Genomic DNA, 57,403 nt, shown 5'->3' with positions numbered 1-57,403 from the left:
ACCGTCGATGTGGCCCGTGCGGAGGTACCGACGCTGAAGCACGTAGTGGTGCTGCGCAACCTGGACGTCGAGGTGGCATGGCAGGATGGCATTGATCACTGGTGGCATGAGTTGACCGAGGGACAGTCCGACGACGCGCCCACTACAGAGATGCCGGCCGATGCGCCAATGATGCTGATGTACACGTCCGGCACCACTGGCAAGCCCAAGGGCACCGTGCATTCGCACTGTGGCTTCATTGCCAAGCTGGCGCTGGACATGGGGCTGTGCGCGGACATGCGCGCTGGTGACCGCATGATGTGGCTGAGCGACATGGGCTGGCTGGTCGGTCCAATGCTGATCTACGGCACCACGTTGCTGGGCGGCACTATCGTCATGGCGGAAGGCGCGCACGATTTTCCGGATCGCGGCCGCTTCTGGCGCTTGATTGAGCAGCATGGCGTCAGCGTGCTTGGCATTGCGCCGACCATTGTGCGCAGCTTCATGTCGGTGGGCGGTGCGGACGTCGAGCGTTATGACCTGTCGTCGCTGCGCGTCGCGCTATCGACCGGCGAAGCTTGGACCGTGGACGCCTGGCGCTGGATGTTCGAGAAAGTGTGCGGCAGCAGCAAGCCCATTATCAACTATTCGGGCGGCACGGAGGTAGGCGGCGGCATCGTTACCGGCACCGTGATCCATCCGCTCAAGCCTTGCGCCTTCGCAGGTCCCGTCCCGGGCATGGGCGCCGATATCGTCGACGAGAACGGCAAGTCGGTAGGTCCGGGCGGTGTTGGGGAGCTGGTGTTGCGTGCACCCTCGATCGGCCTGACCCGTGGCCTGTGGCACGACCGCGAGCGCTACCTGAGCAGCTACTGGACCCGGTTGCCCGGTACCTGGATGCACGGCGACCGCGCCGCGATCGATGACGACGGTTTCTGGTATGTACTTGGCCGCTCCGACGACACGCTGAAGGTGGCCGGCAAGCGTACTGGGCCGTCGGAGATCGAGACGCTGGTGATGGCCACCGGCAAGGTGGCGGAAGTGGCCGCCATTGGCATGCCTGACCCGGTCAAGGGCGAAACCGTCTGGCTTGTCGTAACGCTGATGCCGGGCGTGGCTGCCGATGCGGATACCGAGAGGCTACTGTCCGCCGCCGTGGTAACGGGACTGGGCTCGGCATTCCGTCCGACGGAAATGCTGTTCGTCGACGATCTGCCCAAAACCCGCAACATGAAAATAATGCGCCGTGCCGTGCGCGCGGCCTGCCTGGGCCTGGATGCCGGCGATCTGACGTCGCTGGCCAATCCAGACACGCTTGGGGCCATCGCGCGAGCTGCCGGCGCGCACGGTCTTTCGCAAGCTCAGGAGAAATGATGAAGCAGCCCTACGAGGACATCGACCTGGAAGTCTCCGGGCGTGTCGCCACCATTACGATCAATCGCCCGCAGGTCATGAACGCCATGCGTGCGCAGACCGTCGACGAACTGATCGATGCTATTTCTGCTGCAGGCTGGGACCGTGCGATCGGCGTGATCGTGCTGACCGGTGCCGGCGACCGTGCGTTCTGCACCGGTGGCGACCAGAGCGCGCACAGCGGCCAGTATAGCGGGCGCGGCACCATCGGCATGCAGGTCGAAGCGCTGCAATCGGCAGTCCGCGACGTGCCTAAGCCGGTCATCGCGCGCGTAAAGGGCTACGCCATTGGTGGTGGCAATGTGCTGGCGACAGTATGCGACCTGACCATTGCCGGTGAGTCGGCGGTGTTCGGGCAGGTCGGGCCGCGAGTGGGCTCGGTCGATCCGGGGTTCGGGACGGCCTATCTCGCTCGAATCGTGGGCGAGAAGAAGGCGCGCGAGATCTGGTACCTGTGCAAGCGCTATCCGGCGCGCGAGGCGCAGTCGATGGGCCTGGTCAATGCCGTGGTACCCGATGACAAGCTGGATTCGGAAGTCGCTGACTGGTGCGCGCGCATCCTGGAGCATAGCCCGTCGGCGCTTGCGATTGCCAAGCGCTCTTTCAATGCCGACAGTGAGAGCATCCGCGGCATCAGTTGGATGGGCATGCAGACGGTGTCTTACATGTACGACACCGAAGAGTCGCGTGAGGGAGTGCGGGCCTTCCTGGAGAAGAGAGCGCCGGATTTCCGCCGTTACGCGAAATGACCCGCGACCCCTGGACGCCAAAAGCAAGTGGCGGCGGCTGCCGCCGAATGATCTGAACCACCGTACAGCGCCGGACCGGCCAGCAAACCGACTTCAGTAGCCAGCGAGCGCAGATCCGCATGCCGGGTCATCGAATTTAATCTTTAAAACTAATGTTTTTTAGATAGATATATAGGAAGGGGAAAAATATGAGTATGGGTGTCATGAAGCCTGTGCGGTCGATGCTGTTCGTGCCGGGTAATAAGCCGGATTGGATTGAGAAGGCGGTCACGTCCAATGCGGACGCGCTCATTCTTGACCTAGAAGATAGTGTGCCGCCGGACCTTAAGTTCGAAGCGCGCGGCATCGTGCAGTCGAAGCTGGCGTGGCTGGCACAGCAGGGACAGCGCATCTTCGTGCGCATCAATCGCAGCCCGCACTTGTATGACTTCGACGACATCGTCTCCGTGGTCGGCAAGCATGTAGAGGGCATCGTGATCTCGAAGCCTTGTGGGCCGGAGGATGTGGACTGTGCGTCGATGATGCTATCCGAGGCAGAGTACCGCAACGGCGTGAAGCTTGGTTCGACGCGCGTCATTCCGCTGCTGGAAACGGCGCGCGCGCTTGAGTTGGCCTATGAGATCGCCACGCGTGAACGCGTCGGGGCCATCGTCGGCGCCACAGCCAAGAACGCGGATGTGGCGCGCGCTCTGGGCTATGTCTGGACCCCGGATGGTCGCGAAAGCCTCTACTTCAAGTCCCGTGCAGTGATGGCGGCACGTGCCGCTGGCAAGTTGGCCATCGGTGGTGTGTGGCAGCAAGTGCGCGATCTGGAGGGCCTGCGGAAATCGTCGTCGCTAGACCGCAATCTGGGGATGTCCGGCGAGTTGGCGCTCCATCCGTCGAATGTCGCCACGATCAACGAAGTCTACAGCCCCTCGCCGGACCAGGTGGCTTATTACGAAGGCATGATCGCCGCCCTTGACGAGGCGCAGGCCAATGGACGTGCCTCGACCATCTACGACGGCGAACACATCGACATCGCCCACGTCAGGACCGCGCGCGAAATTGTCACGCTCGCCAAGTCTTTCAACGACTGATTCCCCAAGGAGAGAACAAAGTGGCTGGACTGTATTTTGAAGATTGCCGTGAAGGCTTGGTGGTGGAACATGCCATTCGTCGCACCGTGACGGAGACGGACAACGTGCTGTTCTCCGCGCTGACCTACAACTGTGCACCGCTGCATATCGACGCCGAGTACAGCAAGGACTCTATCTATGGCCAGCGCCTCGTGAACAGCATGTTCCTGCTGGCGCTGGTGGCCGGAGTGACAGTCTACGAGACGACGCTGGGCACCACATTGGGCAACCTGGGCTTCCAGGAAATCAAGTTTCCCAAGCCGACCTTCCATGGCGACACCATTCGCGTACGTACCGAGATTGTCAGCGCGCGCTTGTCCAAGAGCCGCACTGATTCCGGCATCGTTACCTTCCGCCACGTCGGTCTGAATCAACGCGACGAAGAAATCTGTGTGGCCGTGCGCACCGGCCTGATGAAGCTGCGCCCGCAGCAATAAGTAAGCAATTCCGGAGACTGAACATGACAGAGATTCTTTCCGCATCCTACGCCGCGCAACTGCAACGCGAACAGGAATTGGGCGAGGTCCGCGACGCCGCCCGCACGCTAGCGAACAAGTTCCCGTTGTCATACTGGCGCGAGTGCGATAAGGACGAGAGGTATCCTTGGGACTTCGTGAAGGCGTTCGCCGGCGCCGGCTGGATGGGCATCATGATGCCCGAGGAGTATGGCGGCATGGGGCTTGGGCTCACCGAGGCGGCGGTGATGCTGCAGGAGATCGGTGCTTCGGGTGCCGGTATGAGCGGCGCGTCGGCTATTCATTTCTACGTCTTTCCGCCGGCGCCAATCCTGCGCCACGGATCGGAAGAGATGAAGAAGCGCTACCTCCCGGCGCTGGCCCGCGGCGAGATGCTGATGGCGTTCGGCGTGACGGAGCCCACGTCGGGTGTGGATACCTCGCGCATCCGCACCCGTGCCGAGAAGAAAGGCGACCGCTGGGTCATAAATGGCCAGAAAGTCTGGAGCACCAACGCGCAAAACGCCACCAAGTACCTGATTCTCGCCCGCACCTCGCCGCGCGACGAGAAACGCCCCCTCGACGGCATGACGCTGTTTTTCGCCGACATGGACCGTAAGCACTGCGACGTGCGCGTGATCGACAAACTGGGCCGCGCAGCGGTGGACTCCAACGAAGTCTTCATCGACGGCCTCGAAGTGCCCGAAGAGGACGTGGTTGGGGAGGTCGGCAAGGGCTTCCACTACCTGCTCGACGGACTGAATCCGGAACGGATCGTGGTGGCCATGGAGGGCGTGGGCATTGGCCGTGCGGCGCTGGGCCTTGCCGTCAATTACGCCAACGAACGCGTGATCTTCGACCGTCCCATCGGCAAGAACCAGGCCGTGGCCCATCCGCTTGCTGAGTGCTGGATGCGCCTGACCGCGGCCGAGGCGGTCGCGCTGAAGGCCGCCGAGCTGTACGACAACCGTCAGCCCTGTGGCGCCGAAGCCAACACCGCCAAGTACCTCGGTGCCGAAGCCGGCTTCCTCGCGTGCGACCAGGCGATGCAGACGCACGGTGGCTACGCCTACGCCAAGGAATACCACGTCGAGCGGCTGTGGCGCGAGGTGCGGCTGCTGCGCCTGGCGCCGATTTCGCAAGAGATGGTCTGCAATTTCATCTCAACCAAGGTGCTGGGACTGCCTAAGTCGTACTGAGGCGTACAGGCGCCTTGCTACGGCGCCGCTTACACAACAGGAGGAGACTGCCTTGGGACCGCTAGAGGGTGTGCGGATCGTTGAACTCGCAGGAATCGGGCCTGCCCCGTTCTGCGCCATGTTGCTGGCCGACCTTGGCGCGACCGTGATCCGGGTCGATCGCAAGGAGCCGTCCGGGCTGGGCCTCACCCGGCCGCTGCAGTTCGATCTCGTTCTGCGTAACCGAAAATCCATCCGTGTCGACCTGAAGGACGCGTCGGGACTCGAGATGGTCCGTTTGCTGATCGACAAGGCCGACGCGCTGATCGAAGGATTTCGCCCGGGTGTCACGGAGCGCCTCGGCCTGGGCCCCGACACCTGTCTTGCCCGGAACCCGAGGCTCGTCTACGGCCGTCTGACGGGCTGGGGGCAGGAGGGTCCACTGGCGCAGGCGGCCGGTCACGACATCAACTACATCGCCATCACGGGACTGCTGAGCGCGATCGGGCGAAAAGGGGAGCCGCCCACAGTACCGCTCAACGTCGTGGGCGATTATGCCGGCGGATCGTTGTATGCGGCCCTCGGCATCGTGAGTGCCATCCTGGAAGCGCGGTCTTCCGGGAAGGGGCAGGTGGTCGATGCAGCGATCGTCGATGGCGTGGCGTCTCTTCTGACCATCCACGCGGGGCTCCGCGCGGCCGGCCTGACGGGGCCGGAGCGGGGTACCAATTTGCTGGATTCCGGCGCGCCGTTCTACGACGTCTACGCGTGCGCCGACGGGGAGTACATCTCGATCGGTCCAATCGAACTGAAGTTCTACTGGCACCTGCTGGAGCTTATTGGATTGGATGCCCCCGAACTGACCAACCCCGCGGACCGTGCAAGCTGGCCCGCAGCGCGACGGCTATTTGCTGACCACTTCATGACCCGGACACGTGCTGAATGGAGGGAACTCCTGGAAGGCAGCGATGCCTGCTTTGCACCCGTACTGGACCTGGATGAAGCTTGCGAGCACCCGCACTTGAAAGCCCGCCGCACCATCGTCGAGATCGCGGACGTCAAGCAGCCTGCGCCCGCCCCGCGATTTTCGCGCACTCCCGCTGCTGACCCAAAGCCCCCAGCCGCGGCCACGCCAGAAAACGCCGCCGCCGCGCTAGCCGAATGGTTCCCGGAAGAGGAACTAGCTGCCCTGGCGGCAGCCGGCCTGATTCAATAGGCGCAATGATGCCCTGACTGTCTTCGTGCGATGCGCGTCCACCTGCAATCGAGAATGCACGTCAGCCTGCAGCGGTTATTTCCCGCGTTTCCACTTTCCGTGGCGGGCATACAGGGGAGACAGGTCGTCAAGCGGCGCGGGTATGAGCGCCTGCTGACACCCGGGCAGGAGATCACTATCGAACCATTCGACGGCATCGACCTGTCCCTAGACGGTACTCCAGCGCAACCTTCGGCTTGTGTCCTGTTGATTCATGCCGCAGGTACGGTAGTGTTGTCGACCTCTTTGCACCAACGCATTTGCGAGCGTGTTTTCCTGCAGCCCCAGAACGCATGGAGCGCAGCATTCATTGCTGAGCGATTGAAGATCTCAACCGCCCAGTTGCGCCGCATGCTCTTTTCGCAAGGAACTGCGCTCACCGACCTTTGCCGAACGCAACGGTTGATGAGGGCACTGTTCTGGGCGATGGCAAACGACATAGCGCTCCCCGACCTGGCACGCCTTGCCGGCTGGCCTCCAAATGGCGACCTGCGTTCTGCTTTCTATGATCGCTTCGGTTTGACAATCGAATCTGCCAGGCGACTGGCGAACCACCACTCATCAGAGCGCCATCAATCGGCGGCCTGAGGTCCCAACTCCTCGGCGTCACGATTGCCGGCGTGCATCCTTCTGGCGCAGCAAGCTGGCCGATTTGAATTGCCCGGAAGAGGGCGCAGTCACGACCAATTCCGTCAGTTGTCGTCCCATACGACGAGTCAATCTGTGAAAGGAAGGCTAACGAGATGTCCAAAGTTCTTGAAGGTATCCGCGTCCTCGATTTCGGACGCTTCATTGCCGGCCCTTTTTGCGCCGCACTGCTGGCAGACTACGGCGCCGACGTCATTCGCATCGACCGGGTGGGTGGCAGCGAAGACCGCTTTATCGTGCCTGTCACCGACACCGGAGAAGGAGCGCTGTTCCTGCAATGCAACCGCAACAAGCGATCGATCACACTGGATATCGACAGCAAGGAGGGGCGAGAGGTGGTGCGCCGGTTGGTCAAGACCGCCGATGTGGTCGTGGCCAACATGCCGCCAAAGACGCTGACCGCCCTGGGTCTGGACTACCCCGCGCTGAGCGCTATAAACCCCGGCATCATTCTTACCGCTTCGACAGCCTTCGGTTCGCATGAGGGGGCGGGCCACCGCGTCGGCTTCGATGGTACGGGGCAGGCGATGAGCGGCGCGATCCATATGTCCGGCATGCCTGACAAGCCAACCAAGGCGATGGTGCCGGTGGTCGATTTTTCCACCGCACTGTCGTGCGCACTCGGTACCGTGATGGCGCTTTACGAACGGCGTATCAGCGGGCTTGGCCAGTGTGTCGAGGCGTCGCTGCTGCAGACCGCGTTGAATCTGTCGAGCGGCGCGCTGATCGAGGAAGCGGCGCTGGGCGTCAACCGGCAGGCAATCGGCAACCGCAGTCCCTCTTACGGACCGTCAGACATTTTCCGCGTGACCGACGGCTGGATCATTGCGCAGGTGATTGGTCAGCCGCTGTTCCGGCGGTGGGCCGCCCTGGTCGGTGCGCCGGAACTGGTGAATGATCCGCGCTTCAGCGACGATCTCTGCCGCGGCGAGCAGGGAGCGTTCCTGAGCGAACTTATGGGCAAGTGGTGCGCCAACCGCACCCGCGCCGATGCGCTGAGAGAATTGGAGCGGGCGAAGATCCCCGCGGCGCCGATCTACTCCCCGCGCGAGGCACTGGACGACGAATCGATCCGGGAGTGCGGCGCATACATTTGGCTCGATTATCCCGGACTGCCGCGTCAGGCCCCAATCGTGGCACCGCCAGCAATGCTGTCGCGCACGCCACCCGATGTCGCGCGCCGACCGCCCACGGTTGGCGAACACTCCGATGAAGTGCTGGCCGAAGTGGGTTATGACCCTGAACAGGTTCAAGCGCTGCGTCGAGCCGGCATTGTTTGAATGCGTAGCGGCGTGGGCCATTGCCAGGCGGGGCACGCCAGTGAGCGGGGAGGGGGCGCGCACCGGTCACGGCTGTGCCGCACGAAGCGCCCTCGGCGTTCACGCAGCGCTTCGCCATACACGAATCCCGCCCTTCGTCAGTCGCAAATTGCAAGACCGCACCCGCGCTCCTAGAGTTGCGATGAAGCCCGCCCGGGCTTGAGCATCGAATCGAAGACACAGGAGAGGCAATTGCAATCCACGGAATACATGAATCTGAAGAACAAGGTGGCACTCGTCACGGGATCGTCGGGAGGGCTGGGCCTGCGCGTGGCACAGAAACTTGCGGCCAGCGGCGCGACCGTCGTGATCAACAGCCGCTCGGCGGAAAATGCCAGCAAGGCGGCGGCGGAGCTGCGCGGGATTTCGGAGGCGGTCAGCATCGCTGTGGGGGACTGCGGCGACTACGAACAGGCGGCCAGCGTGGCACGACAGGCAGCAGAAGCCCACGGCGGCATTGACATTCTCGTCAGCTCCGGCGCACAGGGCGCGATCCGCCCCATGCCGTTCGCCGAGATGTCGGGCGCGGAGCTCGTCACCGCGTTCGAATCGCGGTTCTTCGCGCGCATCTTCCCCGTACACGCTGCGCTGCCATATCTCCGCGAGCGTGGCGGGTCCGTGGTCATGGTGGGGACAGATGCCGGTCGGCATCCCACCCCGGGCGAATCCATCGTCGGCGCGGCAGGAGCGGGCGTGATCCTGATCACCAAGGCGCTGGCCAAAGAGTTTTCGCGCTGGAACATCCGCGTCAATAGCGTCGCGCTGACACTGACGTCCGACACGCCATCGTGGGACCGCATCTTTGCGGAGGAGCACTTCCAGAAGCGGCTCTTTTCCAAGCTCGTGGAGCGCTTCCCGTCCGGCCGTCCACCGACCGCCGAGGAAGTGGCCCGGGTAGCCGTGTTCTTGGCGTCGGATGAGGCGGCGCAGGTCACGGGACAGACCATCAGCGTGAACGGTGGGCTGTCGTTCGGCGGCTGGTGACGGCACCGCAGAAGAAGCCACCGCGACGACGAACACCGCCACAACGATAGCGGCAACCGTAACCACAACGACAACCACAGGCGCCGGCACACGGTGCCCACAGGAGACCTTCGATGACTTTCCGCCTGCCACACTCGCCCGGCCGCACTCTTTCCGGCCTATCCCGCCTCGCCGGGCTGCTAATGGGCCTTCTAATCGGCCTCGGCCCCGCCTTGACGACGCACGCGGGCGCCGCCGTGGACCTGTATCCCAACAAGCCCATCCAGCTCGTGATTCCCAACGTGGCCGGAGGTGCCGTGGACGTCTCGGCCCGCGCCCTGCTGCCGCGCATGTCGGCGCTGCTGGGCCAACCCATCGTGCCGGACAATCGGCCCGGCGCGGGCGGGCATCTCGGCAATGCCATTGCCGCGCGGTCGAGTCCCACGGGCTACACGATCCTCGCCTGTTCGGGCAGCGTGCTGCTGTCGGGCGTGTATCGCAATCTGACGTACAACCCTATCGCCGACTTCACGCCCGTCGGCATGTTCGCCACAGGAGCCTTCTTGCTGGTGGTGCCGGCGAGTTCGCGCTTCCATACCGTCGCCGATCTCGTCGCCTTCGCCAAGGCCAATCCTGGCAAGCTGAACTATGCGTCCACGGGCACGGGCAACTCCTCCCACATCGCCGGAGAGATGCTGAACATGATGGCCGGCGTTTCCACCACGCACGTCCCATACAAAGGCAGCGCGCCCGCCTTGACCGACGTCATCGCCGGGCAGGTTGACTTCCTTTTCGACAACAAGGCGTCGTCGTTGCCGCAGGTGCGCGCCGGCAAGTTGCGCGTGCTGGCGGTCACGTCGGCCGAGCGCATGCCTGAACTGCCGAATGTGCCGACGGTCGGCGAGACGCTGCACGGCTACCAGATGGAAGGATGGATCGGCCTGTTCGCGCCGGCCGGCACCGACCCGGCCATCGTCGGCAAGTTAAGCGATAGTCTCAGGAAGTCGCTGTCCGACCCCGCCGTGGCAGCAAAGGTGGCCGAGCTAGTGGGCGATGCGCGGTACATGCCCCCCGCGGCCCTTGCGCGCTTCATGCGCGAGGACCAGGCGCGGTTGCAGAAGGTGGTGAAGGCCGCTGACATCTCCGTGCAGTAAGCTGATTGCGCCGCCGGCGAACGTGTCGTGCGGCGGTTCGTTCTACGCTTCGGCAGCGGCTTCGTGATGCCCCGTGAGTTGGTGGATGAACGCCATGCAGGCAGGCCCGAGAGATTTGCCGCGCAGCATGCCGACGCGATGGCTGCGCATGGCCCATTCGCCGTCCAGCGGCACGCTGCACACCGGGCCGGAACCCATCTGGCCGTGGTCCTCCGCCGATAGCATCGACTCGGGCTGGATCGTCACCCCAAGCCCGGCCGCGACCATGCTGCGCGCCGCCTCGACCGTATTGACATTGAATTTCGAGTGGACTTCGCGTCCAAGTGCGGCGGCCGCGCGGCGCAGGTTCGGCAGCAGCGTGGTGCCCGCCGGGCTGACGATGTCCGCCTCCAGCAATTCTTCCAGCGTGAGTTCCTCTCGCCCGCACCAGTGGTGCCCACGGGGCACCACTGCCACCAGCCGGTCACGGCCGCACTCGAAACTTTCGATGCTTTCCGTGGGCAGGTCCGGTGAAGCCACGAACACGGCGAGATCTACCTCTCCCAGGTTCAGTGCGCGCACAGCGCCGGCGTTGTTGTCCTCGCGCAGGTCCACCTGCGCCTGCGGATAGGACTGCAGGAACTCCGCCACTTCACGTGCGAGAAAATGCACGATCAGCAGGCGCGGCGCGCACACGCCGATATGCCCGCGCACGCCCTCGGCGAACTCGCCGATCTCGCGACGCATGGCCTCCAGGTTGTTCAGCATCATGCGGATGTGCCGCGCCAGCACCTCGCCGGCGGGGCTCGGCACAACGCCCTTCGGATTGCGCTCGAACAGCTTGAGCCCCGCGAGATCCTCCAGGTCCTGGATGCGCTTGGTGGCGGCGGAAGGCGCGATGTGCTCGCGCGCGGCGGCCCGCCCGATCTGGCCTTCCTCTACTGCGCTGAGGAATAGCTTGAGGGTGAATAGGTCTACCCGGCGAACCAGCGCCTGGAAGCTGAGGCCGTTCATAGCCTGTCCTGGTGAATGTCTCGTGACGCGGGAATTGATGCCACGCTAGCACGAGTCATATAGCGGGTCAATGTGGAGCATGATATACATGTCGCGGCGACCGGCCAAATGAATACGGCATCCATTGCGGATGCCGGGGAAGTGAAGCTGCAAGACCGCGTGTCAGGCGTCGCGGGTCTGCAGCTCGGCGAGAATGGCTTCGCGATGTTCGCCCACCACGGGTGGGGGGCGCACGGCGCCGGGCCGCTCGCCGTCGTAGGTCACCGGACTACGAACGGTGCGGAACGTCCCCATCTGCGGATGCTCGGCCGACACCAGCAGCCCGAGGTGGCGCGCCTGCGGGTCCTCGAGCGCCTCGCTGGCGTCGTAGACCGGCGCGTGCGGCACATCGTGCGCTTCCAGCAGCGCGCACCACGCCTCTCGCGAGCGGCTCCGGAAGATGGGCGCCAGCAGGTCGATCAACGCCTCCTGGTTGGCGATGCGATGGTCGCGGCTGGCGAAGCGTGGATCGCGCAACAGGCCGGGCTGGCCGATGGCGTCGGCCAGCGCCTGCCAGAACTTTTCGGGCGATGACATGTGCAGCGCCACCCGCTTTCCGTCGGCGCATGCCAGCACGTACGACTGCGACACGCTCGCTCGTGTAAACGGTCCCGGCACCTGCTCCCCTTGGTAGAACTGTGTGAAGGCGTCGACGTTGAAGTGCGTCATGGCCTCCAGCATCGACAGTTCCACTTTGCGTCCGACCCCGGTGCGCGCGCGCTCTACCAGCGCTCCGAGGATGCCGTAGGCCGCGTAGAAGCCGGTGACGGCATCTGCCAGCGCCGGGCCCACCACGCGCGGGTTGTCCGGATGAACCAGGAGGCTCAGGAAGCCGCTGGCGGCTTGCGCCACGTTGTCGTAGGCGGGCCGCCCCGCCGCTGGCCCGGTCGCCCCGAAGCCGCTGATCGAGCAATAGACGAGACCGGGGTTGATGGAACGCAAGCGTGCCTCTCCGGCATTCAGCCGTTCCGCCACGCCGGGCCGGAAGTTTTGGATGTAGACGTCGGCCGAGCGCACCAGCGCGTCGAAGGCCTCAAGGTCGTCCGGCTTCCTCGCGTCCAGCGTAATGCTGCGCTTGTTCCGGTTGTATGCCTGGAAGTGTGGTGCGTAGTAGCTGCCCTGGTAGGCGCGGAAAGGGTCTCCGGTGCCAGGCTGCTCGATCTTGATGACGTCGGCACCCAGGTCGCCCAGCAGCATGCCGGCGGCCGGGCCCGTGATGAACGTCCCCTGTTCCAGGACGCGAATGCCCTGTAGCACATTTGCCATGGATGGTCTCCTTGCTATGCGTTGGTGGCGGCCGCCGGCATCGTGCCGGCATGGCGGCCCTTGCCCGCCGCCATGCCGCGCGCTGCGCGGCCCAGTTCTTCCCGAAAGCGGGGATGGGCGATGGCGATCATGGCGTCGGCGCGTTCGCGCAGGCCCTTGCCCCGCAGTTCTGCCACGCCCCATTCGGTGACAACTACGTCGACGTCGCTGCGCGGCGTGGTGACCACCCCGTCCGCCAGCAGCGGCACGATGCGGCTGATGGTTCCTCCTGCTGCCGACGACGGCAACAGCATGACCGACCGCCCGCCGCGCGACTGGTTGGCGCCGCGCACGAAGTCGAGCTGTCCGCCTACCGCGCCGATATAGCGCCCATTCAGGCTCTCGGCATTCACCTGCCCACCCAGATCGACCTCAATGGCGCCATTCAGCGCGATGAAGTTGGGCAGTGCCCGCAGGGCGCCTACATCATGCGTCTCGGCGGCCGGGGCGAGGCGGATGGCCGGGTTGCAGTGGGCGAAGTCCAGCAGCGCGCGGCTGCCCATCAACAGCCCCGCCACGCTGGTGCCCCTGTCCACTGGCTTGGCTGCATTGGTAACCACGCCTGCGTGCATCAGTTCGGCCACGCCGTCGCCGATCACACCGGAGTGGATGCCGATGTCGCGATGGCCGCGCAGCGCCTGCAGCACGAGTTCCGGCAGCGTGCCGATGCCGAGTTCAAGCGTCGCGCCGTCGGGAATCAACCCGCTTACCCAACGCGCGATCTCGCGTTCCTCGAAGGAGGCCTCGTCGAGGCTGCGCCTGGGCAGCGTCAGTGGCTCGCGGCCAGTGCGCACCACGATGTGCGGGCGCACGTCGGGCGGCAACTCTGCGCCGAACACCCAGGGCACGCGGTCGCTGACTTCGGCAATCACCAGCCGGGCGCGGCGAGCGGCGTCGACGATGTAGTCGTGCGTCAGCCCAAGGTTGAAGCCGCCGGCGGCATCCGGCTCCGAGCAGGTGAGCAGCACGACGTCGGCAGCCAGCATGCTCCGGGCGAACAGGTGGGGCAGGTCGGAGTAATGGGCGGGCACGATGTCGAGCACCCCGGCCGCGTGCAGCGCCGCGTTGGCGCCGGTTCCGCAATAGCTCTGGAAGCGGACGGTGTCACCGTGGCCTGGCTGGAAGGTGTCGGAAAACGTGGGGCCAATCACCATCCGGAACGGCCCGATCTGCGCGCGTTGCGCCATCAGGCTGCGGGTCAGTGCCACCGGCTCGGCGAGCCCCTGGCTGCAGACCACGCTGTCGCCAGGGCGCACCAGCGCGGGGAAATCCAGGACGTCGGGGTTGTCGATCTCGATCATGGGACCTCAGAACTTGTGGCGGATGCTCAGTGACACCCCGGTCTGATTCTCGCCCGGCTTGATAGTGCTGCCGAATCCATTCAGACCGAGGTTGGAGTCATCCTTGTTGTGCACGTAGCCCACAGTCAGGAAGGCGTCGGTGCGCTTGGAAAACGCGTAGTTGGCGGAGGCGACCAATTCCCACGGGTCCTGGCCATTGCGGCGGTTATTGAATACGTAGCCAGCTCCTGTCAGCGTGAGTGCGGGGGTGGCCTGATAGCGATAGCCGAGCCAGAACAGGTCGTTGCGGCGCGCGCCGCCAATGTCACCGTTGAACCAGCGGTAGCCAGCGAGGATCGTAGAGCTGCCGAATGCAAAATTGGCAGCGGCGGCGATGCGGCGGTCGGTTTGGGCTGAGTTCTGGCCCGTGATGCCGCGCGTGCCTTGCTGCTGGTCGTAAATGACGGTGGCGCCGAATGGGCCGCTGGCGTACTCCAGCCCGCCGCCGAGCGCACGATCGCTCTTCAGGTCGCCCGGCGTCTCTCCTGCGATGCTGGAGACGCCGGCGGTCGTCACCGACGTGCCGCGCGCGAAGCTGTAGAACGCCGTGGCCGTCACCGGCCCGAACTTGCCGGTGTACTTGGCCGTGTTGTCGTTACGGCCCACCAGCGTGGGGTCGAGGCCGAGGGCGGAATAGCGCGCGGCCAGTACCATTGGCTCGTAGTTGATCAACAGGTCATAGAGCGTGTTCTGCTGCCGGCCGAGCGTGAGGCGGCCCCAGGCGTGCTCTAAGCCGACGAACGCCTGCCGTCCGAACAGTCGCCCGGCCTGGCCCATCACGCCGGTGTCGAGGTCGAAACCGCTTTCCAGCACGAAGATCCCCTTGAGGCCTCCCCCGAGATCTTCCGTGCCGCGCAGGCCCCAGCGCGAGCCAGAGACGTTGCCCGCGCTCATTCGCGTTAGGGTGTTGCCATTTGCGTTGGTCTGGTTCAGAAACTCCAGACCGATGTCGGCCACGCCGTAGAGCGTGACTGACGACTGTGCGGCGGCGAACGGCGCCGCCGCCAGTGCGAGCAGGGCGCTCGCGTAGTGCTTGCTTTTCATGGTCTCCTCCGTGTCGTTGTCGTTGTCGTTGTCGTTGCCGTTGCGCGTAGTGTTGTTTTCAGTGCGACAACGGGAATTTTCTCGGCAACGTGCAGGTCGCTACGCGGACCTTGCCGAGATGCTGTCCTTGCGCAATCCGAGCGGCGTATGAGGGGGAAAGGGTTGCGGTCAAACGATGTCTCCGGTTGGTATGGCAAAGCGGCTCCCTCCCGGCCATTGCGTGACGGCGGGATGGTGCGTGGTGCGTGGCGGATGTCTGGTGGCGCTGTCTGGGGCAGGGTCCGCGCTAGTTCCAATAGCGGGCGCAGTCCGGCGGAGGCTCTTCGACTAGGGCATGCACGCCTATGCGCGATCGTGCGGTGTTGTGCAGGCAAAATTCCATCTGCATGCATGTTCGACGAATGCCGCGGATGCCATCGCTGTCTCCATGTTCTGTATGGATCAGATGCTAGTGAATGGGGCACTTCCCATTCAAGTGGCAACTGGCGAAGCAGGCGCTTCGCGTCGCGCGAAGAGGGTGCAAAGCCAGTTCGCGCCGCCCCACCTTCACGATGATCTTAGGGGTAGCAATAGTTACCTAGCAGCAAACTATGGTCTAGACTGGTTTTGCCTTTTTCCTATTGCCTCATCGAGGCGAGTAGCGGGAGGGGGCCGGGGGAGGGGCAATGCCTGTGGATAACTTGACTCTACAGCGATGGCGCCAGCTCGACGCTGCCACTGTGCTTCACGCTCTTGCAGAACATGCAAAGCCTGACGCCTCCTTCGTGCCAACCAAGAGCGCCGCCACGCGACGGTGGCATGCCAATGTGCGAGGGCGTGAGTTCGAATTATTGTTGACTGGCCCCAAGTTTTGGGACAGTCGCGCGCAGTGTGGCGGTGGCGGCGCTGTGGACCTCGCGATGCACCTCACGGGCTGCGGGTTCAGATGCGCTGCGGCTGTCTTGAAGGAGCATGGTCTGTGAGGCTCATCCTCGCCGACGATCACTGCGTGGTGCAGGGACGCTCGTTCACTGGCTTTCCGCTACTAGTGAATGAAGATGGAACCGCTGTCGAACCCGCTCAAACATTTCTCTGGGACGTGTTGACCACTACGGGGCGCGTACAAAGCCGTCTCACATGGGCCAAGTATGGCCGTGACCTCTATGACTTTCTCGCCTTCATCTCCGCGAACGGACTTGATTGGCGAGCCCCACCAGCGCCCGGCATGCCGAGCGTGGTGGACTGGTACCGTGACTGGTCGAAGGGCGAACTTGGTCTGGACTCAAGCACCGTCAATTGTCGACTACGGCTGATCGTTCGGTTCTACCAATGGGCACTTGGACATGGGCACATCGAAGCGCTGCCGTTCCGATACGTGTGCGTTTCGACGTCACGTGCGCCCGGGATCCAGGCACATGTCGATATCTCGGAGGGGGAGGTCCTCACGCCAAGCGCACTCCTCCCCCAAAAACGAGCCCCCATAAAATACTTGACCGCAGAACAGGTCGCCATCTGTATGCGCGCGCTCAACAACGAAACGCATAAGCTAATGTTCGAGCTCATGGTGCGCACCGGCCTGCGGCAAGTTGAGTGTCGAACCTTTCCGCTGAAGTACGTCTTCAATCCGTCCAGGCGCCGTGACCTTACGCCGGATCGCATGATTCGTATCTCATTGAGTCCGAGCGATATGAAGCTCAAGTACGATAAGCCACGTGACATCGACGTGCCGTACCGCCTAATGGACGATCTATGGTGGTATGCGGCGCGCCATCGCCAGAATCGCGAACGCGCGCGCAACGTCAGCCACCGGCAAGCATCGCTCTTCCTCACCGAGAGCGGTGAACAGTACGGCGACACCTCATTTACCGACATCTTTGCAGCGCTGGAACGGAGGGTTGGATTTCGGGTACGACCGCATATGCTACGCCATACCTTCGGTACCTACACCCTGATGCGGCTTAGGAAGCTGGGCTTCGCCGGAGAACCCCTGCTATATGTCCGTGACCGGATGGGGCATAGCAGCGTCACCACCACGTCGGTGTACCTACACCTCATCAATCAGCTCGACGCACAACTCATCTTGCAGCATGAAGAGGAACTGGATGCCCTCTTCTCTGACCAGGTGGCATGACGTGACCGGCAAGCGTAAGAGTTTCAAGGCATCCCCACCGGTCGTCGTATGGGCGGAGCCGGCCCGCGGCGAAGAACTGAACGTCGTAATCGACGTCCCAAAGAACCCATCTGGCACAGGTGCTATCGATTTGAGCCGCTGGTTGGGCCAGGGCATTGATGCCTGGGTGTGGGCTTGTGCTCAGCAATTGCGGGTCTTCCTGCGGAGCAAGTCCGTTGCGGCTAGCACAGTCGTGTCCTACGCCAAAGGCGGTCTCGCATACTTCTTCGAGTTCCTAGCCAGTTCGAGTGTCCGGTACGAGCTGCGGATTCAACTAGTCGATGTCGATCTGCGGCACCTCGAACTTTTCGTCGCTTGGCTGCGAGAGCACCCACGGTTGAGCCAGTCCTCGCCGAAGAACGTCTACTCAATGACCAAGTCAGTGCTACTTGGGCTGGTGGACCGCGGGGTGATTCCAGCCGGCACAGCTGTTTTCCCCCGCAATCCATTTCCTGGTATCAACGGTGTCAAGCAAGGACAAACTCCCCTTTCATCGGGTGAGCGAGCCCGCCTTGCTGAAGCACTGCGCACCGACATTGTGGCTGCGCACACCGGCACGTTCGTAGCGTCCAATGGCCAGTTACTGGCAGTTTATGCGCTCGCGTTGGCACTTCGAACGGGGCTGAACACGACGCCGTTGCTCGAACTCCGGCGCGATTGCCTGAAGCCGCATCCGTTCATGCCGCGAATGCGCCTGCTCGAGACCTTCAAGCGACGCGGCAATGCCACTCAGGTCAAGTCGTTACGCTATACACGAACCGAGCTCACCCCGACATCAATTCCCATGGATGGGGTGGCGTTGTTAGAGCATCTATTGAAGCGCAACGAGTCGCTGGCAGCGGTTGCTCCGCCAGAACTCAGGGACTCGGTGTGGCTGTACCGGGTACAAGCGATTGCCCATCGCGGCAAATTGACACGGCTCACCGAGCCCGCGCTGAAACGCAACATTCGTGGATTCGTCCAACGACACAGCCTGGTGGGGGACGACGGAAAGCCGCTGGAACTCACGATGTCGCGGCTTCGTAAGACTATGGAGAATCGACTTTGGCAGTTGAGCCACGGTGACTTGTTCACCGTGGCCTCGATCATGGGCCACGACCCGAAGGTTGCGGATCAGAGTTATCTCGCTGTGACACCCGAGATGCGTGCCAACGCGACGATCGTTGGCGAGGCACTGCCTGACGTGTATCGGACGGCAGACACAGAGGCTGAGCGCAAGAGTCCCGGAAACCGCACTACCAGCGAAGATTTCGAGCGAACTCCAGTAGGCCGCTGCAAGGACAGCCTGAACGGGGACCGGGCACCCAGGGACGGCACACACTGCATGGACTTCCTTAGCTGCTTCGGCTGTCGGAGCTACGCAATCGTCGGGTCAAGAGAGGACCTGCACAGGCTCTTCAGCTTCTACTGGTTCCTGGATGGTGAGAGACAATCAATTCGATCTGGCGACTGGAGGGAACACTTCGCGTCGGTAATGTCTCAGATCGACTCCTTCACACTCGACAAGTTCGATCACGCGCTAGTCCGCGAAGCAAAGGAGTCGGCACGATGCGAGCCGCTGATGTTCTGGCGCCGCCGCGGCGTGGCAAATAATCCGGGAGCTGCTGATGGCACGTAGCGACTCTTCTATGTTGGCCCTACAGCCTCTCGGCGCCGGAGAGACGAGCAGCAAGCCACGCGCCTCCATCATCATTAGCGCAGCGATCGACGACGCGGGCGAAAGCCACGTGCTGAGCCGCTTCGGCGATGATATATGGGAGCTGTGGCCATTCTTCATGCAGTCGAACGTGACTCGACACCAGAAGCGTATTGACTGGTCGTGCGTGCCAGCCGAGTTCCGTGAGGTAAGCAAGGCGGTGATCTACCGGTACTGGCGCGTCGGTCTGCCTGGAGGACCGCGACCGACAGCCAGAACCATCGTCTCAAGCGTATGGCATTTGGCTGTCTTTTTCGGCTACCTGGAGCGACTCGGGATTCTTTCCCTTTCGCAGGTGCAGCAAATCCATCTGTCGAACTTCGTGCACGTGCGCAAGACGGTCGACCGAGTGAAGGCGGGCACTCTCACCCATAACTTGCTAGCCATTGAGCTTCTTTACCGCTTTGGAGACCAGCATGCGGACCGTCTTGCTTTTCCACCTTGGCCGGGGTTGTCAGCTGCCGCCGTGGCTGGCTGGACCGGGAAGGCGGCACGCCAGTCTGGCAAAACGCCATTAATTCCGCCACTCATCCTACAGAAGCTGTATCTTCATGCCGAGCGGCTGCTCGATCGCGCTGATGTGTTGCTCGACGAGCGCGACATGGGGCTGCGGTCCGCATACAAGGATCCCGAGGTTACAGCGCTGCGTGACGCCTGTTTCTTCATGCTCGGCGTATTGACAGGGATGCGATGTGAGGAGATCGTAGGTATCGAGCTTGGCGCAGGCCGAACGCAGCGCAAGGACGGAATTACTTACCACTGGATCGCCAGCATCGAGCACAAAACAAAGAAGGGCCGGGTCGAATATCTGATGCCTTCGATCGGCCATCGGATTCTGAAAGTCATGGAGCGCTGGTCTGCGCCGCTGCGGCTGCTGCTGGAGCAGCGCCTTGCTGTTTGGGAAGCCGACGAATACCCTACGGTTCGGCACGACCTGCTGAGGCGAATCACCCAAGCCCGGGCCGACCGTCGGAGGCTATTTTTGGGGCGTGTGGGCCACGATTCCGTGCAGGCGATCTCGGGATTCGCCTGCCGCAATCGTATGCGTGTATTTGCCGGTTCGGCTGGCGTTGACTGGCCGCTCGCGCCGCATCAACTGCGGCGGGTATATGCATGGACGTTCGTGCGTCATCGCCTCGGCAACCTCCTTTTCCTGAAGGAGCAATTCAAGCATTCCAGCATTGAGATGACACAGCTCTACGCCGCGAATCCACTGCAGGACGAGACGCTCTACGGCGAGTTGTTCGACGAAATAGACACCAGCAAAGTCGAGCTCATACAAGGGTGGATGAGCGAAGACGTGCCGCTCTCAGGTGGCGGCGGCCGACGGATTGCCGTGATACGCGCACACAACTATCCAAACCGGAAGGCGCTTATCGAAGAGACCGCTGACTGGATCAACATCCGAAGCACCGGACACTCGTGGTGCCTGGCACAGGACGAAGGATGTGGTGGCCAAGGGCTGTACGAGCCCACACGTTGTACATCCTGTAGCGACGCAGTTATCGATCGTACGTTCGCGGCAGCATGGTCGGAGATCTATGCGCATCAGACGGAGCTTATGACGGAGGCGAATGATCTCGGAGCTGGAGCGATGCAGCGCGTTCAGCGCGATCTGCGGAAGTCTAGGGAGGTGTTGAGCGATCTGGGAGTGATACTTGATGGCGACACGGATGGGTACAAAAACAGCAACGAGTGAATCGGACGACACGCCCAGACTGCGAAGTCGTCAACGTACCGCACTCGAACTGCGCGTGGCGATTGGGCGCCTACAGGCAATAGGGGCGACGCCATCAATTGCCGCGGTGGCCAGGGAGGCCGGCGTATCAGCAGCCCTTATTCATAATAAGTACCCCGACATCGCGCAAGAGATCCGCCAGCTGGCAGGCAAGCCACCACGCCAGCGTCCTGATGATCTGCTCACCGTGTTGGAGATACAGAGGAAGAAGACCAAGGAACTCCGAATCGAGAATGAAGCGTTGCGGCAGCAAGTGCGCGCACTGGCCTCAATCAACGAGGCTCTACGAAGACAGCTTCAGATACAGCAGTCCATAGCAGATAAAAATGTCGTAGTACTCCGAGGGCGGGCGGACCGATCATGAGACGCAGTTCAACACCGAACCGCGCCGTTTAACCACCCTCGCCCCTTGCAGGAGAAGGCCATGAGAAGGTCTCCCGCATTGCCTGGCAGCGCGCCTGCGCAAGGATTCTGCATTCGTGCTAACGGCGAAACTCCGGTTCTACATGCCCCGGCGCTGGCCCGTCGTCATCGCGCTCTCGCGACGGTGGGCGAGCCCGGTCTCGAGATGCAGCGGCGCAACCTGGCTCGGATCCACGGTAGCGGACCCGCCGTGCGACCGGCGGTAGCCTAGGAGCGCGCGCGTTGCTGGCAACGGCGGCGTGCGAAGCCGCTCTGACAATGTAGTCCGACAGTGGGCAATATCGTGAGGTATTGCGCAGAGGCTCCGAGCAGCGATGGGGCTGAGACGCTTGGCTGGCTGATAAGGGCAACACTTGAATCGCTGATAAACGTCGTGACTATTGAGATGCCAAAGCTGCTGTCAGGCATCGCCCAAAAGGGGATGTGGCAGGCGACCTGCTCGTGATGGGTGCCTACAGCCACTCGCCGCTGCGCAGCCTGCTGTTCGGCAGCAAGACCACCGACCTGTTGCGCGCGTTCGCCGTTCCGACACTGCTGTTGCGCTAAGGAAGTTCGCGGATTCCCCGTAACAGGGCTGGCCTTGTCGGTACTCGAATCGGCGAGAACCAGATGCCAATCGCTATCTCGTTCGAACTACATGAAGAACCACTGGTCGTGGCGCGGCCGCGAGTACCGTCGGTACGCGGGAAAGCAAGCATGGCAAGTCCCAACGGGTTGCCGAACGCCACCAGGCGACTGGACTAGTTTGTAGTAAGGGCAAGCTGCAACGTCGCAGGAAAGTAGCCATGTCAAGCCTGACTAAAGCTGAACCGTCAACCTGGAAGGGAAAGCACCAGCCCCTTGGAATGTGGCGAACCGTTAAACTTCCCAGCGCTTGCTTCACGGAGCAAGAAGAATCTTGCCCTAACCGTGACAGTCAGATACCACCCTATTCTTTCGCTTCCGAGAACACGATGTGCCGCAGATTCTGCGGCAACATCGCGATGAGAGATGCATCGTACTCCTTCGCGAACTGAGTATCCACTCCCTGACAGAGCCAGTTCGATTTCCGCTCATTGACCAGCTGCTGCAACACTGAGGCAAGCGTCGGCGAGTCCAGGACGAATGGTAGTACCGCTTGGACCAACGTCGCGACGGCGTCGACCTGAGCCTGCACGAGGTTGGCGCGTTCCCATAGTTTACCGATCTCTCCCTCGGCATCCTTCATGGTCGTCTCCTTCTGGGGGCGGTTAGATGATGATGGCTCGGCTCATGACTTTGGGACGTCGAACTCCCGCAAACGTTGCAGAGGAGCACTCCGCTGCCCACATGACTCGGGTAGCAAACAAACTGTGTTGCCGATTACGCCACTTGAAATGGGCCGCGTGGAAGCTCACCCATGTTGCCGGATTTCGCCACTCTGATGCTTGATCTGTATCAGGGCAATGGCTACCGGCAGACCCATCATAAAGATCGTGTGACCAGAGGGAGGCGGGCTTGTCCACCGAACCATATCAGCGTTATCCCTCCATGGAGGGAATACACCAATTCCCGACGCGGCAAGACGCCGCACACCTGCAAGGAGCGTATCAATGGGCAAGATTGAAGTAGTGTTATGCAATCCCGTGCGCACGGCAATAGGCACATACGCGGGCATGCTTAGGGAAATGCCGGCACCCGCACTAGGGGCGACGGTGATCCGCGAATGTTTGAATCGGTCTGGGTTGCCAGCAGAGAAGGTGCAAGCCCTCGTCATGGGAAATGTGATTCAGGCCGGCGTCAAGATGAATCCAGCGCGGCAGGCGGGAATTGCCGGCGGCTTGCCAGTTGAAGTGCCCGCGCTCACGGTCAATCGTGTCTGTGGTTCTGGTGCACAAGCGATTGCCAGCGCGGCGATCGAAATTTGGGCGGGCCTACTCGATTGTGCAATCGCGGGTGGCATGGAGAACATGGATCGTGCTCCCTACCTGTTGCCGCAAGGGCGCTGGGGCGCCCGCATGGGTGATGTCACAATGTATGACAGCATGCTGATGGATGGTCTTAACGACGCGTTCAGCGGACAGCATTCTGGCTGGCATACCGAGGACCTGGTGACACGGTATGGCATCTCAAGGGACGATCAAGACCGATGGGCGCTGCGTTCTCAGCAGCGCTTCGGGCAAGCACAGGCTGCGGGCAAGTTCGATGCCGAGATCGTGGCTATTGAGGTGCCGGGCCGCAAAGCGCCGGTACGGTTTACCAGGGACGAACACAACCGTCCCGACACCACTGCCGAGTCGCTTGCCAAGCTCAGGCCTGCCTTTCGCAAGGACGGCACCATCACTGCAGGCAATGCGCCCGGCCTGAACAGCGGAGCGGCCGCCATGATCGTGGCCGAACGCGGCTGGGCGGAGCGCAACAGCCTCCCACCGATGGCACGCGTCGTCAGTTATGGTCTTGGCGCGGTAGAGCCTGGCTTGTTCGGCCTCGGGCCGATTCCAGCCGTGCGGCAGGCCCTGGACCGAGCCGAGTGGTCGGTAGCGGATGTCGACCGCGTGGAAATCAATGAAGCGTTTGCTGCAATTGCGTTGGTCTGCCAGCGCGAACTGGGCTTCCCGGAAGATGTCGTGAATGCAGAAGGCGGGGCAATTGCCCACGGCCATCCGATTGGTGCGAGCGGCGCAGTCCTGACCACGCGCCTGTTGCACCAAATACAGCGAGGCGGCGGTCGGCGCGGAATCGTGACGCTGTGCATCGGCGGCGGTCAGGGCATCGCGCTCGCCCTTGAACTGCTTTGATTCAAGCAAGAATAGTTACTTGCGCCGGTCAACTTGGCATGGTCTGCGTGCGAGCGGCTTAGCTTGGCGTTTGAGTCTTGTCGACCTGCTCGAACTTGGAACCGCTCGTCTCGCAGATACCGGCGCCCTTACGGCAAGGCGCCGGCGGCTTTCGTCTCGCCAGGACCGACGGCTTGATGCGCAGCAGGGGCGAGCTCGCAGTGGGCCGCAAAACCCTCCGATTCGATCTGCAGGGTGACGTGGTTGATCCCGAAAGCGTCTTGGAGGATGTGCTCGGCTTGCATGAGGATAGTGTCGTGTCGCACCTCTGGTGCACTAGTGCCGCATACGAGATGTGCGGTCAATGCGTTTTCAGTTGTTCCCATGGCCCACACATGCAGGTCGTGGACCGAATGCACACCCGGCAAATCTAGAAGGGCTTCGCGCACATCATCCAGGTCAATGTCTGCTGGTACTCCATCAAACAGGAGGTGAAGTGATTGGCGAAACAGGGACCAGGTGCTCACGATGATGATCACTGCAATTAGCACGCTGACGACCGGGTCAATCCACGTCCATCCTTGCCAGACATACAGCCCACCTGCCAACACAACCCCGAGAGAGACCAGCGCGTCCGCCGCCATATGGAGAAAGACGCCTCGAATGTTCAGGTCATTTTTGGTTCCTGCGCGGAAAAGCCAGGCAGTAATTGTGTTAATAACGACGCCAACGCCGGCGACGATCATCACGGTGGGAGCATTGACCGGCGTCGGGGAGTGCAGCCGGTGTGCCGCCTCCCAGCCCAGCGATCCCATGGCGAGCAGCAGCACGATGGCATTAGCGAAACTCGCGAGTACCGAGCCGCGGCGCCAGCCATAGGTGTGCCGTTTGTCCGGACGCAAGCGCGCCGCACCGAAGGCGGCCCAGGCCAGCAGTAGGCCGCCGACATCGCTGAGGTTATGGCCAGCATCTGCGAGAAGCGCAAGAGATTGAGCTTGCCAGCCATAGAACGCCTCAGTGAGCGCGAAGCCAACGTTCAACGTTGTGCCAAGCGCGAAGGCCCAGCCATACCGTGCCGGGCCGTGGTCATGGGAATCGGCGTGGCTCATAACAGGCAAGCATCAAGCTAGGCGCCAATCTGGCCCAATCGGAGTCCTTACCGAGGGCCAGGCAACGAGGAAAGCGGCGGGAGGCCCGCAAGACGAGCGTACCCGGTTGAGCGGCATTCATAGGGTGCGGGGCACGTGTCGCGATGAAAGGGTTGTTCGAAGCCGCGTCAACCGGTAATCCGACAGGCCGAAACAGGCCGCAAAAACTGTCTATTGTGGGATCCAAGCAGAAGTTCCTCCATCTTTAAGCATGGATCTACGTCCCTGACCCGGCAGCTGGAAGCGTGCGGCACCGATTACAAGGGCCTATGGTGGATTCCCGCTTGCGCTTTGGGCTGACAGGTCTGCCGGCACTGGCGGGCCCAGTTTTCAGCCCCCCTCACTTGTCTCGCCATGCCCTTGGCACGTGGGGAATGATGCCGTCAAGTCGATAGCCACTCCTCGACGTTATCACGGGTGGGGATGCCGCCGGCGTGCACCACCTTGCCGTCGACAACCACGCCCGGGGTGCGCATGATGCCGTAGCTCACGATGTCGCGCATTTCCTCCACCTTCTGGATACTGATGGCAATGCCATTGTCCAGCGCCACCTGCTCGATCAGTGCGATGGTGTTCCTGCAGTTGGCGCAGCCGCTGCCCAGTACCTTGATGTCTTTCATACGGCCTCCTTACAGCGCCCAGTTGAATATGTAGCCTACCAGCAGGATGCCAGTGGCGACCACACCCAGGAAAATGGCGATCAGGCGCACCTTCAGTACCTTGCGCAGGATGACGACCTCGGGGAGCGACAGCCCGATCACGCTCATCATGAAGGCTAGCACCGTCCCCAGTGCCGCGCCCTTCGCCAGAAGCGCCTGGACGATCGGAATGACCCCGGCGGCATTGGTGTACATCGGTACGCCGATCATGACCGCCATCGGCACGGCCCACCAGGCGTCCTTGCCCATGATCGAGGCCATGAAATCCTGCGGCACATAGCCATGGATGCCCGCGCCAATGGCAATGCCGGCGAGAATATAAGGCCAGACCTTGCCGACGATCTGGCGCACGCTCCGCATGCCCGCTGCGATGCGATCGCTAAGATCGACACCTGTTGCTTCGAAATGCGCGGCGGCTCTCGGCATGTCGCGCACCCAGTCTTCAAGATACGCCTCCATCCCGAGCCGTCCGATGATCCAGCCTGCGGCCACGGCGATCGTCAGCCCCAAGGCGAGATACAGCAGCGCTATTTTCCAACCAAATAGCCCGAACAGCAGGGTGAGCGCTACCTCGTTGACCATGGGCGCGGCAATCAGGAAAGAGAAGGTTACGCCCAGCGGCACGCCGGCTTGCACGAAACCGATGAAGAGCGGTACTGCCGAGCACGAGCAAAATGGCGTGACCACGCCGAGGCTGGCCGCCATCGCATTGGCCACGCCTTCGCGACGCCCTGCCAGCAATGCGCGCGTGCGCTCTGGCGTGAAGTAGCTGTTAATCATGCCCATCCCGAACACGATGCCAGTCAGCAGAAGCAAGACTTTCGGTGTGTCATACAAAAAAAACTGCAGTGCGCCGCCAAGGCGGCTGTCGCGCGCCACCGGCAATGCCTCCACCAATGCTTCGGACAGGGGCAGAAGGGATTGGTACAGCGCCCACCAGATTGCTGCGGCAGCCACGAGGAAGAGTCGCGGGCCTCGTTGTGGCAAACGCATCACAAATTCATTCATGATTCGGACTCCGTGAGTCGCTCTCGTGGGTGAACCAGCTTGCACTTGCTCGCGATAGCCCAGCAGCGCAACAACTCAACGCCGTGCACAACCACGGCCATACCTGGCAACTGTTAGAGCGGGATGAAGACGGGCTGGGCAGCCAAAATGAACGGACACCGTTGCTGCACCAGCTCCGCCAAGTCCCTACTTCCGAGCTCGGAATCCAGCGCATCCGACAACACCTCGCGATCCAGATTTGCAGCGCCGTGCGATCTGAAACCGGATGGGCGTCGGCGAGGTGGCTATTCATTGTCGACCTTGATACTAGGGGCCCGTGTCACATGCAGCGAAGGCGCTGGCGATTCCACGGATGCGAATGCGCAGGCCGTCCTCGCGTGCTTTAATGAGGAACATGCCATCGCAAGCAAGCTTATCTCCCCAGCGCGCGTGGATACATGGCCAATAACAAAAGGATAGAAGGGCCGTCGAGACGGCCATTGATACAGGTCAACCTGCAGAAACGGACAGGTGGCGCACGCTCTCTTCTTCTCTATCTTGAAGGCGTCCGCACTATCGTGGTGTCGCGCGGCTACCAAGCACGACGAACGCAGCCTGCTTGGTGCCAAACTCTGCCTTTAGTTTCTGCAAACGCTGCGGATCGTTCTATTGTGTGTCGGCCGCCTTCCCAAGGCGTCCCATCGCTGCCCTTGCGCCGCGCATCATCGCAAGCGGCCCATCGCGAACGAGGTCATTCACTTCAACGGCATGCGCTTGAAGCGCCGCGACAACCCTCAGGTCGCTGGATGTCTGCGTTACGATGGCTCCCTTTTCAGTTGTCTGGACCACTGTGCTAATTGTGTCCTTCTTCTCGAACAGGATGGGAAGCGTAGGGCTGAACAAGTTGAACAACTTACCCTCTTTGAGCCGGCCCTCCATGCTTGCGACATGCGCCTTGATGACTTGGGCGATCTGCGGTTCTTCGGACTCGGTCACGGTCCGGATGCCGTTTGGCAGATTGGTCACTGTGCGAGTGATACGGTCATGATTGTGAATCAAGTCGCGAACAAGGCGCATGTCGGAGGCAAACGCCTCATCTCCCTGCTGCATGTGGCCACCCATCATGCCAGGCATTGGCGCGTGCATCTCGCTGCCAGGCCCTGACATCATGCGGGAACCCATCCCGCCAGGATGAGCAAGAACTGAGGGGGCACCTACGATCATACCGAGTGACACCGCCAAACCGATTGCTAAATTTGGTTTGCTCGAGCTTTGCATGATCCATCTCCATTTCATATCTGTGAACACCGTCAAGGAGAAGAGCCGGAAAACCCGCGAATGATTCGCTATGCTTTCCATCGTCCTCTGACGGGCTTGGCGATAATTGCCGTCTGTTCGCCGGCCCCATCTCTGTACCCGTGCCCAACTTGATTCCAATTCGCCTCAGCCGGCGCGAACTCCGACCTAGGGCTCGCGATGGCCGTGCGCCCCGTGGTCGGAGCGCTGAGCGGCAAACCAAGCATGGATCGCCGCAATCACCGCAGGGGCGGTGCTGGTAAAGGTCAAGCTCGCCCCGGCCGGGATACTCCTGTATTCGACATGAAGCTTGTCGCCCGCGCCGGCCAGTTCGGCCAGTCCAGCCATGTCATGACCGTGGATTCTTGCAGGATCAGAGAAGTCCCCCCGACCGAAACGTTTTGCCTCGGTTGCCAGATGCGAGCGAATGAGCGCGATCTGCCCGGTGTCGTTCTTGGCGTTTGCCGTGATCGTCTCAATCCCCCCGCTCACGGTATCGTCGAAAAAATGCGTGGTCCGCTCCAGATCAAACGGCATCACCGCCGCGCCGCGGTGGGCGACTTCAGTCTGGCGCGAGTGCATGTCGTGTTGCAACATCGCGTCGCCCGGTTGCGCCGCAAAGGCAATCGATATGCCGCAAATTAGTGGGCCCGCCGCGCCTATCAATGTTCTTTTCATTGCGTTCAATCCGCGTGACCGCCAATTCCGGGGCCAGAAACCGCCCCCGGTCCGTGATGGTCGGGCAGGGTGATGCCTTTTTCCTTGGTGCGCTTCTGCACCTCGACGTGTGTCGCTTTTGCCACTTTTTGACGATCCTCGGGCGTCTTGGCATTGCGCATCGTTTCCCGGAGCGCGGTGCGTTCTGCAGGTGTCATGAATTGATGTCCGGCCATTGCGCCATGGCCCATGCCAGCGTGCATGCCGCCGGCCGTGCCATGTCCCATGTGCCCCATGCCGCTGCTCATTGCCCCGGTCGCGCCTGGCTCGGTGCCATGGACGGGTGGAGCGGGTTGGGCAAATACGGCGGCTACCAGCCCCAGGCTCAATGCGGTAACGGCAGCCGCTGCTCTATGTGAGCGTGTCATGATGGGTCCCTCTCAAAAGGTTCGCAGTAACACTCCTGCAGGACCGATTGAAGCAGGTACTTGTAAGCGCTCTGTGTCGCGGGTCAGGCGTTTTGTAGCGTAGTCTTGCCGTTCTCCGCCTTGTCGCAGTGCGTTACAATTTTGCGGCGCCGGCAGCGTTGCCTGTCCTGTATAACGCTCTCGCCATGCCAGATCACGTATTGATTGTCGATGACGATGCGGAGACCCGCAGGCTGCTGCGCGAGTATCTGCAAAAGCAGGGCTATCGCGCGACGGCCGTAGCCGATGGTCGCGCCTTGCGTGCCGCCCTCGGTACGGCGCGCCCGGATCTCATCGTCCTCGATCTGATGCTGCCTGGGGAGGATGGCCTGGAACTGTGCCGCGACCTGCGCACCCGTTCCAATTTGCCGATCATCATGCTTACTGCGCGCGACGAGGAGACCGACCGCGTGGTCGGACTGGAGATGGGCGCCGACGACTACGTTGTGAAGCCCTTCAATCCGCGCGAATTACTCGCCCGGATCAAAAGCGTACTGAGACGCGCCCGCTCGCTACCTGATAACCTGGAGCCCGAAGCAGCCGCGTGGTTCAAGTTCAGCGGGTGGGTGCTCGATGCCGCAACCCGCAACCTCACCTCGCCTAATGGTCTGGTGATACCGTTGAGCGGAAGCGAATTCAGGCTGTTGCGGATATTTCTCGCGCATCCCAACCGTGTCGTGACAAGAGACCAGCTCATCGAGCTGATGAGCTCGCGTGACGCGGAGCCCTACGATCGCGTGATTGACGTTCAGGTGAGCCGCTTGCGACAACGTTTACGTGATGATGCGCGCGAGCCGCGCATCATCAAGACCGTTCGCGGCCAGGGCTATGTGCTGGCCGCCACAGTCGAGGCAGGCACGTGATGCGTCTCGCACCGCGCTCGCTCTTTAGTCGCCTAGTGCTTGTCCTGCTCAGCGGCCTTCTTGTCGCACAGTTGGTCAGCTTCGCGATTCATATGCATGAGCGTGGTGAGGCCCTATCGCAGGCGAGCGGGCTGCAGGCTGCGCAACGCATCGCGGACATCGTGAAGCTGCTTGATTCGATCGATCCAGTCGAGCGGCATCGGATCGTGCGGGTCTTTAGTGCGCCGCCGTTCGCGATCAGCCTCGATACGCATCCTTGGGAAGCGCAGGAAGGCAGTGCGGCTGACAGCCCTCGGGCGATGCTGTTCGGCGCGATGTTGCGCCGCTTTCTCGCAGACGGGCGACCGGTGGCCGTCGCGGTCACCGAAGCGCGGGCGATCCCGGCTACGGCACCGATGGGGCCCGGCGCGGGGGGCCACGCCGCGCACGGCTCATGGATGGCACCAGGCGCGGCTATGCACCTCGGCCCGCAGGCGGGATTTTCTTATGTGGCGCAGCTTCGCCTTAGCGACGGCTCCCTCGTGACATTCGATTCACGCCTGCCGGCGCAGAGCTTCAGTTGGCCGTACCGGCTCCTGTTAAGCATTGCCGTGCTTCTCGCTGCGGTCATTGCGGTCTCGCTCGTGGCCGTACGCTGGACAGTTCGCCCGCTCAACACGCTGGCCAATGCGGCCGACGAGTTAGGCAAGAATATCGACCGCGCACCCATGCCCGAGGACGGACCACTGGAGGTCGCGCGCGCGGCACACGCTTTCAATACCATGCAAGCGAGCCTGAGCCGCTACCTTCGAGAGCGCAGTGCTACGCTTGCGGCGATGTCGCATGACTTGAAGACGCCGATCACCCGCTTGCGCCTGCGCGCCGAACTGCTTGACGACGGAGAGCTGAAACAAAAGATCTCCCAGGACTTGCATGACATGGAGTCGATGGTGCAGGCCACGCTCGCGTTCATGCGCGGAGGGGACAGCGCGGAACCAATCCAGCCCCTTGACGTGATGGCATTGCTCGAGAGCCTGCAGGCCGATGCGGAAGAGGTCGGTGCGCACGTTTCAATCGAAGGAAGCACCGACAGGCCATATCCTGGCCGCCCGCAAGCGCTCAAGCGCTGCCTGAGCAACCTTGTGGATAACGCATGCAAGTATGGAAATCGCGCAGAAATCCTGGTCGAGGACGACGAGAGGCAACTCGTAATACGCGTTCTGGATCAGGGTCCCGGCATTTCCGAGGCGCAGCTCGAGCGCGTGTTTGAGCCTTTCTATCGCATTGAGAGATCCCGCAGCCGCGATACCGGAGGCACCGGATTAGGCCTGACGATCGCCCGAGCGATCGCTCAAATTCACGGCGGCACATTGGTACTGCACAACTTGAAACGCGGAGGCCTGGAGGCAATGTTGACGCTTCCGAGGCCAGCAACTGTAATCGACGATCGCTGATCCCGCGAGAATCCCATCGGTGACATATCCGCGGGGCTCTTGCACTGGAGTGCTCAGAGTCACGGACGCTTGGGGGCTGCATCCGAAACATGCTCGTGCCAAATTTAGGCAAGCCACATAGAAGCTCGACCTCGATCCTGTAAAGCCGGGCTGCCCAAATGCGATCAGGACCGTACGTAATCGCCGTGCCTTTTCGGACTAGAATCTCCTGCGGAGGTGCCAGTCATGTCAGCTATCAAGCGCATAGATCGGGGCCATGCCGCCTATCAGGCCGAGCTGCCTCGGACGACCCGCTACCCTGCGGAGCACGTCACGTTGGCGGCTAGCTCCAGAAAGAGGCCGCGCCCCTCTGTGCCGCATCGCATGGTCGGGCGCGGCAAAGTCAGCATTTGGGGCAAGCGCAGCGGCAAGTAGGCTGCGAAGCGCCGATCGCGATGGCGCGACAATGCGCCGTTTTATCACGGCCGCAGCAGAACCAGACAACCGACAGTTCCTGTGCCTGTATGCCGCCTGACCGCGCGCTATTGTGCTTCGATTAGGCTGCTTCTGGTAACAGTTACTGCTATTGAGAAACCATGCTCACGGTCAACGCCGAGAGACCTCCCGCAATGCATGCGTTGCGCTCATTGGGCGAAAGCAACGCGCGCCAAGGATTGGCTAGCGCACTAGCCAAGGGCTGTCCGAATGCGGCTACAACGCCAGGCAGATCGCCGTACTGCCCTGCGCGGCGTCGTCAATGGCGACTCACGCGGCCGGTTCGCGTAACGCGAAGTCGTGCTTCACGAGTAGCTACTTGCTGTGGACTGGCCGGGACGCCTAGCATGAATGCTGAATTGACCCGGTCAGGCCGGAAGGGAAGCCAACTATGACATCAAGCACGATCCGACACGTCACATACCGCAATCTTGGTTGGGACTCGGCGGCCGACATCTACCTGCCGTCGGACTTCGACGAAAAGCGGCAGTACCCTGCCATCGTGAGCACGCACCCGATCGGTAGTTGCAAGGAGCAGACTTCGGGGGCCGTTTACGCGGCGGCGCTGGCGAAGGAAGGGTTCGTCGTCATCGCATTCGACGCAAGCTTCCAGGGCGCCAGCGGCGGATCGCCCCGGTTCATCGAGGATCCGGCGATTCGCGTGTCGGACATTCGCTTCGCCATCGATTACCTGGTCACGCTGCCATACGTCGACGAGAATCGGATCGGGGCGCTCGGTGTCTGCGGCGGGGGTGCCTATACCATCCAGGCTGCGATGACCGATCGTCGGATCAAAGCGTTGGTCTCGATCACGGGCGTCAATTTCGGCCGGTTGATCCGCGAGAGCTTCAGCAACTTCGACCCCGTTAGCGCGATGGAGGAAATGGGCAGGCAGAGGACGGCGGAAGCCAGGGGCGCGGCGCGGAACGTCATCAACTACCTGCCAGATTCGGTGGAGGGCGGCCGGAAGGCCGGCATCACCGATATCGACGTGCTCGAAGCCACCGAGTACTACAAGACTCCGCGCGGCCAGACGCCCAATGGTGCTACCAGTGGCTTGTATTCCTTCAACAGTGCCGCGATGAGTTGGGATGCGTTCCTGCACGCGGAGGTGTTGCTGACCCAGCCGCTGATGGTAGTGGTCGGCGGCAAGCCGGGGGGCTTTGGTGCCTATCGCGACGGTTGGGAGATCTACGGCAGGGCGGCGTCGAAGGACAAGCATATCGTGGTGGCCGAGGGATGGTCGCACTACGACCTGTATGACAAGCCCGGAGCTGTGACACTGGCGCTAGGCAACGCCGTGCCGTTCTTCGGGGAACGCCTGTAGGGGCGTGTTCCGGTACGGCTTGCGCCTCAATCAGTTCGCAAATCAGATCAGATCAACGAAAGGTTGAACGTTGTTGAACGAGCTGGCCTGCTCAAGGGCTTTCAGGTACTTCGGACGCGCCTAGATCGTGACGATCGTCCACGGATAACGGCCTGACAGAGGGACTGGATTATCGACCCGACCGGCAGCTCGATCGCCTCACCAGATTTGGCATAACTCGGTGCTCATGGAATGCGTCGACGCGTCAGGCAGGTATTCCTCGAACTCGAGATGCGTCGCCATGCAGCCGGCGCTCTACACCAGTGGCAGGAGGCGCTCCCCCGGGCCACCTTGTGGCGGGTGTCCAAGGAACTGCAGACATTCGAGTGTCCAAACTATTCGATAAGCGAATGCCTGCTCCTGGCCGGCAAGAGCCAGTGGAACAAGACGGCAGTAGGCGATCACGAGTTGGCACGGTTCCCGCCTTATATGTTGGCTCATCGAAAATCCTAAGTCTGTGATACTTAAGGATGTTCGACTCGAACATCACTGATTTCTTGAGCAAGCCGTCGTAGCATTTGCTCTCCATCTTCATGGCGAGCGACATGAAACCCGCCATCGATCACTACTGGCATTGGTTGGCCAGCTGCGCGTTGAGCTGCGTGCTCATCTGTGGGGAGGCATCAAATAGGGCTTTTGAGCGATCGGTTCTGACCCCGCTCTCGGCTCGTATCTGCCTGACCGTCTTGAAGCTCCAAATACTCCGACCATTCACACAGGTACACGTCCACACCAAGGTGTTGTCGATGGCTTCTTCGTTGGCCCGTTCTTGTGCCTGCTGTTGGACTTTGAGAGCTGCCTCAGCGGCTTGGCCAGCCCGCAGGATATCCGCCACAGTCTGCGCCCCGGCTGGGCAAGCTCCGGCCACGGCGACGGAAAGCAATAGCACGCGCCGCATGTCAGGCTCCTCGAGCGTAGACGGTGGCCCGACGCATGTCGTACAGGCCGAAAAGATAGGCGCGGACCTCACCTTCTGGCTCGGCCACTATTAGGACCTCGAGGCGCTCCAGAGTCATGTAGAGCGGATTTTCCAGGTCGAGCACACAGGACAGGTCGCTGTCTTGGGGCAGGGTGCGTAAGGGATGCGTAGATTGAATGATGTCCGTCATAGCAAAGCCTTCGAAGTTAATTGGGGGATCTATGGGGCACTTTTAGCCGAGCTTCAATGCTAGATCCTTGGCTCGGGGGTGGTAGTAGCGCCGAAGCATTTGAAGTGTCTTGTGGCCCGTGACCGCCGACAGTTCTAGGACGTTGTCCAAACGTTCGGCTATTCGCGACGTTCCCTCATGCCGGAGGTCGTGAAACCGAAAGTTCTCGATGCCAGCCCGTTCACAGGCGCGCGTAAAGGCCTTTTTTACGGCGTCAGCAGATGTTGGAAACACTCTGTCCGAGGCCGATGTCGCGAGCTCTGCCAGCGGGGCGAGGGTGCTCACAGCCTTGGTTGAAAGCGGGACATCCCTCGACTCACCATTTTTCGAGTCGTGCAAGCGAACAAAGCGATCTTCAAGGAATACGTCTGACCACCGCAGGCTTAGTAGCTCGCCGCGGCGCATGGCTGTTTCCAATGCGAGGATCGTCAACGGCAAGATGCTCGGGTTCCGCGAGCCGCCTTTGTCATAGTGGCCACGCTCATTTCGTGGGCTGGCAGATAGTTCGGCAAACAGACGGGCCTCTTCTGCAGCCCCGAGCCTGCGGGTGCGTCCGCGGCTTTCGCGGGGTCGCCTGATCGTCGAGACTGGGTTGATAGCCAGGTGTATGTCCCATTCCTTGCTGGCGACATTCAAGACATGGCTGATGAGGGTTAGCTCCCGATTTACTGTCGATCCGGAAACCGGGCGTCGCTCGCCGTCGCCTTTGAGGCGGCGGTCTCGGTATGCCGCCAGGACCTTGCCAGTAAGGGCGGCAATCTTGTAGTGGGCAATAGGGTCGGAACGTAGCTTGCGAATTCGAAGGACTTCTTGCTCACCACCTTTCTTGTGGGGCGAGATCTCTTCGCTGTACCGGAGAAGAAGGTCTCCAAGAGTGTTCCGCTCAGCCTCCCGGCGGTCGACGAAGGACCCTCGATCCATTTCGGCCTCCACTTGGCGAGCCCAGCTCTCAGCGTCAGCTTTTGTATCGAAGGTGCGCGCTTGGGGTGGGTAACCGCGCTTACGGATCGCGACGCGCCAATAGTCGCCTCGTTTCCAGATCGATGCCATTCCTGCTCCAGACAAGTGATTGGTTGTGTCTGGGCCGATTGTCTGACTGCGCCACTTTTGCGCCAAAAGGGCATTCCGCGAGGTTTTGCGGCAATGAAAAAAGGCCCTCGACTTTCGTCTGAGGGCCTTCTTCCGTGCGGTTTCCCGCGAATCTGGTGGGTGGTACAGGGATTGAACCTGTGACCCCTGCCGTGTGAAGGCAGTGCTCTACCGCTGAGCTAACCACCCCAGGCTGCTTCGCTTTCGCGTTGACACTGTCGTGCAGCTGAGAAACGAGATTATGCAGACCTTCCTGTATCTTGTAAAGCCCTTTTCTCAGATTTTTTTCAGAAGACGGGTGCCGGGCGCTATTGCACTGCGGGGGTGTCCTGCCATACCGTCTTGCCGCCGCTTGCCTTGTCCAGTTGTTTGAGCACAGCGAGATGCTCGGACACTTCGGCTTCGCTCGCATACAGCACAGGCAGGACGATGTGCGAAAGGTCTGATTCCGCGACGGAACCGTCCGCGGCTTCGGCGCCGTCGAGCATGTCGATGACCAGCGAGTTCTGGCCGCGCGTCATGGCCAGGTAGACCTCTGCCAGCAGTTCTGCATCGAGCAACGCGCCGTGCAGCGTGCGGTGCGCGTTGCTCACGCCAAGCCGGTCGCACAGCGCATCCAGCGAATTGCGCTTGCCGGGGAACATCTGGCGCGCTTCGAGCAGGGTATCGATCACGCTGCCGACGTGTTCGCGGAACGGCGGCAAGCCGAGCAGCCGGAACTCCATATCCAGGAAGCCCAGGTCGAACTGCGCGTTGTGGATGATCAGCTCGGCGTCCTGCACGAAGTCGCGGACCTCGTTGACGACCTCGGCGAACTTTGGCTTGTCGGCCAGGAATTCGACGGTGATGCCGTGCACGGCGATGGCGCCTTCGTCGATGTCGCGCTCGGGGTTGACGTAGAAGTGCAGGTGGCGGCCCGTGAGCCGGCGGTTGACCAGTTCGACACACCCGATTTCGATCAGGCGGTCGCCCGTGGCGGCATTGAGGCCAGTGGTTTCGGTGTCGAGAACGATTTGTCGCATGGCGCGCATTCTAGCGGACGGCAGGGCGAGGTCAGGAGGCGAGCGATGCAACGCCGCGGTTGGCAAGCGCATCGGCGCGCTCGTTGCCAGGGTGGCCATTATGTCCGCGCACCCAGTGCCAGGTGATCTTGTGCGGCTGTACGAGCGTATCGAGTTCCTGCCACAGGTCCGCGTTCTTCACGGGCTTTTTGTCGGCCGTCTTCCAGCCGCGCGCCTTCCAGCCCGGCAGCCATTCGCTGATGCCTTTCTGCACGTACTGCGAGTCGGTGTACACCTGCACGGTGCAGGGCCGCTTGAGCGCGCGCAGCGCCTCGATGACCGCGGTCATCTCCATGCGGTTGTTGGTGGTGTTGGCCTCGCCGCCGAACAGCTCTTTTTCGTTCGTGCCGGCCACGAGTACCGCGCCCCAGCCGCCACGGCCGGGATTGCCTTTGCAGGCGCCATCGGAATAGATGATTACTTCTTGCATGTGTCGTTTGTCAGGGCAGCCCGCAAGGGCTGCCACAGGAGTTATGTGTGCGCGCCGGCCGGGTCAGCTTTCGTCGCCCGGCGTCTTGCCGTGCGTGCCCGTCGGCGTAGCCACCGGCGCGGCGACAGGCGCGAGTGCCGCCTTGGCAGTCTTCCAGGCCGGGCCGACCAGGCGGATATTGCGCACACGCTTGACCGCGGAAATCATGTAGACCGCGCCGAAGATCGGCCACCAGCGGTCGCCGGCCTTTTCCATGAACGCGGCGCGCTGCAGCCAGCGCTCGGTACGGTATGGGGGGCAGTAGCAACCAAAGCGGCCGCGGATGATGTCAAAGCCGAGCAGCTTGAGCCAGTCCTTGATGCGCACGAAGCCGATGGACTGCGCATCCGTCGGCAGGAACGGCATGGCGCCAAGGCGGTTCAGGCCCTGGCGCGCGCCCCACAGGCTCATCGGGTTGAAGCACGTCACCACCACGCGGCCTTCGGGCATCAGCACCCGCGATACCTCCCGCAGGACTTCGTGCGGATCTTCGGCGAACTCCAGCACATGGGGCAGAGTGGCCAGGTCGATGCTCTGGGTGTCGAACGGCAGTTCGTCGAAGCGGCACAGCAGCTGGCGCGCGTCCGGGTGTGCCGCGCGCGGCCCGTGTGGGCCACTGGCAGGATCGAGCGCGAGCGCCGAGAACGGCATCCGGTTCTCGCGCAGGGTATCGATGGCGGGCAGGCCCATCTGGACCGCGTGATAGCCGAAAATATCCGGCACGGTCCGGTCGTATTGCCGCGCCTCCCACTCGAGCATGTATTGCCCGGGGGGCGAAGCCAGCCAGTCTTCCCAGCTTACAATCGGACGGTCAGCCATAGGAGCACGCGCATGTTGAAAGTGGAGCCGATCCCCGCATTCCAGGATAACTATATCTGGGCCATCCACGACGGCCGCAATGCCGCCGTGGTCGATCCCGGCGAGGCGGCGCCGGTGGAGCGGTTCCTGAAGGACAAGGGCCTGGCTCTGGGCGCTATTGTAATCACCCATCACCATGGTGATCACCAGGGCGGTGTGGCGGAGCTGCTTTCGGCCTATCCGACTACGCACGACGGCGCGCCGATGCCCGTGATCGGGCCCGCCGGGGAACGCATCGGCGGACGCACACAGGCCGTGCGCGAAGGCGATACGGTGACGTTGCCGGCGCCCGCGCTGCAGTTTCGCGTGCTGGATGTGCCGGGTCATACGGCCGGCCATGTTGCTTACGCCGGCGATCTGCCAGGCGTTGGCCCGGTCGTGTTCTGTGGTGATACGCTGTTCGCTACCGGCTGCGGCCGCCTGTTCGAGGGTACGCCGGCCCAGATGCTCGCGTCGCTTGACAAGCTGGCGTCGCTGCCCGGTGAGACGCGCGTGTACTGCGCACATGAATACACGCGCAGCAATGTGCGCTTCGCGCGCGCAGTGGAACCCGGCAACACCGCGCTGGCCGACTGGGAAGCGCGCGTCGAGTCGCTGCGTGAAGCGGGCCAGCCGACTGTGCCGTCCACGATCGGACTCGAGCGCCAGGTCAATCCGTTCCTGCGTTCGCGAGAACCGACGGTGCGGGAGGCGGTCAAGGCCCAGGGCGGCAGCGTGGCAGGAGATGCGGAAGCGTTCGGCGCGCTGCGTGGCTGGAAAGACAACTTCCGCTGAGTGTAGTGATCAACCTCGCGGGCTCGCTTGCGTCCGTGCGGCAAGGGTCTGCGACAAGTCGAAAGCCAATTGTCTTCTGGAAAATCTCATTGACGTGAAAGCCTGTTTTTTTTAGCATCACGCAACCTTTTAGCGTCACAATTCGAGAATTTAATGAAATTTGGTCGATTACTGGCGGTGTTTGCAAGCGTGGCGCTGCTCGCAGCCTGCGCTAGCACGCCCACACCGCCCGGCGCCAGTGCGTCCGGCGCCCCGACCGCCCTGACCTCCGCGCGCAGCGGCAAGGACCCGCTCAACTCGCTCAGCGTCGACAAGACGCTTGCCCCTGGCGCAGCCAGCATGAACCCGGATCAGCCCGGGCTGGACTGGCTGCGTGGTCCGTCCACCGACATCTGGGATCGCATCCGCCGTGGCTTCGCCATGCAGGACCTGGAAGGGACGCTGGTTGACGACCGCACGCAGTGGTATTCGCAGCGACCGGAATACATGGAACGCATGGTGGCGCGTTCGAGCCGCTACCTGTATCACATCGTGGAAGAGCTGGAGCGGCGCAATATGCCGACCGAACTGGCGTTGCTGCCGTTCGTCGAGAGTGCGTTCAATCCGCAGGCGCAGTCGAGCGCCAAGGCGGCGGGCATGTGGCAGTTCATCCCGAGCACGGGCAAGACCTATAACCTGAAGCAGAACATGTTCCGGGACGAACGCCGCGATGTGCTGGCGTCGACCGACGCGGCGCTCGACTACCTGGCGCGCCTCTATGACATGTTCGGCGACTGGCATCTCGCGCTGGCGGCGTACAACTGGGGCGAGGGCGCGGTGTCGCGCGCGATTGCGCGCAACCAGGCGCGCGGCCTGCCGACGGACTACGCCAGCCTGACCATGCCGAACGAGACACGCTACTACGTGCCCAAGCTGCAGGCGGTGAAGAACATCATCGCCAACCCGGCCGCGTACGGCGTCAGGCTGCCCGAGATCCCGGACCATCCGTATTTCGTGACGGTCACAACGAGCCGCGATATCGACGTCACGCTGGCGGCCAAGCTGGCCAATATGTCGCTCGAGGAGTTCAAGGCGCTGAACCCGTCGTTCAACCGGCCGGTGATCCTGGGGGCGTCGAATCCGCAGATCCTGCTGCCGTTCGATAACGCCGAACGCTTCCAGTACAACCTGAACACCTACCGCGGCGGGCTGTCGAGCTGGACCGCGGTGACGGTGGACAACCGAGAACGCGTGGAAGCGCTCGCGGCGCGCCTCAATGTCGATCCGGACACGCTGCGCGAGATCAACAGCATCCCACGCGGCATGCGGCTGAAGGCAGGTTCGACGGTGATGATCCCGCGCTCCGGCCACCACGACCAGGACATCAGCGCCACGCTCGCCGACAGTGCCATGCTGGCGATGGAGCCGGACCTGCCCGATGCCCGCCGCCTCGTTGTGCGCGCAGGGCGCCGGGATACGGTGACCTCGGTGGCGCACCGCTACGGGGTATCGCCCAGCCAGGTGCAGTCGTGGAACAAGCTCTCAGGCACCAAGCTGGTCGCAGGGCAAAGCCTGGTGCTGATGGTGCCGGTTCGCGCCGGCGGCGCCGGCAAGGCCACGCGCACCGCACGCGCGGAACCGGAGGCCGACAAGCCCGAGGTGGTACGCGTATCCGCGTCCGGCAAGGGCAAAGGCAAGGCGGAAGGCCGCAAGCGCATGACGGTGGAAGCCGCACCACGCCAGGCGGCGAGCAAGAGCGCTGGCGCCTCGCGTTCGGCCGCCGCCAAGTCTGCGCCGTCGGTCAAGGCCTCGTCAAAGGGGGCTTCGAAGGCTGCCAAGGCGCGATAGGGCGCCAAAATCGCCGGACTAAACGGGGCGTTGCCTGGGCACGCCCCGTTTTTTTTGCCTCGGCGCGGCGCGGAGTGCCGCATGCCCATCTGGCCGAAGGCGCACAGGACGCCGTGCCGGTGGCAAACTAGCAGGACGATAACGACCGCAGAAGCGGAGGAGACCTGCCATGACGGCAAGCCATGCCGTGCATGCCCGTTCGCTGGCCGACCCTGAGGGGTTCTGGGCCGAACAGGCGCAGCGCATCGATTGGGAAACCCCGTTCGGACAAGTGCTCGACAACAGCCGCGCACCGTTCACGCGATGGTTCGTCGGCGGCCGCACCAACCTGTGCCATAACGCGCTGGACCGGCACCTGGCCGCCCGCGCTCAGCAGCCAGCGCTGGTCTGGGTATCCACCGAAACCGACCAGCAGCGCACCTACACCTACGCGCAGCTGCACGAGGAGGTCAACCGCATGGCGGCCATCCTGCAGGGGCTTGGCGTGCGCAAGGGCGACCGCGTGCTGGTCTATATGCCGATGATCCCCGAGGCGACGTTCGCGATGCTCGCCTGTGCCCGCATTGGCGCGATCCATTCGGTCGTGTTCGGCGGGTTTGCATCGGTCAGCCTTGCCGCGCGCATTGATGATGCGCAGCCGCGCGTGGTGATCAGTGCCGACGCCGGTTCGCGAGCCGGCAAGGTGGTGCCGTACAAGCCGCTGCTCGACGAAGCCATCCGCCTGTCCAGCCACAAGCCCGAGAAAGTATTGCTGGTCGATCGCAAGCTCGCGGACATGCCGCGCGTCGATGGCCGCGATGAAGACTACGCAGCCTGGCGCGAACGCGTGGCCGGCGCGCAGGTGCCGTGCACGTGGCTGGAGTCGTCCGAACCGTCCTACGTGCTCTACACGTCCGGCACCACCGGCAAGCCCAAGGGCGTGCAGCGGGACACGGGCGGATATGCCGTGGCGCTCGCGACTTCCATGGATTACATCTTCTGCGGCAAGGCCGGCGACACCATGTTCACGGCGTCGGATATCGGCTGGGTCGTGGGGCACAGCTACATCGTCTATGGCCCGTTGCTCGCGGGCATGACCACGCTGATGTACGAGGGCACGCCGATCCGCCCGGACGGCGGCATCCTGTGGCGGCTGGTGGAGCAGTACAAGGTCAACCTGATGTTCAGCGCGCCCACGGCCATCCGCGTGCTCAAGAAGCAGGATCCGGCGTTCCTGACGCGATACGATTTGTCGAGCCTCCGGCTGCTGTTCCTGGCCGGCGAGCCGCTCGACGAGCCCACCGCACAGTGGATCCAGGATGGCATCGGCAAGCCCGTGGTCGACAACTACTGGCAGACAGAATCGGGTTGGCCGATCATCGCGATCCAGCGCGGCATCGAGGCGCTGCCGCCCAAGCTCGGCTCGCCGGGCGTGCCGGCGTATGGCTATGACCTGCGCATCGTCGATGAGAGCACCGGCGAGGAGTGTGCCCCGGGGCAGAAGGGCGTAGTCGCCATCGACGGTCCGCTGCCTCCGGGCTGCATGAGCACGGTGTGGGGCGATGATGATCGCTTCGTGCGTACCTACTGGTCGGCGGTGCCGAACCGGCTCTGCTATTCGACCTTCGATTGGGGCGTGCGCGACGAGGATGGCTATGTGTTTATCCTTGGCCGGACCGACGACGTCATCAACGTCGCCGGCCACCGTCTGGGGACGCGGGAGATCGAGGAAAGCCTGTCATCGCACCCCGGCGTGGCCGAAGTTGCGGTAGTGGGCGTGCAAGACGCGCTCAAGGGGCAAGTGGCAATGGGTTTCTGCATTGCCCGCGACGCCGCGCGCACGGCTACGCCGGAGGCCCGGCTGGCGTTCGAGGGCGAGCTGATGAAGACGGTCGAGCAGCAGCTTGGCGCGGTGGCGCGCCCGGCACGCGTGTTCTTCCTGAACGTCCTGCCCAAGACGCGCTCCGGCAAGTTGCTGCGACGCGCCATCCAGGCTGTCGCGGAAGGGCGAGATCCGGGGGACCTTACGACGATCGAAGACCCTGCAGCGTTGGAACAACTGGTATCCGCCCTGAAGGGCTGAAGCGGGCCGGGCGGCCGCGTCCGGTTAATGGGCATCTGCAATGTGCGCCGATCGGGGCACATTGCAGATTCATCTTGCAACGCCAGCGCATGCAGACTAATATTTGAAGCATAAAATATTTAAACCTGATTTAGATGCGCTCCCTGCCGATGCGAGGGGGCTCGGCAGGAGACGACAGATGCGAGTGCTTTGTATTGGCGGCGGCCCGGCGGGACTGTACTTCGGGCTGTTGATGAAGCTGCAGGATCCGGCCAACGAGGTCATCGTGGCGGAGCGCAACCGGCCCTACGATACGTTCGGCTGGGGCGTGGTGTTCTCCGACGCCACCATGGACAACCTCAAGGTTGCCGATCCCGTCAGCGCCGCCGAAATCAATGAGGCGTTCAACCACTGGGACGACATCGACGTCCATATCGGCGGCCGCACCATCCGCTCGGGGGGCCACGGCTTTATCGGCATCGGCCGCAAGCGTCTGCTCAACATCCTGCAGGCGCGCTGCGAAGCGCTTGGCGTCAAGCTGGTGTTCGAGACGGATGTCTCGGACGACCAGGCGCTGGCGATGCAGTACCAGGCCGATCTCGTCATTGCCTCGGACGGCCTGAACAGCCGCATCCGCACCCGCTACGCCGGTACCTTCCAGCCGGACATCGACACGCGCCAGTGCCGCTTCGTCTGGCTCGGCACGCACAAGCTGTTCGATGCCTTCACGTTTGCGTTCGAGAAGACCGAGCACGGCTGGTTCCAGGCGCATGCGTACCGCTTCGATGACAACACTTCGACCTTTATCGTGGAGACGCCGCAAGAAGTGTGGAGCGCCGCAGGCATCGAGCAGATGAGCCAGGAAGAGGGCATCGCGTACTGCGAGAAGCTCTTCGCGAAATACCTCGACGGCAACAAGCTCATCAGCAATGCGACGCATCTGCGCGGCTCGGCAAACTGGATCCGCTTCCCGCGCGTGATCTGCAAGCACTGGGTGCACTGGAACACGCTGCCCGACGGCCGGCGCGTGCCGGTGGTGCTGATGGGTGACGCCGCGCACACGGCGCACTTCTCCATCGGCTCGGGTACCAAGCTGGCGCTGGAAGACGCAATCGACCTGGCTACCGAGATCGCAGCTTCGGGCCCGTCTGCGCATGACGCGCTTCCCGCGGCGCTGGAGCGCTACGCAGCTACCCGCAGCGTGGAAGTGCTGAAGATCCAGAACGCGGCGCGCAATTCCACCGAGTGGTTCGAGAATGTCGAGCGCTATGCAAGCCTTGCGCCCGAGCAGTTTGCATATTCGCTGCTGACCCGTTCGCAGCGCATCTCGCATGAGAACCTGCGCGTGCGTGATGCTGGCTACGTGCGAAAGTTCGAGCACTGGCTGGCCGGAGAGGCCGGTGTGCCCGCCGAATCGCTGCGGCTGCGCGAAGACAAGCCCGTGCCGCCGATGTTCACGCCGTACCGCGTGCGCGGCGTCACGTTGAAGAACCGCGTGGTCGTGTCGCCGATGGCGATGTACTCGAGCGTGGATGGTGTGCCGGGCGATTTCCATCTGGTGCATCTCGGTTCGCGCGCGCTCGGCGGTGCCGGCATGGTCGTGGCCGAGATGACCTGCGTGTCGCCCGATGCGCGCATCACGCCGGCGTGCCCGGGTTTGTGGAACGACGCGCAGCGCGATGCGTGGAAACGCATTGTCGATTTCGTGCATGCGAACAGCGATGCGCGCATCGCCATGCAGATCGGCCATGCCGGGCGCAAGGGCTCGACGCAGCTCGGCTGGGAGAAGATGGATCATCCGCTTCCGCACGGAAACTGGCCGCTGTTTTCGGCCTCGCCGATTCCCTACCTGCCCGGCGAGTCGCAGGTGCCGCGCGAAATGACACGCGAAGACATGGACCGCGTGCGCGATGATTTCGTCGGTGCTGCCCGTCGCGCCGCGGAGGCGGGGTTCGACTGGCTTGAGCTGCACTGCGCGCACGGCTACCTGCTGTCGAGCTTCATCTCGCCGCTGAGCAACCAGCGCACTGACGAATACGGCGGCACGCTCGCCAATCGCTTGCGTTACCCGCTTGAAGTTTTCGCGGCAGTGCGCGAAGTATGGCCGGCGGACAAGCCGATGTCGGTGCGCATCTCGGCGCACGACTGGGTCGAAGGCGGCATCACGCCCGATGATGCGGTGGAGATCGCGCGCGCCTTCAAGGCAGTCGGTGCGGACATGATCGACTGTTCGTCGGGTCAGGTGAGCCCGGACCAGGCGCCGGTCTACGGCCGCATGTACCAGACGCCGTTCGCGGACCGCATTCGCAACGAGGCGGACATTCCGACGATTGCGGTTGGTGCGATCTTCGAAGCCGACCATGTCGACAGCATCATCGCCGCGGGTCGTGCCGACCTGTGCGCCGTGGCACGGCCGCATCTGGCCGACCCGGCATGGACGCTGCACGAGGCCGCAAAACTTGGCTACCGCGACGTAAGCTGGCCGCGGCAGTATGAGGCGGGCAAGCGCCAGCTCGAAACCAACCTGGAACGCGCCGCGGCCCTGGCCCGCGCCGTGGTGGAGCACTGATGATGGCAGCGGAGTTTTCCCTGCAAGGCCGGCACGCACTGGTCACCGGCGGCGGGCGCGGCATCGGCGCGGCAATCGCGCGCCGGTTGCTGGCTGACGGAGCGAGCGTCACGCTGGTCGGACGCGACGTGCAGGTACTGGAACGCGCAGTCGAGGAACTGCGTCCGCTGCTGATCGGTGATGCCGTGTTGGCTGCAGTGCCTGCCGACATCAGCGATGCCGACAGCGTGGCGGCGGCATTTGCCGCAGCCGAGGCCAAAGCTGGCCCGGTCACCGTGCTTGTGAACAACGCCGGCCAGGCGCACAGCGCGCCGTTCGGCAAGACCAGCCTGGCGTTGTGGCAACGCATGATGGATGTCAACCTGACCGGCACCTTCCTGTGCACGCAGGCCGCGCTGCCTGCGATGATGGCGGCTGGCTGGGGACGCATCGTCAACGTGGCCAGCACCGCGGGCCTGATCGGCTATGGCTACGTCAGTGCCTACTGCGCGGCCAAGCATGGCGTGATCGGCCTCACGCGCTCACTGGCGCTGGAAACAGCGCGCAGTGGCGTGACCGTCAACGCGGTTTGCCCCGGTTACACCGAAACCGACATCGTGCGCGACGCTGTCGCCAATATCGTCGACAAGACCGGCCGCAGCGAGGCCGAAGCGCGCGCGGAACTCGCGGCACGCAACCCGCAGCGCCGGCTGGTGCAACCCGACGAAGTCGCGGACGCGGTGGCCTGGCTGTGCCAGCCATCGGCGAGCTCGATGACGGGACAGGCGATCGCCGTGGCAGGCGGCGAAGTCATGACAGGATGATTGCGTGCTGAGAGCAAGCGGCAGCACCAGAACACCGAATCAGACAAGACAGAGAGAAACCATGACCGACATCGCACTCCACATGCGCCATCACAAGCGCAAGTTCGCGGACTACTCGCCGAAGCACTTCCTGTGGTCCGTCTCCGACGATGGAAAGGTAGGCACCATCACGCTCAACCGCCCGGAGCGCAAGAACCCGCTAACGTTCGACTCGTATGCCGAACTGCGCGACCTGTTCCGTGCGCTGTGCTATGCGAGCGATATCAAGACCGTGGTGGTCACGGGCGCCGGCGGCAACTTCTGCTCGGGCGGCGACGTGCACGAGATCATCGGGCCGCTCACGAAGATGACCATGCCGGAGTTGCTCGACTTCACGCGCATGACCGGCGACCTCGTCAAGGCCATGCGTGCGTGCCCGCAGCCGGTCATCAGCGCGATCGACGGCATCTGCGCCGGCGCTGGCGCCATGATGGCACTGGCCTCCGATATGCGAGTGGGCACGGCGCAGGCCAAGACCGCTTTCCTGTTTGTGCGCGTAGGGCTGGCCGGCGCCGACATGGGCGCGTGCTCGTTGCTGCCGCGCGTGATCGGGCAGGGCCGGGCCAGCGAACTGCTTTACACCGGCCGCGTGATGACCGCGGAAGAAGGACTGCAGTGGGGCTTCTTCAACGCGCTGCATGCGTCTGACAAGGTGCTGGCCGAGGCCCATGTGCTAGCCGCGCAGCTCGCTGCTGGCCCAACCTTCGCGCACGGCGTGACCAAGAAGCTGCTGCACCAGGAATGGAACATGGGCCTCGACGAAGCGATCGAGGCCGAAGCCGAGGCGCAGGCTATCTGCATGCAGACGCGTGATTTCCGGCGCGCCTACGAGGCATTCGTGGCGAAGAACAAGCCGGTGTTCGAGGGCGACTGAACGCAAACGAAGGCGCAACCAAAAGGATTTTCGATGTCCGACAAGACTTACCTCGAGCTGCCTCTGCTTGACGATTCGCACCGCATGCTCGAACGCGATCTGGATGCGTGGTGCGAGGCGAACCTGAAGGTGGACCACAGCGATACCGATGCCGCATGTCGCACGTTGGTGCGCCAGCTTGGCGAAGCCGGCTGGCTTCGCTACTGCGTGCCGGCCGCGCATGGCGGCGCGTTGCCGGCGCTCGATTCGCGTTCGCTGTGCCTGTTGCGTGAAACGCTGGCCCGTCACGATGGGCTGGCCGATTTTGCATTCGCCATGCAAGGGCTTGGATCGGGCGCGATCTCGCTCGCCGGCAGCGACGCCGTGCGCAAACGCTATCTGCCGCGCGTTGCCCGTGGCGAAGCCATCGCGGCGTTTGCGCTGTCCGAGCCGGACGCCGGTTCGGACGTGGCGGCGATGCGGTGCAGCGCGCAGCTCGACGCAGGCGGCACCCACTATGTGATCGACGGGGTCAAGACGTGGATCTCCAACGGCGGCATTGCCGATTTCTACTGCGTGTTCGTGCGTACCGGCGAGGCGCCCGGCGCGCGCGGCATCTCCGCGTTCGTGGTCGATGCCGACACGCCGGGTTTGAGCATTGCCGAGCGCATCGACGTCATGGCGCCGCATCCGCTCGCCACACTGCGCTTCGACAACTGCCGCGTGCCGGTAGGCAATCGCCTGGGCGAAGCGGGGCAGGGCTTCAAGGTGGCAATGATGACGCTGGACATCTTCCGCGCGTCAGTGGCGGCAGCCGCGCTTGGCTTCGGCCGCGCTGCACTTGATGAAGCGTTGGCACGTGCGCGTGCACGGCCGATGTTCGGCGGCGTGCTGGCGGACCTCCAGCTCACGCAGGCGGCCATTGGCGACATGGCCACGGCCATCGATGCCGCGGCGCTGCTGACCTACCGCGCGGCGTGGCTGCGTGACGTGAAGGGCGTGCGCACCACGCGCGAAGCGGCCATGGCCAAGATGGTGGCCACCGAAAACGCGCAGCAGGTCATCGACCGCGCGGTGCAGATGTTCGGTGGCCTCGGCGTCAAGGTCGGCACGCGCGTGGAAGGGCTCTATCGGGAGATCCGCTCGCTGCGCATTTATGAAGGCGCGACGGAGGTCCAGAAGCTCATCATCGCGCGCGAAACGCTGGCGGCGCAGGTCGCCTGAAGCGGCACGGCCCGACACACATCATCAAGTCAGCGACACAGCAGACAGGAGACAAGTCATGGCGACCACCGCCCACCTCGATACCTTCGCCCAGGATCGGCTGCCGCCGCCCGAGGCGTGGCCCGAGTTCCGCTTCAATGCGGATACCGACTACCCCGAGCGCCTGAACTGCGCCGTGGAACTGGTTGACCGGCACGTGCGCGAAGGGCGCGGCGAGCGCGTGGCCATCCGCCAGCGGCGCGGCGACGGCATCGAGACGATCACGTTCGCGCAGCTCGCGGCGCTGAGCAACCGCATTGCCCATGTGCTCACCGAGGATATGAAGCTGGTGCCGGGCAATCGCGTGCTGCTGCGCGGGCCCAATAACCTGATGATGGCGGCGAGCTGGCTAGCGACCATCAAGGCGGGCCTGATCGCGGTGCCGACCATGCCGTTGCTGCGCGCCAAGGAGCTCAAGCAGATCATCGACAAGGCGCAGGTCACTGCGGCGCTGTGCGACGTGCGCCTGCGCGAGGAGCTGGAGGCCAACCGGCAGCCGGGCGCGGAATATCACTGCCCGAGCCTGGCCCAGGCGCTGTACTTCAACGGCGAAGGCGAAGGCTCGCTGGAAGCCGCCATGGCGGGCAAGCCGGACACCTTCGATGCCTGCGATACGGCGACCGACGACATCTGCCTGATCGCCTTCACCAGCGGCACCACGGGCCAGCCCAAGGGCACGGTCCACTTCCATCGCGATGTGCTTGCGATGTGCGACTTATTCCCGCGCCATGTGCTGCGCCCGGAACCGGACGACATCTTCTGCGGCACGCCGCCGATCGCCTTCACGTTCGGGCTAGGCGGCATCCTGTGCTTCCCATGGCGCATCGGCGCCAGCACCGTGCTGGCGGAGAAGCTCACGCCGGACAGCCTGCTGCAGCTGATCGCGGACTTCCGCGCAACCATCGTGTGCACCGCGCCGACCTTCTACCGTCAGATGGCCGCGCTGGCGTCGCGTTACGACTTGCGCAGTCTGAAGAAAAGCGTGTCGGCCGGCGAGGCGCTGCCCGATGCCACGCGCCAGGCGTGGAAGGCGGCTACCGGCATTGAGATGACGGACGGCATCGGTGGCACGGAGATGATGCACATCTTCATCTCCAGCGCGGGTGCCGATGTGAAGCCGGGTTCCATCGGCAAGGTCGTGCCCGGCTACATCGCGCAGATCGTCGACGAGAACATGCAGCCCGTGCCGCCCGGCACCGTGGGCAAGCTGGCGGTGCGCGGGCCGACCGGCTGCCGCTACCTGGACGACCCCCGTCAGGCCAACTACGTCAAGGCTGGATGGAACCTGCCCGGCGACACCTTCGTCATGGACAAGGATGGTTACTACTTCTACCAGGCGCGCTCCGACGACATGATCATCTCGGCCGGCTACAACATCGCCGGTCCGGAGGTGGAGAGCACGCTGATGCAGCACAAGGACGTGGCGGAATGCGGCGTGGTCGGCGCGCCGGATGCGGAGCGTGGGCAGGTCGTCACGGCCTACGTCGTGCTGCGCGAAGGGGTGGAGGCCAGCGACGCCACGCGCGCCGCGCTGCAGGACTATGTGAAGCGCGAGATCGCGCCATACAAGTATCCGCGGCGCATCGTCTTCGTGCCGGCACTGCCACGCACGGAGACTGGCAAGCTGCAGCGGTTCCGGCTGCGCCAGATGGCGGAGCAGCCATGACTGCCGTATTCCGCAATACCGTGCTGGTGCGCTTCAAGCACTGTGACGCCGCCGGCATCGTGTTCTATCCGCGCTACTTCGAGATGCTCAACGACTTCATCGAGGACTGGTTCGCTCAAGCGCTGGACTGGCCCTTCGATGCCATGCATGGCGCCGGACAGGCTGGCGTGCCGACCGCCGACCTGCACTGCCGCTTTGTCGCGCCGAGCCGCCTCGGGGAGACGCTCACACGGGAGCTTCGCGTGGTCAAGCTCGGGCAGTCCAGCTTCACAGTGCAGGTACGGTTCATGGGCCCCGACAGTGGCTTGCGGCTGGAAGTGACGCAGCGGCTGGTCTGCGTCGATACGGACAAGATCGCGCCACGGCCGCTGCCGGATCCCGTGCGACAGGCGATGGCGACCTACGTGGATGAGACTCTGGCGGCAACTGGCAGCCCGGGCCTCTGAAGATTCAAGGCAATTCGAGTAACCGAACTATCAGGAAGCAAAATCATGAAAATTCTGCAGCCGCCCGACTGGGCCGCTCCGCGCGGCTATTCCAACGGCATCATGACTGAGATGCAGGCCGGCAGCCGGCTCATCTTCGTCGGAGGCCAGATCGGCTGGAATGGCCAGTGCGAGTTCGAGACGGACGACTTCGGCCTGCAGGTCGCGCAGGCGCTGCGCAATATCGTCGCCGTGCTGGAAGCCGGCGGTGCCCGGGCCGAACACATCACGCGCATGACCTGGTACGTGAAGAATAAGGCGGAGTATGTTGGCGCGTACTCGGTCATCGGGCAGCACTACCGGGATATCATCGGCCGTCATTTCCCGGCAATGACCGCGGTGGAAGTGGCCGATCTGGTCGAGCCACGCGCAAAGGTGGAGATAGAGGTGACGGCGGTTGTGCCGCCGGCGGCATAGGGCCGGGTGCCGGGGCGACGACGACCGGAGCGGGCGGTGCAGGCGCGGCCCGGTCGCACGCAAGTCCTTGAAAACTTGAGAAATTGGTCGGCGCGGGATATAATTCGAAAGTTTCGCTTTCAGAACCCTTCACCCTAGCGCCAACCGCTTTCCACCTTCCGCCGCCCCCGTCCGCGCAGCCTTCGCCAGCATTGAGATATGTGATGCAAAGAGCATGCAGCGACCGAGTCGCGCCGCTTGGCACAGTGCCAATGCAGCCGTACCGGGATCTCAATGGGGCACGAGGCGTTGATCAGGTCGGTCACGGGGTGAGTCCAGCAGGAGCCTACCCGTGTTACCGTCTTTCCCGTCCGCCATTCTCGCGCTTGCAGACGGCACGGTCTTTCGTGGCTATTCCATCGGCGCTTCCGGCCATACCATCGGCGAAGTGGTGTTCAACACCGCCATCACCGGTTATCAGGAAATCCTCACCGACCCGAGCTATTCCCGGCAGATCGTCACGCTGACGTATCCGCACATCGGGAATTACGGTGTCAACCGTGAGGATGTTGAAGCCACGAAAGTCCATGCCGCCGGCCTGATCATCAAGGATCTGCCGATTCTGGCCTCGAATTTCCGCAAGGAGCATACGCTCGGCCATTACCTGAAGCAGGAAAAGGTCGTCGCCATTGCCGGCATCGATACCCGCAAGCTGACCCGCATCCTGCGCGAGAAGGGCGCCCAGAACGGCTGCATCCTGGCTGGCGAGGACAACGTCCAGAAGGCCATCGACCTGGCGCGCTCGTTCCCCGGCCTGGCTGGCATGGACCTGGCCAAGGTGGTGTCGGTCAAGGAGCCGTATGACTGGACGCAGTCGGAGTGGGAACTCGGCCAGGGCTACGGCAAGCAGGACAAGCCGCAGTTCCACGTGGTCGCCTATGACTACGGCGTCAAGTTCAATATCCTGCGCATGCTGGCCGAGCGCGGCTGCAAGGTGACGGTGCTGCCGGCGCAGGCCACTGCGGCCGACGCCCTGGCGCTGAATCCGGATGGCGTGTTCCTGTCCAACGGCCCCGGCGATCCGGAACCGTGCGACTACGCGATCAAGGCCACGCGCGAATTCATCGAGCGCGGCATCCCGACCTTCGGCATCTGCCTGGGCCACCAGATCATGGCGCTGGCCATCGGTGCCAAGACGCTGAAGATGAAGGCCGGCCACCACGGCGCCAACCATCCGGTCAAGGATCTCGATGACGGTCGCGTGATGATCACGTCGCAGAACCACGGCTTTGCTGTGGATGCGGAAACGCTGCCGGCCAATGCGCGCGCGACGCACGTGTCTCTGTTCGATGGCACGCTGCAGGGCTTTGCGCTGACCGACAAGCCGGCATTCTGCTTCCAGGGCCACCCGGAAGCGTCGCCTGGCCCGCACGACGTGGCTTACCTGTTCGACCGCTTCACGAAGATGATGGCGGACGCGCGCAAGTAAGCGCGGCCCATCACGAGCAGCGAAGAACAGAGACGAGCAGGGAACAAGGACACGCCATGAACGCCTTTATGCATACCGCCTTCGGCATCACCGATTTCTGGACCTATGTGCTGGGCACGATCTTCATCGTGCTGCTGCCGGGGCCGAACTCGATGTATGTGCTGTCCGTGGCGGCGCAGCGCGGTGTTCGCGCGGGCTACAAGGGTGCGTGCGGCGTGTTCCTTGGCGATGCGGTGCTGATGGTGCTGTCGGCCGCGGGCGTGGCCTCGCTGCTCAAGGCAAGCCCCGCACTGTTCTACGTGGTGAAGTACATCGGCGCGGCCTACCTCGGCTGGATCGGGTTCAACATGCTGCGCGGCGCGGTCCGTAACTGGACGAGCGCCGGCAAGACGGAGCGGGCTGCGGCGGAAGCCGCCGTTGCCGCGCCGGCGGACCAGTCCAACCCGTTCCGCAAGGCACTGGTCATCAGCCTGATGAACCCCAAGGCCATCCTGTTCTTCATCTCGTTCTTCATCCAGTTCGTCGATCCGGGCTTCGGCTATGCGGCGCTGTCGTTCCTGGCGCTGGGCGTGGTCGTGCAGATATTCAGCTTCCTGTACCTGACGACGCTGATCTTCGTCGGTGTGAAGCTGGCCGCCGCGTTCCGCCGCCGCCGACGCCTGTCGGCGGGCGTGTCGAGCGGCGTGGGCGCCATGTTCATCGGCTTCGGCGCGAAGCTGGCGACGGCCACCCTGAGCTGAACTTTCCGAATCCTGCTGGATTCCTGATTTTCCGGACGGCGGCCCCGATGGCCGCCGGACCAAAAAAGAGATAGTGCAATGCCAAAACGCACAGACATCAAGAGCATCCTGATTATCGGCGCCGGCCCCATCATCATCGGCCAGGCGTGCGAGTTCGACTACTCCGGCGCCCAGGCCTGCAAGGCGCTGCGTGAAGAAGGTTTCAAGGTCATCCTGGTCAACTCGAACCCGGCGACCATCATGACCGACCCGGCCACGGCCGATGTGACATACATCGAGCCGATCACCTGGGAAGTGGTTGAGCGCATCATCGAAAAAGAGCGTCCTGACGCGATCCTGCCGACCATGGGCGGCCAGACCGCGCTGAACTGCGCGCTGGACCTGCATCGCCACGGCGTACTGGACAAGTACAAGGTCGAACTGATCGGCGCTTCGCCCGAAGCTATCGACAAGGCCGAGGACCGCCAGAAGTTCAAGGACGCGATGACCAAGATCGGTCTCGGTTCGGCCAAGTCAGGTATCGCGCACTCGATGGAAGAAGCGCTGGCCGTGCAGACCCGCATTGCGCAGGACACCGGCACCAGCGGCTACCCGATCGTGATCCGTCCGTCGTTCACGCTGGGCGGCACGGGCGGTGGCATCGCCTACAACCGCGAAGAGTTCGAAGAGATCTGCAAGCGCGGCCTGGACCTGTCGCCGACGCGCGAGCTGCTGATCGAAGAATCGCTGCTGGGCTGGAAGGAATACGAGATGGAAGTGGTCCGCGACAAGGCGGACAACTGCATCATCATCTGCTCGATCGAGAACCTGGACCCGATGGGCATCCACACCGGTGACTCGATCACCGTGGCCCCGGCCCAGACGCTGACCGACAAGGAATACCAGATCCTGCGCAATGCCTCGCTGGCCGTGCTGCGCGAGATCGGCGTGGACACCGGCGGTTCGAACGTGCAGTTCTCGATCAATCCGAAGGATGGCCGGATGATCGTGATCGAGATGAACCCGCGTGTGTCGCGTTCGTCGGCACTGGCTTCGAAGGCCACGGGCTTCCCCATTGCCAAGGTCGCGGCCAAGCTGGCCGTTGGCTACACGCTGGACGAGCTCAAGAACGAAATTACCGGCGGCGCGACCCCGGCGTCGTTCGAGCCGTCGATCGACTACGTGGTCACCAAGGTGCCGCGTTTCGCCTTCGAAAAATTCCCGCAGGCCGACAGCCACCTGACCACCCAGATGAAGTCGGTCGGTGAAGTGATGGCCATGGGCCGTACTTTCCAGGAATCGTTCCAGAAGGCGCTGCGCGGCCTGGAAGTCGGCGTCGACGGCCTGGACGAGAAGTCGACCGACCGCGACGAGATCGTCGAGGAAATCGGCGAGGCTGGCCCGGACCGCATCTGGTACGTGGGCGACGCGTTCCGTATCGGCATGTCGCTCGAAGAGGTGTACGCCGAGACCGATATCGATCCGTGGTTCCTGGCCCAGATCGAGGACATCGTCAAGACGGAAGGCCAGATCAAGGCGCGTACGCTGGAAACCCTGTCGGCTGCCGAGCTGCGCTACGTGAAGCAGAAGGGCTTCTCGGACCGCCGCCTGGCCAAGCTGCTGAAGACGAACGCCAAGGCCGTGCGCGAAGCGCGCATGGCCAACAACGTGCGTCCGGTCTACAAGCGTGTGGACACCTGCGCGGCCGAGTTTGCGACCAACACCGCGTACATGTATTCGACCTACGAGGCCGAGCATGGCGAGTGCGAAGCGAACCCGACCGACAAGAAGAAGATCATGGTGCTGGGCGGTGGCCCGAACCGGATCGGCCAGGGCATCGAGTTCGACTACTGCTGCGTGCACGCCGCGCTGGCGCTGCGCGAAGACGGGTACGAGACCATCATGGTCAACTGCAACCCGGAAACCGTGTCGACCGACTATGACACCTCGGACCGCCTGTACTTCGAGCCGGTGACGCTGGAAGACGTGCTGGAAATCGTCGCGATCGAGAAGCCGGTCGGCGTGATCGTGCAGTACGGTGGCCAGACCCCGCTGAAGCTCGCGCTGGACCTCGAGCGCAACGGCGTGCCCATCATCGGCACCAGCCCGGACATGATCGACGCCGCGGAAGACCGCGAGCGCTTCCAGAAGCTGCTGCAGGACCTGGGCCTGCGCCAGCCGCCCAACCGTACCGCGCGTGCCGAAGACGAAGCGCTGCGCCTGGCCGAGGAAATCGGTTACCCGCTGGTGGTGCGCCCGTCGTACGTGCTGGGTGGCCGCGCGATGGAAATCGTGCACGAGCCGCGTGACCTCGAGCGCTACATGCGCGAGGCCGTCAAGGTGTCGAACGACTCGCCGGTGCTGCTGGACCGCTTCCTGAACGACGCGATCGAATGCGACGTCGACGCGCTGAGCGACGGCAAGCGCGTGTTCATCGGCGGCGTGATGGAGCACATCGAGCAGGCTGGCGTGCACTCGGGCGACTCGGCTTGCTCGCTGCCGCCGTACTCGCTGTCGGCCGAGACCGTGGCCGAGCTGAAGCGCCAGACTGCCGCCATGGCCAAGGCGCTGAACGTGGTCGGCCTGATGAACGTGCAGTTCGCGATCCAGCAGAACAACGGTGTCGACACCGTCTACGTGCTGGAAGTGAACCCGCGTGCGTCGCGTACCGTGCCGTACGTGTCGAAGGCAACCGGCCTGCAGCTGGCCAAGATCGCCGCGCGCTGCATGGCTGGCCAGTCGCTGGACTCGCAGGGTGTCGCCGCCGAGGTGGTGCCGCCGTACTTCAGCGTCAAGGAAGCGGTGTTCCCGTTCAACAAGTTCCCGGGCGTGGATCCGGTCCTCGGACCTGAAATGCGTTCCACCGGCGAAGTGATGGGCGTGGGCAAGACCTTCGGCGAAGCGCTGTTCAAGAGCCAGCTCGCCGCCGGTTCGCGCCTGCCCGAGAGGGGCACCGTGCTGATCACCGTGAAGGACAGCGACAAGGTCCGCGCCGTCGCGGTGGCCCGCATGCTGCACGACATGGGCTACCCGATCGTGGCCACGCGCGGCACGGCTTCGGCCATTGAAGCCGCCGGCATCCCGGTCAAGGTGGTCAACAAGGTCAAGGACGGCCGTCCGCATATCGTGGACATGATCAAGAACGGCGAACTGGCGCTGGTGTTCACCACGGTGGACGAGACCCGTGGCGCGATTGCCGATTCGCGTTCGATCCGTACCTCGGCGCTGGCCAACCGCGTGCCGTACTACACCACCATTGCCGGCGCGAGCGCCGCGGTGGAGGGCCTGAAGCACATGCAAAGCCTGGAGGTCTACGACCTGCAAGGCTTGCATGCGTCGCTGGCATAACATTTCGATGGGGAGGGGCGCTTGCGCTCCGTCAAGGCCACCAAGTCCGCCGGTGTTGCTGTCGGCGGGCTTCTTGGCCTAAACTACTCCGAATTCGTCGATCGGCGCCCGTATTCCGGGCGCCTTTCCCATCCGAAAGCCGCGGTTGAGCGGGAGTGCCCTGGCCAGTTGCCAGGCACAGTTCCAGCTCCGCTGCGGCTCATTTTTTTGTTGAATCGAAGACATGAGCACCATTCCGATTACCAAGCGTGGCGCCGAGCTCCTGAAGGAAGAGCTGCACCGCCTCAAGGCCGTCGAACGTCCTGCGGTGATCAATGCCATCGCCGAAGCGCGTGCACAGGGCGACCTCTCCGAAAACGCCGAGTACGACGCCGCCAAGGAAAAGCAGGCCTTTATCGAGGGCCGTATCCTGGAAGTCGAATCCAAGCTGTCGGCCGCACAGGTGATCGACCCGACCCAGCTCGACACGGACGGCCGCATCGTATTCGGCGCCACGGTCGACCTGGAAGACCTGGAATCGGGCAGCCCCGTCAGCTACCAGATTGTCGGCGACGATGAAGCCGATCTGGACAGCGGCAAGATCTCCGTCAGCTCGCCGATCGCGCGCGCGCTGATCGGCAAGTTCGAAGGCGACGTGGCCACGGTGCTGGCGCCGGGCGGCGAACGAGAGTACGAAGTCATCACCGTCCGTTACGTCTGAGGCTGCAAGGCTCACGGAACCGGATAGTGTTTTCGTCCTCTTACTCCAGTCTGCCGCCGCTGCCCCACCGCATTTTCCTGCTGCTGACGGTCGTCTGGGCCGGCAGCCTCTGGACGGTGGGCTACATGGTGGCCCCCACGCTGTTTTCCGTGCTGCCCAGCCGCGAGACGGCAGGCATGATCGCTGGCCACCTGTTCCAGACCGAGGCCATTCTCGGCGTGACCATCGGTGTGCTGCAGCTCGTGCTGTGCAATGTGCTGATCCGCCGTGGCGCCAACCGCTATAGGGCCTTGCGCTGGCTGGTGCTTGCCATGCTCGTTTGCGTGCTCGTGGGATATTTCGGCACCCAGCCATTCATGGGCAGCCTCAAGGAGAAGGCGACTGCGCTCGGCGTTGGAGTGTCGGAGTCGCCGTTCCGTGCACAGTTCGGCATGCTGCACGGCGTGTCCAGCGCCTTCTATCTGGTGCAGAGCCTGTTGGCACTGGCGCTGGTGTGGCGCGCTTCGGCGCCGCGCTCGGCTGGCGAATAGCCGGCGTGGAAGGGCAGGCGGCCCGCACAGGGCCGCCGTGGTTTCAGGCGAGTGCCTTCTTCTTCTGGCTGGTGGGCCGGGCGCGCGAGCGCTTGACGTTGCCACCCGCCGTGACGCGTTCGTTGCCGAGCACGGTCACATCCTTGCGGGTCGGGCGGCGGTTCGGTGCACCGCTCGGCTTTTTCACCGTGACGGTACGCGGCGCGGCGCCACGGCGAGCGGGGGTGTGGCGG

Annotated in this window: 52 protein-coding genes and 1 tRNA gene (2 of these 53 running past the window's edge); 34 read left to right on the top strand and 19 right to left on the bottom strand. The window is 63.1% G+C overall.

What is annotated here, in order from left to right; translation table 11 throughout:
• From ACIGJG_RS11500 to ACIGJG_RS11455, 10 genes are all read left to right on the top strand, one after another.
• Positions 1–1,353 carry the 3' portion of an AMP-binding protein gene (locus tag ACIGJG_RS11500; protein WP_483672355.1) on the top strand. Its footprint begins 651 nt before the window's first position, so the window shows 1,353 of its 2,004 coding nt (coding positions 652–2,004); its start codon lies off the left edge, out of view; the stop codon is at positions 1,351–1,353.
• Positions 1,350–2,141 (top strand): enoyl-CoA hydratase-related protein, encoded by a 792-nt coding sequence (locus tag ACIGJG_RS11495; protein ID WP_483672353.1) that lies wholly within the window; start codon positions 1,350–1,352, stop codon positions 2,139–2,141. Before ACIGJG_RS11500 ends, ACIGJG_RS11495 begins: the two co-directional genes overlap by 4 nt.
• A gap of 194 nt (positions 2,142–2,335) precedes the next feature.
• Positions 2,336–3,220 (top strand): HpcH/HpaI aldolase/citrate lyase family protein, encoded by an 885-nt coding sequence (locus ACIGJG_RS11490; protein WP_483673075.1) that lies wholly within the window; start codon positions 2,336–2,338, stop codon positions 3,218–3,220.
• A gap of 20 nt (positions 3,221–3,240) precedes the next feature.
• A complete protein-coding gene (locus ACIGJG_RS11485) occupies positions 3,241–3,696 on the top strand; it encodes a MaoC family dehydratase (protein ID WP_483672352.1) in 456 nt (151 codons plus the stop codon).
• Positions 3,697–3,719: 23 nt separating this feature from the next.
• Complete coding sequence (locus tag ACIGJG_RS11480; protein ID WP_483672351.1) at positions 3,720–4,913, top strand: acyl-CoA dehydrogenase family protein; 1,194 nt, start codon at positions 3,720–3,722, stop codon at positions 4,911–4,913.
• A 52-nt stretch (positions 4,914–4,965) separates the two neighbouring features.
• The gene (locus tag ACIGJG_RS11475) at positions 4,966–6,108 is read left to right on the top strand and encodes a CaiB/BaiF CoA transferase family protein (RefSeq protein WP_483672350.1); all 1,143 of its coding nucleotides are present in this window, start codon (positions 4,966–4,968) and stop codon (positions 6,106–6,108) included.
• Positions 6,109–6,162: 54 nt separating this feature from the next.
• Positions 6,163–6,735 carry an AraC family transcriptional regulator gene (locus tag ACIGJG_RS11470; protein ID WP_483672349.1) on the top strand — a complete coding sequence of 191 codons (573 nt, stop codon included), beginning with the start codon at positions 6,163–6,165 and terminating at the stop codon, positions 6,733–6,735.
• Between the two features lie 155 nt (positions 6,736–6,890).
• A complete protein-coding gene (locus ACIGJG_RS11465) occupies positions 6,891–8,075 on the top strand; it encodes a CaiB/BaiF CoA transferase family protein (protein WP_483672348.1) in 1,185 nt (394 codons plus the stop codon).
• A gap of 231 nt (positions 8,076–8,306) precedes the next feature.
• Entirely contained in the window at positions 8,307–9,098 is a 792-nt protein-coding gene (locus ACIGJG_RS11460) for an SDR family NAD(P)-dependent oxidoreductase (RefSeq protein WP_483672347.1), read from the top strand.
• Positions 9,099–9,310: 212 nt separating this feature from the next.
• Entirely contained in the window at positions 9,311–10,231 is a 921-nt protein-coding gene (locus tag ACIGJG_RS11455; RefSeq protein ID WP_483672346.1) for a Bug family tripartite tricarboxylate transporter substrate binding protein, read from the top strand.
• A 42-nt stretch (positions 10,232–10,273) separates the two neighbouring features.
• Here the strand turns inward: ACIGJG_RS11455 and ACIGJG_RS11450 are convergent, their stop codons facing one another.
• From ACIGJG_RS11450 to ACIGJG_RS11435, 4 genes are all read right to left on the bottom strand, one after another.
• Complete coding sequence (locus ACIGJG_RS11450) at positions 10,274–11,224, bottom strand: LysR family transcriptional regulator (protein ID WP_483672345.1); 951 nt, start codon at positions 11,222–11,224, stop codon at positions 10,274–10,276.
• Positions 11,225–11,386: 162 nt separating this feature from the next.
• Positions 11,387–12,529 carry a CaiB/BaiF CoA transferase family protein gene (locus ACIGJG_RS11445; RefSeq protein WP_483672344.1) on the bottom strand — a complete coding sequence of 381 codons (1,143 nt, stop codon included), beginning with the start codon at positions 12,527–12,529 and terminating at the stop codon, positions 11,387–11,389.
• A 14-nt stretch (positions 12,530–12,543) separates the two neighbouring features.
• Positions 12,544–13,869, bottom strand: coding sequence for an acetyl-CoA hydrolase/transferase family protein (locus ACIGJG_RS11440; protein WP_483672342.1), 1,326 nt, complete (start codon positions 13,867–13,869; stop codon positions 12,544–12,546).
• Between the two features lie 6 nt (positions 13,870–13,875).
• Positions 13,876–14,952, bottom strand: coding sequence for a porin (locus ACIGJG_RS11435; protein ID WP_483672341.1), 1,077 nt, complete (start codon positions 14,950–14,952; stop codon positions 13,876–13,878).
• Between the two features lie 958 nt (positions 14,953–15,910).
• Here ACIGJG_RS11435 and ACIGJG_RS11430 point away from each other — a divergent pair.
• The 5 genes from ACIGJG_RS11430 to ACIGJG_RS11410 all read left to right on the top strand — a co-directional run bounded on the left by ACIGJG_RS11430 (position 15,911) and on the right by ACIGJG_RS11410 (position 21,504).
• Positions 15,911–17,062 carry a tyrosine-type recombinase/integrase gene (locus ACIGJG_RS11430; protein WP_483672340.1) on the top strand — a complete coding sequence of 384 codons (1,152 nt, stop codon included), beginning with the start codon at positions 15,911–15,913 and terminating at the stop codon, positions 17,060–17,062.
• 1 nt (position 17,063) lies between these two features.
• A complete protein-coding gene (locus ACIGJG_RS11425) occupies positions 17,064–18,719 on the top strand; it encodes a hypothetical protein (RefSeq protein WP_483672339.1) in 1,656 nt (551 codons plus the stop codon).
• On the top strand, positions 18,709–20,496 hold the full coding sequence (locus ACIGJG_RS11420; RefSeq protein ID WP_483672338.1) for a tyrosine-type recombinase/integrase: 1,788 nt from the start codon (positions 18,709–18,711) through the stop codon (positions 20,494–20,496). The genes ACIGJG_RS11425 and ACIGJG_RS11420 overlap by 11 nt, the downstream gene beginning before the upstream one ends.
• Positions 20,471–20,899 (top strand): TetR family transcriptional regulator, encoded by a 429-nt coding sequence (locus ACIGJG_RS11415; RefSeq protein ID WP_483672337.1) that lies wholly within the window; start codon positions 20,471–20,473, stop codon positions 20,897–20,899. Before ACIGJG_RS11420 ends, ACIGJG_RS11415 begins: the two co-directional genes overlap by 26 nt.
• Positions 20,900–21,381: 482 nt before the next feature.
• Positions 21,382–21,504, top strand: coding sequence for a hypothetical protein (locus ACIGJG_RS11410; RefSeq protein ID WP_483672336.1), 123 nt, complete (start codon positions 21,382–21,384; stop codon positions 21,502–21,504).
• Between the two features lie 382 nt (positions 21,505–21,886).
• Here the strand turns inward: ACIGJG_RS11410 and ACIGJG_RS11405 are convergent, their stop codons facing one another.
• Positions 21,887–22,165 (bottom strand): hypothetical protein, encoded by a 279-nt coding sequence (locus ACIGJG_RS11405; RefSeq protein ID WP_483672335.1) that lies wholly within the window; start codon positions 22,163–22,165, stop codon positions 21,887–21,889.
• Between the two features lie 364 nt (positions 22,166–22,529).
• Between ACIGJG_RS11405 and ACIGJG_RS11400 the strand changes: the two genes are divergently transcribed.
• Positions 22,530–23,714: a thiolase family protein gene (locus ACIGJG_RS11400; protein ID WP_483672334.1), complete on the top strand. Its 1,185-nt coding sequence runs from the start codon at positions 22,530–22,532 to the stop codon at positions 23,712–23,714.
• 128 nt (positions 23,715–23,842) lie between these two features.
• Here the strand turns inward: ACIGJG_RS11400 and ACIGJG_RS11395 are convergent, their stop codons facing one another.
• From ACIGJG_RS11395 to ACIGJG_RS11370, 6 genes are all read right to left on the bottom strand, one after another.
• Complete coding sequence (locus ACIGJG_RS11395; protein WP_483672333.1) at positions 23,843–24,802, bottom strand: cation diffusion facilitator family transporter; 960 nt, start codon at positions 24,800–24,802, stop codon at positions 23,843–23,845.
• 422 nt (positions 24,803–25,224) lie between these two features.
• On the bottom strand, positions 25,225–25,461 hold the full coding sequence (locus ACIGJG_RS11390; RefSeq protein ID WP_483672332.1) for a thioredoxin family protein: 237 nt from the start codon (positions 25,459–25,461) through the stop codon (positions 25,225–25,227).
• A 9-nt stretch (positions 25,462–25,470) separates the two neighbouring features.
• The gene (locus ACIGJG_RS11385) at positions 25,471–26,508 is read right to left on the bottom strand and encodes a permease (protein WP_483673074.1); all 1,038 of its coding nucleotides are present in this window, start codon (positions 26,506–26,508) and stop codon (positions 25,471–25,473) included.
• Between the two features lie 645 nt (positions 26,509–27,153).
• Positions 27,154–27,765 carry a hypothetical protein gene (locus ACIGJG_RS11380; RefSeq protein WP_483672331.1) on the bottom strand — a complete coding sequence of 204 codons (612 nt, stop codon included), beginning with the start codon at positions 27,763–27,765 and terminating at the stop codon, positions 27,154–27,156.
• Between the two features lie 186 nt (positions 27,766–27,951).
• On the bottom strand, positions 27,952–28,461 hold the full coding sequence (locus ACIGJG_RS11375; RefSeq protein ID WP_483672330.1) for an aspartate carbamoyltransferase: 510 nt from the start codon (positions 28,459–28,461) through the stop codon (positions 27,952–27,954).
• Positions 28,462–28,466: 5 nt separating this feature from the next.
• Positions 28,467–28,748, bottom strand: coding sequence for a hypothetical protein (locus tag ACIGJG_RS11370; RefSeq protein ID WP_483672329.1), 282 nt, complete (start codon positions 28,746–28,748; stop codon positions 28,467–28,469).
• 305 nt (positions 28,749–29,053) lie between these two features.
• Here ACIGJG_RS11370 and ACIGJG_RS11365 point away from each other — a divergent pair, with 305 nt between their 5' ends.
• The 3 genes from ACIGJG_RS11365 (at position 29,054) to ACIGJG_RS11355 (ending at position 33,004) form a co-directional block, all read left to right on the top strand.
• Entirely contained in the window at positions 29,054–29,770 is a 717-nt protein-coding gene (locus ACIGJG_RS11365; protein WP_483672328.1) for a response regulator, read from the top strand.
• Positions 29,770–31,203 carry an ATP-binding protein gene (locus ACIGJG_RS11360; RefSeq protein WP_483672327.1) on the top strand — a complete coding sequence of 478 codons (1,434 nt, stop codon included), beginning with the start codon at positions 29,770–29,772 and terminating at the stop codon, positions 31,201–31,203. Before ACIGJG_RS11365 ends, ACIGJG_RS11360 begins: the two co-directional genes overlap by 1 nt.
• A gap of 865 nt (positions 31,204–32,068) precedes the next feature.
• The gene (locus ACIGJG_RS11355; RefSeq protein WP_483672326.1) at positions 32,069–33,004 is read left to right on the top strand and encodes an alpha/beta hydrolase; all 936 of its coding nucleotides are present in this window, start codon (positions 32,069–32,071) and stop codon (positions 33,002–33,004) included.
• Positions 33,005–33,608: 604 nt separating this feature from the next.
• Here the strand turns inward: ACIGJG_RS11355 and ACIGJG_RS11350 are convergent.
• The 7 genes from ACIGJG_RS11350 to ACIGJG_RS11320 all read right to left on the bottom strand — a co-directional run bounded on the left by ACIGJG_RS11350 (position 33,609) and on the right by ACIGJG_RS11320 (position 37,629).
• Entirely contained in the window at positions 33,609–33,941 is a 333-nt protein-coding gene (locus ACIGJG_RS11350) for a hypothetical protein (RefSeq protein WP_483672325.1), read from the bottom strand.
• A 1-nt stretch (position 33,942) separates the two neighbouring features.
• Positions 33,943–34,152, bottom strand: a complete 210-nt coding sequence (locus ACIGJG_RS11345) for a hypothetical protein (protein ID WP_483672324.1) — start codon at positions 34,150–34,152, stop codon at positions 33,943–33,945.
• A 42-nt stretch (positions 34,153–34,194) separates the two neighbouring features.
• Positions 34,195–35,241 (bottom strand): site-specific integrase, encoded by a 1,047-nt coding sequence (locus ACIGJG_RS11340; RefSeq protein WP_483672323.1) that lies wholly within the window; start codon positions 35,239–35,241, stop codon positions 34,195–34,197.
• A gap of 153 nt (positions 35,242–35,394) precedes the next feature.
• A tRNA-Val gene (locus tag ACIGJG_RS11335) sits at positions 35,395–35,469 on the bottom strand.
• A 119-nt stretch (positions 35,470–35,588) separates the two neighbouring features.
• On the bottom strand, positions 35,589–36,302 hold the full coding sequence (gene dnaQ / locus ACIGJG_RS11330) for a DNA polymerase III subunit epsilon (RefSeq protein ID WP_041679992.1): 714 nt from the start codon (positions 36,300–36,302) through the stop codon (positions 35,589–35,591).
• A 31-nt stretch (positions 36,303–36,333) separates the two neighbouring features.
• On the bottom strand, positions 36,334–36,771 hold the full coding sequence (gene rnhA / locus ACIGJG_RS11325; RefSeq protein WP_011298346.1) for a ribonuclease HI: 438 nt from the start codon (positions 36,769–36,771) through the stop codon (positions 36,334–36,336).
• Between the two features lie 63 nt (positions 36,772–36,834).
• Positions 36,835–37,629, bottom strand: a complete 795-nt coding sequence (locus ACIGJG_RS11320; RefSeq protein ID WP_041679653.1) for a class I SAM-dependent methyltransferase — start codon at positions 37,627–37,629, stop codon at positions 36,835–36,837.
• A gap of 12 nt (positions 37,630–37,641) precedes the next feature.
• Here ACIGJG_RS11320 and gloB point away from each other — a divergent pair, with 12 nt between their 5' ends.
• The 15 genes from gloB (at position 37,642) to ACIGJG_RS11245 (ending at position 57,170) form a co-directional block, all read left to right on the top strand.
• Positions 37,642–38,442, top strand: a complete 801-nt coding sequence (gene gloB, locus ACIGJG_RS11315) for a hydroxyacylglutathione hydrolase (protein ID WP_011298345.1) — start codon at positions 37,642–37,644, stop codon at positions 38,440–38,442.
• Positions 38,443–38,595: 153 nt separating this feature from the next.
• The gene (locus ACIGJG_RS11310; RefSeq protein WP_483672322.1) at positions 38,596–40,269 is read left to right on the top strand and encodes a transglycosylase SLT domain-containing protein; all 1,674 of its coding nucleotides are present in this window, start codon (positions 38,596–38,598) and stop codon (positions 40,267–40,269) included.
• 169 nt (positions 40,270–40,438) lie between these two features.
• The gene (locus ACIGJG_RS11305; protein WP_483672321.1) at positions 40,439–42,331 is read left to right on the top strand and encodes a propionate--CoA ligase; all 1,893 of its coding nucleotides are present in this window, start codon (positions 40,439–40,441) and stop codon (positions 42,329–42,331) included.
• A 178-nt stretch (positions 42,332–42,509) separates the two neighbouring features.
• On the top strand, positions 42,510–44,879 hold the full coding sequence (locus ACIGJG_RS11300; protein ID WP_011298342.1) for a bifunctional salicylyl-CoA 5-hydroxylase/oxidoreductase: 2,370 nt from the start codon (positions 42,510–42,512) through the stop codon (positions 44,877–44,879).
• On the top strand, positions 44,879–45,682 hold the full coding sequence (locus ACIGJG_RS11295; protein ID WP_011298341.1) for an SDR family NAD(P)-dependent oxidoreductase: 804 nt from the start codon (positions 44,879–44,881) through the stop codon (positions 45,680–45,682). Before ACIGJG_RS11300 ends, ACIGJG_RS11295 begins: the two co-directional genes overlap by 1 nt.
• 61 nt (positions 45,683–45,743) lie before the next feature.
• Positions 45,744–46,595 carry an enoyl-CoA hydratase family protein gene (locus tag ACIGJG_RS11290; protein WP_041679652.1) on the top strand — a complete coding sequence of 284 codons (852 nt, stop codon included), beginning with the start codon at positions 45,744–45,746 and terminating at the stop codon, positions 46,593–46,595.
• A 33-nt stretch (positions 46,596–46,628) separates the two neighbouring features.
• Positions 46,629–47,798, top strand: coding sequence for an acyl-CoA dehydrogenase family protein (locus tag ACIGJG_RS11285; protein WP_483672320.1), 1,170 nt, complete (start codon positions 46,629–46,631; stop codon positions 47,796–47,798).
• Between the two features lie 58 nt (positions 47,799–47,856).
• Positions 47,857–49,503: an AMP-binding protein gene (locus ACIGJG_RS11280; protein WP_011298338.1), complete on the top strand. Its 1,647-nt coding sequence runs from the start codon at positions 47,857–47,859 to the stop codon at positions 49,501–49,503.
• Complete coding sequence (locus tag ACIGJG_RS11275; RefSeq protein WP_011298337.1) at positions 49,500–49,949, top strand: acyl-CoA thioesterase; 450 nt, start codon at positions 49,500–49,502, stop codon at positions 49,947–49,949. Before ACIGJG_RS11280 ends, ACIGJG_RS11275 begins: the two co-directional genes overlap by 4 nt.
• A 45-nt stretch (positions 49,950–49,994) precedes the next feature.
• The gene (locus ACIGJG_RS11270; RefSeq protein WP_011298336.1) at positions 49,995–50,405 is read left to right on the top strand and encodes a RidA family protein; all 411 of its coding nucleotides are present in this window, start codon (positions 49,995–49,997) and stop codon (positions 50,403–50,405) included.
• A 331-nt stretch (positions 50,406–50,736) separates the two neighbouring features.
• Positions 50,737–51,873 (top strand): glutamine-hydrolyzing carbamoyl-phosphate synthase small subunit, encoded by a 1,137-nt coding sequence (gene carA, locus ACIGJG_RS11265; RefSeq protein ID WP_011298335.1) that lies wholly within the window; start codon positions 50,737–50,739, stop codon positions 51,871–51,873.
• A gap of 56 nt (positions 51,874–51,929) precedes the next feature.
• The gene (leuE, locus tag ACIGJG_RS11260) at positions 51,930–52,613 is read left to right on the top strand and encodes a leucine efflux protein LeuE (protein ID WP_140949089.1); all 684 of its coding nucleotides are present in this window, start codon (positions 51,930–51,932) and stop codon (positions 52,611–52,613) included.
• A 78-nt stretch (positions 52,614–52,691) separates the two neighbouring features.
• Positions 52,692–55,940: a carbamoyl-phosphate synthase large subunit gene (carB, locus tag ACIGJG_RS11255; RefSeq protein ID WP_483672319.1), complete on the top strand. Its 3,249-nt coding sequence runs from the start codon at positions 52,692–52,694 to the stop codon at positions 55,938–55,940.
• A gap of 223 nt (positions 55,941–56,163) precedes the next feature.
• Positions 56,164–56,640 (top strand): transcription elongation factor GreA, encoded by a 477-nt coding sequence (gene greA / locus ACIGJG_RS11250; protein ID WP_011298332.1) that lies wholly within the window; start codon positions 56,164–56,166, stop codon positions 56,638–56,640.
• A 26-nt stretch (positions 56,641–56,666) separates the two neighbouring features.
• Positions 56,667–57,170 carry a DUF4149 domain-containing protein gene (locus ACIGJG_RS11245; RefSeq protein WP_483672318.1) on the top strand — a complete coding sequence of 168 codons (504 nt, stop codon included), beginning with the start codon at positions 56,667–56,669 and terminating at the stop codon, positions 57,168–57,170.
• Positions 57,171–57,213: 43 nt separating this feature from the next.
• On the opposite strand, the gene ACIGJG_RS11240 is transcribed toward ACIGJG_RS11245, so the two are convergent.
• Positions 57,214–57,403, bottom strand: the 3' end of a protein-coding gene (locus ACIGJG_RS11240) for a YhbY family RNA-binding protein (RefSeq protein ID WP_011298330.1). Its footprint extends 311 nt past the window's final position; the window shows 190 of its 501 coding nt (coding positions 312–501); its start codon lies beyond the right edge, outside the window; its stop codon occupies positions 57,214–57,216.

The sequence above is a fragment of the Cupriavidus sp. C1SS-2L genome (genome assembly GCF_057073735.1).
Note: the sequence above shows the minus strand (reverse complement) of the source record. Positions and strands in the feature narration are given on the sequence as shown.

Coding starts and splice junctions, on each gene's coding strand:
- ACIGJG_RS11480 (WP_483672351.1), top strand. CDS start 3,720: ATGACAGAGATTCTTTCCGCATCCTACGCCGCGCAACTGCAACGCGAA.
- ACIGJG_RS11270 (WP_011298336.1), top strand. CDS start 49,995: ATGAAAATTCTGCAGCCGCCCGACTGGGCCGCTCCGCGCGGCTATTCC.
- ACIGJG_RS11400 (WP_483672334.1), top strand. CDS start 22,530: ATGGGCAAGATTGAAGTAGTGTTATGCAATCCCGTGCGCACGGCAATA.
- ACIGJG_RS11390 (WP_483672332.1), bottom strand. CDS start 25,461: ATGAAAGACATCAAGGTACTGGGCAGCGGCTGCGCCAACTGCAGGAAC.
- ACIGJG_RS11490 (WP_483673075.1), top strand. CDS start 2,336: ATGGGTGTCATGAAGCCTGTGCGGTCGATGCTGTTCGTGCCGGGTAAT.
- ACIGJG_RS11305 (WP_483672321.1), top strand. CDS start 40,439: ATGACGGCAAGCCATGCCGTGCATGCCCGTTCGCTGGCCGACCCTGAG.
- ACIGJG_RS11495 (WP_483672353.1), top strand. CDS start 1,350: ATGATGAAGCAGCCCTACGAGGACATCGACCTGGAAGTCTCCGGGCGT.
- rnhA (WP_011298346.1), bottom strand. CDS start 36,771: ATGCAAGAAGTAATCATCTATTCCGATGGCGCCTGCAAAGGCAATCCC.
- ACIGJG_RS11345 (WP_483672324.1), bottom strand. CDS start 34,152: ATGACGGACATCATTCAATCTACGCATCCCTTACGCACCCTGCCCCAA.
- ACIGJG_RS11355 (WP_483672326.1), top strand. CDS start 32,069: ATGACATCAAGCACGATCCGACACGTCACATACCGCAATCTTGGTTGG.
- ACIGJG_RS11450 (WP_483672345.1), bottom strand. CDS start 11,224: ATGAACGGCCTCAGCTTCCAGGCGCTGGTTCGCCGGGTAGACCTATTC.
- ACIGJG_RS11360 (WP_483672327.1), top strand. CDS start 29,770: ATGCGTCTCGCACCGCGCTCGCTCTTTAGTCGCCTAGTGCTTGTCCTG.
- ACIGJG_RS11440 (WP_483672342.1), bottom strand. CDS start 13,869: ATGATCGAGATCGACAACCCCGACGTCCTGGATTTCCCCGCGCTGGTG.
- ACIGJG_RS11420 (WP_483672338.1), top strand. CDS start 18,709: ATGGCACGTAGCGACTCTTCTATGTTGGCCCTACAGCCTCTCGGCGCC.
- ACIGJG_RS11375 (WP_483672330.1), bottom strand. CDS start 28,461: ATGAAAAGAACATTGATAGGCGCGGCGGGCCCACTAATTTGCGGCATA.
- ACIGJG_RS11350 (WP_483672325.1), bottom strand. CDS start 33,941: ATGCGGCGCGTGCTATTGCTTTCCGTCGCCGTGGCCGGAGCTTGCCCA.
- ACIGJG_RS11300 (WP_011298342.1), top strand. CDS start 42,510: ATGCGAGTGCTTTGTATTGGCGGCGGCCCGGCGGGACTGTACTTCGGG.
- ACIGJG_RS11290 (WP_041679652.1), top strand. CDS start 45,744: ATGACCGACATCGCACTCCACATGCGCCATCACAAGCGCAAGTTCGCG.
- ACIGJG_RS11370 (WP_483672329.1), bottom strand. CDS start 28,748: ATGAGCAGCGGCATGGGGCACATGGGACATGGCACGGCCGGCGGCATG.
- ACIGJG_RS11340 (WP_483672323.1), bottom strand. CDS start 35,241: ATGGCATCGATCTGGAAACGAGGCGACTATTGGCGCGTCGCGATCCGT.
- ACIGJG_RS11295 (WP_011298341.1), top strand. CDS start 44,879: ATGATGGCAGCGGAGTTTTCCCTGCAAGGCCGGCACGCACTGGTCACC.
- ACIGJG_RS11280 (WP_011298338.1), top strand. CDS start 47,857: ATGGCGACCACCGCCCACCTCGATACCTTCGCCCAGGATCGGCTGCCG.
- ACIGJG_RS11395 (WP_483672333.1), bottom strand. CDS start 24,802: ATGAGCCACGCCGATTCCCATGACCACGGCCCGGCACGGTATGGCTGG.
- ACIGJG_RS11435 (WP_483672341.1), bottom strand. CDS start 14,952: ATGAAAAGCAAGCACTACGCGAGCGCCCTGCTCGCACTGGCGGCGGCG.
- ACIGJG_RS11275 (WP_011298337.1), top strand. CDS start 49,500: ATGACTGCCGTATTCCGCAATACCGTGCTGGTGCGCTTCAAGCACTGT.
- carB (WP_483672319.1), top strand. CDS start 52,692: ATGCCAAAACGCACAGACATCAAGAGCATCCTGATTATCGGCGCCGGC.
- greA (WP_011298332.1), top strand. CDS start 56,164: ATGAGCACCATTCCGATTACCAAGCGTGGCGCCGAGCTCCTGAAGGAA.
- ACIGJG_RS11405 (WP_483672335.1), bottom strand. CDS start 22,165: ATGAAGGATGCCGAGGGAGAGATCGGTAAACTATGGGAACGCGCCAAC.
- ACIGJG_RS11310 (WP_483672322.1), top strand. CDS start 38,596: ATGAAATTTGGTCGATTACTGGCGGTGTTTGCAAGCGTGGCGCTGCTC.
- gloB (WP_011298345.1), top strand. CDS start 37,642: ATGTTGAAAGTGGAGCCGATCCCCGCATTCCAGGATAACTATATCTGG.
- ACIGJG_RS11365 (WP_483672328.1), top strand. CDS start 29,054: ATGCCAGATCACGTATTGATTGTCGATGACGATGCGGAGACCCGCAGG.
- dnaQ (WP_041679992.1), bottom strand. CDS start 36,302: ATGCGACAAATCGTTCTCGACACCGAAACCACTGGCCTCAATGCCGCC.
- ACIGJG_RS11320 (WP_041679653.1), bottom strand. CDS start 37,629: ATGGCTGACCGTCCGATTGTAAGCTGGGAAGACTGGCTGGCTTCGCCC.
- leuE (WP_140949089.1), top strand. CDS start 51,930: ATGAACGCCTTTATGCATACCGCCTTCGGCATCACCGATTTCTGGACC.
- ACIGJG_RS11285 (WP_483672320.1), top strand. CDS start 46,629: ATGTCCGACAAGACTTACCTCGAGCTGCCTCTGCTTGACGATTCGCAC.
- ACIGJG_RS11470 (WP_483672349.1), top strand. CDS start 6,163: ATGCACGTCAGCCTGCAGCGGTTATTTCCCGCGTTTCCACTTTCCGTG.
- ACIGJG_RS11465 (WP_483672348.1), top strand. CDS start 6,891: ATGTCCAAAGTTCTTGAAGGTATCCGCGTCCTCGATTTCGGACGCTTC.
- ACIGJG_RS11445 (WP_483672344.1), bottom strand. CDS start 12,529: ATGGCAAATGTGCTACAGGGCATTCGCGTCCTGGAACAGGGGACGTTC.
- ACIGJG_RS11415 (WP_483672337.1), top strand. CDS start 20,471: ATGGGTACAAAAACAGCAACGAGTGAATCGGACGACACGCCCAGACTG.
- ACIGJG_RS11385 (WP_483673074.1), bottom strand. CDS start 26,508: ATGAATGAATTTGTGATGCGTTTGCCACAACGAGGCCCGCGACTCTTC.
- ACIGJG_RS11380 (WP_483672331.1), bottom strand. CDS start 27,765: ATGCAAAGCTCGAGCAAACCAAATTTAGCAATCGGTTTGGCGGTGTCA.